General features: G+C 41.4%; 50 protein-coding genes and 1 other RNA gene (2 of these 51 cut by a window edge). 42 read left to right on the forward strand and 9 right to left on the reverse strand.

Going from position 1 to position 57,671, the window contains the following annotated elements:
- The 14 genes from rpsB to GZH31_RS05435 form a co-directional block, all read left to right on the forward strand.
- Positions 1 to 400, forward strand: partial view of a 30S ribosomal protein S2 gene (gene rpsB / locus GZH31_RS05370; protein WP_036969753.1) — the 3' portion only. The gene continues 329 nt to the left of window position 1, outside the view; 400 of the gene's 729 nt are visible here — the last part of the coding sequence; its start codon lies off the left edge, out of view; the stop codon is at positions 398 to 400.
- Positions 401 to 505: 105 nt separating this feature from the next.
- Entirely contained in the window at positions 506 to 1,357 is an 852-nt protein-coding gene (tsf, locus tag GZH31_RS05375; protein WP_036969749.1) for a translation elongation factor Ts, read from the forward strand.
- 153 nt (positions 1,358 to 1,510) lie between these two features.
- Complete coding sequence (gene pyrH / locus GZH31_RS05380; protein ID WP_036969747.1) at positions 1,511 to 2,260, forward strand: UMP kinase; 750 nt, start codon at positions 1,511 to 1,513, stop codon at positions 2,258 to 2,260.
- A gap of 14 nt (positions 2,261 to 2,274) precedes the next feature.
- The gene (gene frr / locus GZH31_RS05385; protein ID WP_036969745.1) at positions 2,275 to 2,832 is read left to right on the forward strand and encodes a ribosome recycling factor; all 558 of its coding nucleotides are present in this window, start codon (positions 2,275 to 2,277) and stop codon (positions 2,830 to 2,832) included.
- A 58-nt stretch (positions 2,833 to 2,890) separates the two neighbouring features.
- On the forward strand, positions 2,891 to 3,670 hold the full coding sequence (locus tag GZH31_RS05390; protein ID WP_036969734.1) for an isoprenyl transferase: 780 nt from the start codon (positions 2,891 to 2,893) through the stop codon (positions 3,668 to 3,670).
- Positions 3,671 to 3,692: 22 nt separating this feature from the next.
- Positions 3,693 to 4,559, forward strand: coding sequence for a phosphatidate cytidylyltransferase (locus tag GZH31_RS05395; RefSeq protein ID WP_036969733.1), 867 nt, complete (start codon positions 3,693 to 3,695; stop codon positions 4,557 to 4,559).
- Entirely contained in the window at positions 4,556 to 5,755 is a 1,200-nt protein-coding gene (gene ispC / locus GZH31_RS05400) for a 1-deoxy-D-xylulose-5-phosphate reductoisomerase (protein ID WP_036969732.1), read from the forward strand. Before GZH31_RS05395 ends, ispC begins: the two co-directional genes overlap by 4 nt.
- Before the next feature lies 1 nt (position 5,756).
- Positions 5,757 to 7,109, forward strand: a complete 1,353-nt coding sequence (rseP, locus tag GZH31_RS05405; RefSeq protein ID WP_180311452.1) for a sigma E protease regulator RseP — start codon at positions 5,757 to 5,759, stop codon at positions 7,107 to 7,109.
- Positions 7,110 to 7,215: 106 nt separating this feature from the next.
- Positions 7,216 to 9,687 carry an outer membrane protein assembly factor BamA gene (gene bamA, locus GZH31_RS05410; protein ID WP_180311453.1) on the forward strand — a complete coding sequence of 824 codons (2,472 nt, stop codon included), beginning with the start codon at positions 7,216 to 7,218 and terminating at the stop codon, positions 9,685 to 9,687.
- A gap of 11 nt (positions 9,688 to 9,698) precedes the next feature.
- Complete coding sequence (locus GZH31_RS05415; protein WP_036969722.1) at positions 9,699 to 10,217, forward strand: OmpH family outer membrane protein; 519 nt, start codon at positions 9,699 to 9,701, stop codon at positions 10,215 to 10,217.
- A gap of 9 nt (positions 10,218 to 10,226) precedes the next feature.
- Positions 10,227 to 11,267 carry a UDP-3-O-(3-hydroxymyristoyl)glucosamine N-acyltransferase gene (gene lpxD / locus GZH31_RS05420; RefSeq protein ID WP_118844132.1) on the forward strand — a complete coding sequence of 347 codons (1,041 nt, stop codon included), beginning with the start codon at positions 10,227 to 10,229 and terminating at the stop codon, positions 11,265 to 11,267.
- 10 nt (positions 11,268 to 11,277) lie between these two features.
- Positions 11,278 to 11,730, forward strand: a complete 453-nt coding sequence (gene fabZ, locus GZH31_RS05425; RefSeq protein ID WP_036969715.1) for a 3-hydroxyacyl-ACP dehydratase FabZ — start codon at positions 11,278 to 11,280, stop codon at positions 11,728 to 11,730.
- Positions 11,731 to 11,732: 2 nt separating this feature from the next.
- The gene (gene lpxA, locus GZH31_RS05430; protein WP_036969713.1) at positions 11,733 to 12,503 is read left to right on the forward strand and encodes an acyl-ACP--UDP-N-acetylglucosamine O-acyltransferase; all 771 of its coding nucleotides are present in this window, start codon (positions 11,733 to 11,735) and stop codon (positions 12,501 to 12,503) included.
- Between the two features lie 103 nt (positions 12,504 to 12,606).
- Entirely contained in the window at positions 12,607 to 12,981 is a 375-nt protein-coding gene (locus tag GZH31_RS05435; protein WP_118844133.1) for a septal ring lytic transglycosylase RlpA family protein, read from the forward strand.
- Here GZH31_RS05435 and cydC read toward each other — a convergent pair.
- From cydC to GZH31_RS05460, 5 genes are read right to left on the reverse strand one after another with little or no spacing between them, the layout of a single operon-like run.
- Positions 12,978 to 14,714: a thiol reductant ABC exporter subunit CydC gene (gene cydC / locus GZH31_RS05440; protein WP_180311455.1), complete on the reverse strand. Its 1,737-nt coding sequence runs from the start codon at positions 14,712 to 14,714 to the stop codon at positions 12,978 to 12,980. The genes GZH31_RS05435 and cydC overlap by 4 nt on opposite strands.
- On the reverse strand, positions 14,707 to 16,467 hold the full coding sequence (gene cydD / locus GZH31_RS05445) for a thiol reductant ABC exporter subunit CydD (RefSeq protein ID WP_180311456.1): 1,761 nt from the start codon (positions 16,465 to 16,467) through the stop codon (positions 14,707 to 14,709). The genes cydC and cydD overlap by 8 nt, the downstream gene beginning before the upstream one ends.
- Positions 16,457 to 16,609, reverse strand: coding sequence for a cytochrome bd-I oxidase subunit CydX (gene cydX / locus GZH31_RS05450; RefSeq protein WP_036969707.1), 153 nt, complete (start codon positions 16,607 to 16,609; stop codon positions 16,457 to 16,459). Before cydX ends, cydD begins: the two co-directional genes overlap by 11 nt.
- Before the next feature lie 12 nt (positions 16,610 to 16,621).
- Positions 16,622 to 17,761 (reverse strand): cytochrome d ubiquinol oxidase subunit II, encoded by a 1,140-nt coding sequence (cydB, locus tag GZH31_RS05455; RefSeq protein ID WP_074988619.1) that lies wholly within the window; start codon positions 17,759 to 17,761, stop codon positions 16,622 to 16,624.
- Positions 17,758 to 19,344 carry a cytochrome ubiquinol oxidase subunit I gene (locus GZH31_RS05460; protein ID WP_036969704.1) on the reverse strand — a complete coding sequence of 529 codons (1,587 nt, stop codon included), beginning with the start codon at positions 19,342 to 19,344 and terminating at the stop codon, positions 17,758 to 17,760. The genes cydB and GZH31_RS05460 overlap by 4 nt, the downstream gene beginning before the upstream one ends.
- A 423-nt stretch (positions 19,345 to 19,767) precedes the next feature.
- On the opposite strand from GZH31_RS05460, the gene lpxB reads away from it, so the two are divergent.
- From lpxB to GZH31_RS05490, 6 genes are all read left to right on the forward strand, one after another.
- On the forward strand, positions 19,768 to 20,925 hold the full coding sequence (gene lpxB / locus GZH31_RS05465; protein ID WP_036969702.1) for a lipid-A-disaccharide synthase: 1,158 nt from the start codon (positions 19,768 to 19,770) through the stop codon (positions 20,923 to 20,925).
- A complete protein-coding gene (gene rnhB / locus GZH31_RS05470) occupies positions 20,915 to 21,520 on the forward strand; it encodes a ribonuclease HII (RefSeq protein WP_075594266.1) in 606 nt (201 codons plus the stop codon). Before lpxB ends, rnhB begins: the two co-directional genes overlap by 11 nt.
- The gene (gene dnaE / locus GZH31_RS05475; RefSeq protein WP_074988618.1) at positions 21,520 to 25,011 is read left to right on the forward strand and encodes a DNA polymerase III subunit alpha; all 3,492 of its coding nucleotides are present in this window, start codon (positions 21,520 to 21,522) and stop codon (positions 25,009 to 25,011) included. Before rnhB ends, dnaE begins: the two co-directional genes overlap by 1 nt.
- 16 nt (positions 25,012 to 25,027) lie before the next feature.
- Positions 25,028 to 25,984 carry an acetyl-CoA carboxylase carboxyl transferase subunit alpha gene (gene accA / locus GZH31_RS05480; protein ID WP_036969697.1) on the forward strand — a complete coding sequence of 319 codons (957 nt, stop codon included), beginning with the start codon at positions 25,028 to 25,030 and terminating at the stop codon, positions 25,982 to 25,984.
- Between the two features lie 81 nt (positions 25,985 to 26,065).
- Positions 26,066 to 27,376 carry a tRNA lysidine(34) synthetase TilS gene (gene tilS / locus GZH31_RS05485; RefSeq protein ID WP_180311457.1) on the forward strand — a complete coding sequence of 437 codons (1,311 nt, stop codon included), beginning with the start codon at positions 26,066 to 26,068 and terminating at the stop codon, positions 27,374 to 27,376.
- Positions 27,369 to 27,725 carry a hypothetical protein gene (locus tag GZH31_RS05490; protein WP_036969693.1) on the forward strand — a complete coding sequence of 119 codons (357 nt, stop codon included), beginning with the start codon at positions 27,369 to 27,371 and terminating at the stop codon, positions 27,723 to 27,725. Before tilS ends, GZH31_RS05490 begins: the two co-directional genes overlap by 8 nt.
- 51 nt (positions 27,726 to 27,776) lie before the next feature.
- Here the strand turns inward: GZH31_RS05490 and GZH31_RS05495 are convergent, their stop codons facing one another.
- A complete protein-coding gene (locus GZH31_RS05495; RefSeq protein WP_036969691.1) occupies positions 27,777 to 28,673 on the reverse strand; it encodes a GGDEF domain-containing protein in 897 nt (298 codons plus the stop codon).
- 139 nt (positions 28,674 to 28,812) lie between these two features.
- On the opposite strand from GZH31_RS05495, the gene GZH31_RS05500 reads away from it, so the two are divergent.
- Positions 28,813 to 30,786, forward strand: a complete 1,974-nt coding sequence (locus tag GZH31_RS05500) for a monovalent cation:proton antiporter family protein (protein WP_118844140.1) — start codon at positions 28,813 to 28,815, stop codon at positions 30,784 to 30,786.
- 8 nt (positions 30,787 to 30,794) lie between these two features.
- Here GZH31_RS05500 and GZH31_RS05505 read toward each other — a convergent pair whose 3' ends face one another.
- Entirely contained in the window at positions 30,795 to 31,940 is a 1,146-nt protein-coding gene (locus GZH31_RS05505) for a patatin-like phospholipase family protein (RefSeq protein ID WP_036971648.1), read from the reverse strand.
- 151 nt (positions 31,941 to 32,091) lie between these two features.
- Between GZH31_RS05505 and GZH31_RS05510 the strand changes: the two genes are divergently transcribed.
- From GZH31_RS05510 to GZH31_RS05540, 7 genes are all read left to right on the forward strand, one after another.
- Entirely contained in the window at positions 32,092 to 32,955 is an 864-nt protein-coding gene (locus GZH31_RS05510) for a DUF3014 domain-containing protein (RefSeq protein ID WP_180311458.1), read from the forward strand.
- A 135-nt stretch (positions 32,956 to 33,090) separates the two neighbouring features.
- Positions 33,091 to 33,187: signal recognition particle sRNA small type (gene ffs, locus GZH31_RS05515), an RNA gene on the forward strand.
- A 133-nt stretch (positions 33,188 to 33,320) separates the two neighbouring features.
- The gene (locus GZH31_RS05520) at positions 33,321 to 33,950 is read left to right on the forward strand and encodes a TnsA endonuclease N-terminal domain-containing protein (protein ID WP_062566899.1); all 630 of its coding nucleotides are present in this window, start codon (positions 33,321 to 33,323) and stop codon (positions 33,948 to 33,950) included.
- Positions 33,940 to 35,781, forward strand: a complete 1,842-nt coding sequence (locus GZH31_RS05525) for a Mu transposase C-terminal domain-containing protein (protein ID WP_062566900.1) — start codon at positions 33,940 to 33,942, stop codon at positions 35,779 to 35,781. The genes GZH31_RS05520 and GZH31_RS05525 overlap by 11 nt, the downstream gene beginning before the upstream one ends.
- Positions 35,782 to 35,783: 2 nt before the next feature.
- On the forward strand, positions 35,784 to 36,785 hold the full coding sequence (locus GZH31_RS05530) for a TniB family NTP-binding protein (protein WP_062566901.1): 1,002 nt from the start codon (positions 35,784 to 35,786) through the stop codon (positions 36,783 to 36,785).
- Positions 36,786 to 36,980: 195 nt separating this feature from the next.
- The gene (locus tag GZH31_RS05535) at positions 36,981 to 38,696 is read left to right on the forward strand and encodes an ATP-dependent endonuclease (RefSeq protein ID WP_218977103.1); all 1,716 of its coding nucleotides are present in this window, start codon (positions 36,981 to 36,983) and stop codon (positions 38,694 to 38,696) included.
- Positions 38,693 to 40,066, forward strand: a complete 1,374-nt coding sequence (locus GZH31_RS05540; protein ID WP_180311459.1) for a UvrD-helicase domain-containing protein — start codon at positions 38,693 to 38,695, stop codon at positions 40,064 to 40,066. The genes GZH31_RS05535 and GZH31_RS05540 overlap by 4 nt, the downstream gene beginning before the upstream one ends.
- A 124-nt stretch (positions 40,067 to 40,190) precedes the next feature.
- Here the strand turns inward: GZH31_RS05540 and GZH31_RS05545 are convergent, their stop codons facing one another.
- A complete protein-coding gene (locus GZH31_RS05545; RefSeq protein ID WP_180311460.1) occupies positions 40,191 to 41,282 on the reverse strand; it encodes a hypothetical protein in 1,092 nt (363 codons plus the stop codon).
- A 141-nt stretch (positions 41,283 to 41,423) separates the two neighbouring features.
- Here GZH31_RS05545 and GZH31_RS05550 point away from each other — a divergent pair, with 141 nt between their 5' ends.
- The 8 genes from GZH31_RS05550 to GZH31_RS05585 all read left to right on the forward strand — a co-directional run bounded on the left by GZH31_RS05550 (position 41,424) and on the right by GZH31_RS05585 (position 49,363).
- Positions 41,424 to 41,723 (forward strand): helix-turn-helix domain-containing protein, encoded by a 300-nt coding sequence (locus tag GZH31_RS05550; RefSeq protein ID WP_062566905.1) that lies wholly within the window; start codon positions 41,424 to 41,426, stop codon positions 41,721 to 41,723.
- Positions 41,724 to 42,305, forward strand: a complete 582-nt coding sequence (locus GZH31_RS05555; RefSeq protein WP_062566906.1) for a Pycsar system effector family protein — start codon at positions 41,724 to 41,726, stop codon at positions 42,303 to 42,305. It begins immediately after the preceding gene.
- Positions 42,293 to 43,681 (forward strand): adenylate/guanylate cyclase domain-containing protein, encoded by a 1,389-nt coding sequence (locus GZH31_RS05560; protein WP_062566907.1) that lies wholly within the window; start codon positions 42,293 to 42,295, stop codon positions 43,679 to 43,681. Before GZH31_RS05555 ends, GZH31_RS05560 begins: the two co-directional genes overlap by 13 nt.
- A 76-nt stretch (positions 43,682 to 43,757) precedes the next feature.
- Positions 43,758 to 44,933 (forward strand): TniQ family protein, encoded by a 1,176-nt coding sequence (locus tag GZH31_RS05565; protein WP_062566908.1) that lies wholly within the window; start codon positions 43,758 to 43,760, stop codon positions 44,931 to 44,933.
- Positions 44,934 to 44,936: 3 nt separating this feature from the next.
- Positions 44,937 to 46,988 carry a type I-F CRISPR-associated protein Csy2 gene (locus tag GZH31_RS05570; RefSeq protein ID WP_062566909.1) on the forward strand — a complete coding sequence of 684 codons (2,052 nt, stop codon included), beginning with the start codon at positions 44,937 to 44,939 and terminating at the stop codon, positions 46,986 to 46,988.
- On the forward strand, positions 46,988 to 48,016 hold the full coding sequence (csy3, locus tag GZH31_RS05575; RefSeq protein WP_062566910.1) for a type I-F CRISPR-associated protein Csy3: 1,029 nt from the start codon (positions 46,988 to 46,990) through the stop codon (positions 48,014 to 48,016). Before GZH31_RS05570 ends, csy3 begins: the two co-directional genes overlap by 1 nt.
- Positions 48,013 to 48,612 (forward strand): type I-F CRISPR-associated endoribonuclease Cas6/Csy4, encoded by a 600-nt coding sequence (cas6f, locus tag GZH31_RS05580; protein ID WP_062566911.1) that lies wholly within the window; start codon positions 48,013 to 48,015, stop codon positions 48,610 to 48,612. The genes csy3 and cas6f overlap by 4 nt, the downstream gene beginning before the upstream one ends.
- Positions 48,613 to 48,919: 307 nt before the next feature.
- Complete coding sequence (locus GZH31_RS05585; protein ID WP_062566912.1) at positions 48,920 to 49,363, forward strand: MbcA/ParS/Xre antitoxin family protein; 444 nt, start codon at positions 48,920 to 48,922, stop codon at positions 49,361 to 49,363.
- Positions 49,364 to 49,787: 424 nt separating this feature from the next.
- Here GZH31_RS05585 and GZH31_RS05590 read toward each other — a convergent pair whose 3' ends face one another.
- Complete coding sequence (locus GZH31_RS05590; protein ID WP_028834937.1) at positions 49,788 to 50,141, reverse strand: DUF3147 family protein; 354 nt, start codon at positions 50,139 to 50,141, stop codon at positions 49,788 to 49,790.
- Between the two features lie 84 nt (positions 50,142 to 50,225).
- Here GZH31_RS05590 and GZH31_RS05595 point away from each other — a divergent pair, with 84 nt between their 5' ends.
- The 6 genes in view from GZH31_RS05595 to GZH31_RS05620 are tightly spaced (at most 16 nt apart) and all read left to right on the forward strand, a layout consistent with a single transcriptional unit that may run on beyond the window.
- Complete coding sequence (locus tag GZH31_RS05595) at positions 50,226 to 50,609, forward strand: BlaI/MecI/CopY family transcriptional regulator (RefSeq protein ID WP_028834938.1); 384 nt, start codon at positions 50,226 to 50,228, stop codon at positions 50,607 to 50,609.
- A 2-nt stretch (positions 50,610 to 50,611) separates the two neighbouring features.
- Entirely contained in the window at positions 50,612 to 51,601 is a 990-nt protein-coding gene (locus GZH31_RS05600) for a M56 family metallopeptidase (protein ID WP_062566913.1), read from the forward strand.
- 13 nt (positions 51,602 to 51,614) lie between these two features.
- Positions 51,615 to 52,940 (forward strand): TolC family protein, encoded by a 1,326-nt coding sequence (locus GZH31_RS05605; protein ID WP_062566914.1) that lies wholly within the window; start codon positions 51,615 to 51,617, stop codon positions 52,938 to 52,940.
- Between the two features lie 16 nt (positions 52,941 to 52,956).
- Positions 52,957 to 54,189: an efflux RND transporter periplasmic adaptor subunit gene (locus GZH31_RS05610; RefSeq protein WP_062566980.1), complete on the forward strand. Its 1,233-nt coding sequence runs from the start codon at positions 52,957 to 52,959 to the stop codon at positions 54,187 to 54,189.
- 10 nt (positions 54,190 to 54,199) lie between these two features.
- A complete protein-coding gene (locus GZH31_RS05615; RefSeq protein ID WP_062566915.1) occupies positions 54,200 to 57,343 on the forward strand; it encodes an efflux RND transporter permease subunit in 3,144 nt (1,047 codons plus the stop codon).
- Positions 57,333 to 57,671, forward strand: partial view of a HupE/UreJ family protein gene (locus tag GZH31_RS05620; protein ID WP_062566916.1) — the 5' end (the start) only. It continues 357 nt past the right edge of the window; the window shows 339 of its 696 coding nt (coding positions 1–339); it begins with the start codon at positions 57,333 to 57,335; its stop codon lies beyond the right edge, outside the window. Before GZH31_RS05615 ends, GZH31_RS05620 begins: the two co-directional genes overlap by 11 nt.

Consider the following 57,671-nt stretch of genomic DNA (forward strand, 5'->3'; position numbering starts at 1 on the left):
AATCAAGCGTCTTAAAGACCTTGAAGCACAAAGCCAAGACGGTACTTTCGAGAAATTAACTAAGAAAGAAGCGTTAATGCTTACTCGTGAAATGGAAAAGCTTGAAAAGAGCCTTGGTGGTATCAAAGATATGGGCGGTCTTCCTGACGCACTTTTCGTTATCGATGCAGACCACGAGCACATCGCTATCCGTGAAGCTAACAACCTAGGTATTCCAGTTGTTGCTATCGTTGATACTAACTCTAACCCAGACGGTGTTGATTACATCGTACCTGGTAACGACGATGCGATCCGTGCTATCAACCTTTACACAAGTGCTGTTGCAGCTGCGATCACTGAAGGTCGTGAGAACAACATCGTTGCTCAAGCTGAGAAAGACGACTTCGTAGAAGCTGAATAATTAGCTGTCATCAAGTCTTCATCTTACTTAAGGTGAAGACTTGTTATTCTTGTAAAGCGGCCTATACCGCTTCCCTAATAACAGAATTCAATTGAGGATATTCTAATGGCTGTAACTGCTGCCCTAGTTAAAGAATTACGCGAGCGTACTGGCGCTGGCATGATGGATTGTAAAAAAGCGTTAACTGAAACTAACGGTGACATTGAGTTAGCGATCGAAAACATGCGTAAGAGCGGTGCTGCAAAGGCTGCTAAAAAAGCGGGTAACATCGCTGCTGAAGGTACAATCCTTATTAAAGAAGGCAACGGTTTCGCTGCACTTCTTGAAGTTAACTGTCAAACTGACTTCGTTGCTAAAGACTCAAACTTCCTTGGTTTTGCTAACGAAGTTTTAGATGCTGCTGTTGAATCAAAAGCAGACATCGATGCACTTAAAGCACAGTTCGAAGAAACACGTGTTGCACTTGTTGCTAAAATCGGTGAAAACATCAACGTTCGTCGCGTTGAGTACATCGACGGTGAAAAACTATCTGCATACCGCCACGGCGACCGTATCGGTGTTGTTGTAGTAGGTGACGCTGACGAAGAAACACTTAAGCACGTTGCAATGCACGTTGCTGCGTCTAAGCCTGAGTTCGTAAACCCAGAAGACGTTCCAGCTGACGTTGTTGAAAAAGAAAAAGCAGTTCAAATCGACATCGCGATGAACGAAGGCAAGCCTGCTGAAATCGCTGAGAAAATGGTTGTTGGTCGTATGAAGAAATTCACTGGTGAGATCTCTCTTACTGGTCAAGCTTTCATTATGGAACCTAAGAAAACTGTTGGTGAAATTCTTAAAGAGAAAGGCGCAACTGTTACTAACTTCATCCGTTTAGAAGTGGGTGAAGGTATCGAGCGTAAAGAAGAAGATTTCGCTGCTGAAGTTGCTGCACAAATCGCTGCTGCAAAAGGCGAGTAATTTTCAACGTAAGTGACGCAACGATAATTAGATGAAATTAATCTGCTATTAGCTTTTGCGTCACTGACGAAAATTCTTTAAAATAACCGCGTTTTATGTGTAACCATAAGCGCGGTTATTTTTTATCTCATTATTAAGGCTGGCCCAAATACTATGACTATCAATCGTAAACCTATTTTTAGACGTGTTCTTCTTAAACTTAGCGGTGAAGCATTAATGGGAGACGAAGGCTTCGGCATCGACCCGAAAGTACTTGACCGTATGGCGCAAGAAATTAAAGAACTTGTAGAGCTCGACGTAGAAGTAGGTTTAGTTATCGGTGGCGGTAACTTCTTGCGTGGTGGTTCATTAGCCGAAGCGGGTATGAACCGCGTTGTAGGTGACCACATGGGTATGTTAGCGACTGTAATGAATGGTTTAGCGATGCGTGATGCGCTTCACCGTGCATTTGTTAATTGTCGTCTAATGTCTGCTATTCCACTTAATGGTGTGTGTGATGCATACAACTGGGCTGAAGCGATTAGCTTATTAAAATCTGGCCGTGTTGTTATTTTTGCTGCGGGCACAGGTAATCCATTCTTTACAACAGATTCTGCTGCGTGTTTACGTGGTATTGAAATTGAAGCTGACACCGTGATCAAAGCAACGAAAGTAGATGGTGTTTATTCTGATGACCCAGTTAAAAACCCAGAAGCTACACTATATCGCCACTTAAGCTACAATGAGATCATCGAAAAAGAGTTAAAGGTGATGGATTTGGCGGCATTCACACTTGCACGTGACCACAAAATGCCTTTAAGCGTTTTTAATATGAATAAATCAGGCGCGCTTAAGCGTGTTATTATGGGCGAAGATGAAGGAACGCTTATCTCTTCACAAGCCTCAGATGAAATTGTTAAATAGATTAGGATTGAACCGTGATTAACGATATCAAAAAAGATGCGTCAGAGCGCATGCAAAAAAGTGTTGCGGCACTAGGCAGTCAATTATCTAAAATTCGTACAGGTCGTGCTCACCCAGCATTACTAGACGGCATTCAAGTGTCTTACTACGGTGCAGACACGCCATTAAACCAAGTTGCAAATGTGACGATTGAAGATTCTCGTACTCTTGCAATTAGTGTGTTTGATAAGTCGCTTGCACAAGCGGTAGAAAAAGCAATTATGGCATCTGACCTAGGTTTAAACCCTATGTCAGCAGGTACTGTAATCCGTGTACCACTTCCTCCACTCACAGAAGAGCGTCGTAAAGACCTTATCAAAATTGTGCGTGGTGAAGTTGAAGGTGGCCGTGTTGCCATTCGTAATATTCGTCGTGATGCTAATGGCGATATTAAGAGCTTATTGAAAGATAAAGATATTTCTGAAGATGAAGCGCGCCAAGCTGAAGATGAAATTCAAAAGCTAACGGACAAATTCATCAAAGAGATGGATACACAGCTGGCTGCGAAAGAAGCAGAGTTGATGGAAATCTAAGCAACTAAATTTATTAGTTTTGAAACGCCGTCTGGGGTATACTAGACGGCGTTTTTTTATGGAATACTCGATATTTATGGTTCTTAACGCTGATAAAATTTCCCAGCAAAGTTTGCCTAAGCATGTCGCTATAATCATGGATGGCAACGGTCGTTGGGCGCAAGCGAAAAATCGCCCACGTGTATATGGGCATAAAAAGGGCGTTGATGCGGTTCGTCAATCAGTGCAATTTTGTACTCGCTTAGGTATACAGTCGTTAACACTATTCGCATTTAGTAGTGAAAATTGGCGACGTCCAGAAGACGAAGTAAATACACTCATGGAACTGTTTTTATTCGTACTGGGCAAAGAAGTTAAAAAACTTCATAAGAATAATGTAAAGCTCACTATTATTGGTGATTTATCGCGCTTTTCAGAAAGTTTGCGAAACAAAGTTGATGCAGCCCATGAATTAACTCGTAATAATACGGGTCTACAATTAAATGTTGCAGCTAACTATGGCGGTCGTTGGGATATAACCAACGCAGCAACCGCACTTGCGAAAAAAGTCGCTGCGGGTGAATTAGCAGCTGAAGAGATTACAGAAGACCTCATGAATGAACACATGAGTATGGCAGGTCAAGGTGAGCTTGATTTAATGATCCGCACAGGTGGTGATTTACGCATTAGTAATTTTCTTTTATGGCAAGCTGCCTATGCTGAGCTTTACTTTACCGATACGCTTTGGCCAGACTTCAATGAAGCTGCTTTTGCTGATGCTGTCGCATGTTACGTTGCCAGAGAGCGACGATTTGGTTGTACCGGCGAACAAATAAAACAATTACTCGCCGAGACCTAATTACTAGTTGAAGGTACACACATTGCTTAAACAACGAATTTTAACCTCGCTGGTGCTGGCACCGCTTGCACTTGTACTGGTTTTTTATACCCCACTAACATTATTTAGTTATATCGCCGCTGGTATTGTTTTACTTGGTGCGTGGGAATGGTCAGCTTTTATGGGCCTGTGCGATAAAATTAAACGTTTTTCATTTGTGGCAGCCACGGCGGTCATTCTTGCTCTTTTCAATTGGCATTGGCCTATTGAAGCGTTGTGGCAAAATGGTCAGCTTGTTGGTGACGCGAACTATTTATTTACCCTTTCATTTGCATGGTGGATTGTTGCGACGTACTTAGTATGGCGCTACCCAGCCATGGCAAAAGCATGGAATGAAGGCATTCTCATGCGCGCGATTGCAGGATTCCTTACTTTAGTACCGTTGTGGCTTGCGCTCAATACCTTAAGAAGTGCAGGGTATACCGAGTCGACGCATTTTGGATCAGTGCTTATTTTAGTCGTGCTAGGTATTGTATGGAGCGCAGACATCGGCGCTTATTTCACCGGAAAAAACCTAGGTAAACGCAAGCTCATGCCGAAAGTCAGCCCAAATAAGACGATTGAAGGTCTATTGGGGGGCATTGTTGCCGCGGTTATTTTTGTTTTGGCGTTTTGTCACTTTACCAATGTAGACATGGCAGTATGGCCAATCTACGCCGTAATGACCGCGTTTATCGCCTTGTTTTCAGCAGTCGGTGATTTATTAGAAAGTATGTTTAAACGTGAAGTCGGCTTAAAAGACAGTGGCTCATGCCTACCCGGTCATGGCGGCATTTTGGACCGTATTGACAGTTTAACAGCTGCAGCGCCTATTTTTGTGCTTTGTTATGCATGGACGTTAAGTTTATGAGCAAAATAGAACAGCTTGTCGTACTTGGCGCAACTGGCTCAATCGGTTTAAGCACCTTAGACGTTGTTTCTAGAAATACAGATCGTTTTGCTGTTTTTGCATTAACCGCGGGGCAAAATGCAGAAAAAATGGCAGAGTTGTGTATTACGCATCAGCCTAAATTTGCAGTGATGGCGGATGAGAACGCTGCAAATAAATTAAAATCGTTGTTAGCTAATACCGCTTGTACAACAGCTGTGCTCGCGGGTGTCACTGCTATGAGTGAGCTGTCGGCGCATGTTGATGTTGATACAGTTATGTCGGCCATTGTCGGCGCGGCAGGTCTATTACCCACGTTAAGTGCGGTTGAAGCAGGTAAAAAAGTACTGCTTGCCAATAAAGAATCGTTAGTTATGTCGGGTCAGTTGTTTATTGATAAAGTAAAACAACACGGTGCAACCTTGTTGCCGATTGACAGCGAACATAATGCTATTTTTCAATGTATGCCAGCAAAACTGCAAGCCTCAGTGGGGTTACTGTCGGACAACGGCGTGAGTAAAATATTACTGACAGGTTCTGGTGGGCCATTTTTGACACGTGACTTAAAGAGTTTGTCATCGGTCACTGTGGCAGAAGCTGTTGCGCACCCAAATTGGTCTATGGGACAAAAAATCTCAGTCGACTCAGCAACCATGATGAATAAAGGGCTTGAGTTTATCGAGGCTAAATGGCTGTTTAATTGCCATGCCAGCGATATTGAAGTGGTGATCCACCCACAAAGTATCATTCATTCTATGGTGCAATATCAAGATGGTTCGGTGCTTGCGCAAATGGGAAATCCTGATATGCGTACACCGATAGCGCATGCACTGGCGTTTCCTGAACGTGTTGATGCAGGGGTTAAGCCGCTTGATTTTTCTCAGATTGCTGATTTTACATTTACCAAACCTGATTATGCTCGTTACCCTAACCTTAAACTGGCGATTGATGCGTGTGAAATGGGACAGGGTGCAACAACAACAGTCAATGCTGCGAATGAGATTGCCGTTGCTGCATTTTTAAATGGGCAAATCGGTTTCACTGATATTTACCGTATAAACTCACAGACACTCAACGCGACTGAAGATGTGAACGTACACACGCTGGAAGAGATTTTAGCGTGTGATGAAGCTGCACGTATCAAAGCGAGTGAGTTTATAAAAAGGGGTCTGAACTAACATGTTTGATTTTTTCTGGAACCTTGGTTCGTTTATCTTGGCACTGGGTGTTTTAGTGACTGTCCATGAGTATGGGCATTTTTGGGTAGCCCGTAAAGCGGGTGTAAAAGTGCTACGTTTCTCAATAGGTTTCGGTAAACCACTGATTAAGTGGTACGACAAACACAAAACAGAATATGTTATCGCTGCTATTCCCCTTGGTGGCTACGTTAAAATGCTGGATGAGCGTGTCGATGAAGTGCCTGCTGAAGAGCGTCATTTATCATTTAATGCTAAGTCAGTGAAAGCGCGAATTGCGATTGTAGCAGCAGGTCCTATGGCCAATTTTTTGTTTGCTATTTTTGCACTTGCTGTAATGTACATGGTCGGTGTGCAATCATTAAAGCCTGTGGTGGGGTCTGTAACCGAGGGCAGTCGTGCAGCAGGGGCTAAGATCGAACCTAATCAGCAAATTATCAAAATTGGTGAAGATGATATCAGCACTTGGCAAGATGCCACATTCTCATTAATGAGCCGTTTAGGTGAGCAAAGTGTGGTCGTCACATTACGTGATCAGAATTACCAAAAACATGTCCGCACTTTAAATCTAGATGGTTGGAAACTTGATCAGCAAGATGTCCCACCATTGACCTCAATCGGTATTGTGCCCTTTAGACCTGAAGCAACATTAACCGTTGCGCAAATCACTAAAGACTCAGCCGCTGAGCTGGCTGGTTTACAGGTTAATGACACAATTGTGGCTGTAAATGGCGAAAATATCAGCAGTTGGACCCAGTTAGTTTCAGTTATTCAGCAATCACCTAACAAATCCTTACAATTTAGTGTACAAAGGCAAGATAGTATAAGAAAGTTGACTGTGACACCTCAGAGCAGAACCAATGCAGATGGTGTAGCGCAGGGCTTTTTAGGTGTGGCTCCTGTAGTTGAAGCATGGCCAGAAAATTATATTGAAACTAGACATTATGGCCCTGTCGATAGTATTGTGCTGGGCATACAAGAAACATGGCGTTTAATCACCCTAAGTTTTGACATGATTGGTAATTTAATTACAGGTCAAGTCTCGGTTAAAAATTTAAGTGGCCCTGTAGGCATTGCAGTTGGAGCGGGAACTAGCGTAAGCTATGGCTTGGTTGCATTTTTAAGCTTTTTAGCTTTGATCAGTGTAAACCTTGGCGTATTTAACTTATTACCGTTGCCAGTGCTTGATGGTGGGCACTTAATGTATTACATAATTGAACTTTTTCGCAAAAAGCCGGTCTCTGAAAAGACGCAAGAATTTGGTTTTAAAGTGGGTGCCTTGCTACTCATATTTTTAACATGTTTCGCTTTGTTCAATGATGTATCGCGTTTATAACAAATAAGTGAAAAATTCCAATTTGAACACGATTGTAAAACACCGCAAAAGTTTAATTTATAAGGTGTTGAGCGGTAATACAGTTGTAAAGGATAAAGATAACAAAATGGCTATAAAAAAACATTTGGCAGTTTCAAGTTTATTAGGTGCAAGCTTTGCAGCCCTAGGCCAAAACTCCTTTATTGTAGAAGATTTAAAAGTTGAAGGTTTACAACGTGTTGCTCTAGGTGCAGCGCTAACCCATATTCCGATCAACGTGGGCGATAATATTGATGAGTACACAATTTCAAGAACCATAAAGGCTCTCTATCGCTCTGGTCACTTTGACAATATTAAAGCGTTACGTGACGGTAATAACGTCATTTTTCGAGTAACTGAGCGCCCTACGATTAGCCTCATTGAGTTTGATGGTAACAAAGACATCAAAGATGAGCAGTTAAACGAGTCGCTAGACCAGCAAGATATTCGTACTGGTGAGCCGCTTGATAAAACGGTACTTGATAACATTGAAAAAGGCTTAGTTGAGTTTTTCCACAGTATTGGTAAATACAATGCAAAAGTGGAAGTTAGCATCACAAAGCTGCCACGTAACCGTGTAAAATTATTATTTAAGTTTGATGAAGGTGACGCCGCGTCAATTCGTCAAATAAACCTCGTGGGTAACGAATTATTCTCTGACGAAGAATTGCTAAAACTTGCTGAGTCACAACAAGACTTGCCATGGTGGAAGTTTATGTCGAGTGACCGTTATCAAAAGCAAACTATCGAAGGCGATTTAGAGAAAATTCGTAGTTACTACTTAGACCGTGGTTACCTGCGTTTTAATATCGATTCAACACAAGTATCGGTTAGCCCTGAGCGCGATTCTGTTTATGTAACCGCTAATATTAGCGAAGGTGTAAAATACACCGTAAAGGGTTTTGACTTCATCGGTGATTTATTAGGTCGAGAAGAGCTAATTAAGAGTGTTATACCGCTAAAAACTGGTGAGCTTTATAATGGCTCAGTGGTTACGTCATCTGAAGAATTTATCAAAAGCTACTTAGCACGTTTTGGTTATGCAAACGCAGAAGTGCGCACCATTCCTGAGATTGATGATGAAAAGAAAGAAGTGCAACTGACACTGTCTGTTAATCCAGGTAAGCGTGTGTATGTTCGCCGAATCATTGTTGGTGGTAACCAAAATACTGCGGATGAAGTTGTTCGTCGTGAGATGACACAGCTTGAAGGTGCATGGCTTTCAAATCAAAATCTTGAGCGTTCAAAATTACAAATTCAACGTCTTCCATACATGGAAAGTGTTGATTTTAATGTGGTGCCAGTTCCCGGTGTTGACGACCAAGTTGATGTAGACTTTACGGTTAAAGAACAATCTGCTGGTAGCTTTAATGCGGGCCTTGCGTATGGTTCATACTTGGGTTTGCAATTTAATATTGGTGTGAGTGAATCAAACTTCTTAGGCACCGGTAACCAAATTGGCTTTAACATTAATACCTCACGTGGTTCTGAGCGTATCAGCTTGTCGTATACCGACCCTTACTTTACGCCGGACGGTGTATCGCAAGGAAGCAGTATCTTCTATAGCAACTATGATGCGAGCAAATTTAGTCTTATCGACTATAAATCGAAGAGTTATGGTATTGGTACCAATATTGGCTTCCCAATTGATGCGGTGAACCGTATTAACTTTGGCTTCCGTTGGATTCAAGAAGAACTGTCTGATATTGCAGAATATGAGCAAACACGTGTAATGCGTGAAACCTTCTTAGACCCAGAAAATCCAGATGCAGGTTTCGACTTTACCAAGTTTGAGCTGAGTGCAGGGTGGTCGCGTGTTACTGTAAACCGTGGTTTATTCCCAACAGCGGGTTCGCGTCAGTCACTTAACTTAACTGGTACAACGCCGAATTCAGATTTAACCTACTTTAAGTTAAATTATGATTCACGTTTTTACTGGCCAATCAGTAATGACCATCGTTGGGTATTCTCAACGCGTGCAGCCCTTGCTTATGGTAATGGTTATGGCACGACAAATGGCTATGACCAAACGCTGCCTTTCCAAGAGTTCTTCCGTATCACTGAGATGGAACTGCGTGGTTTTGACCGTAATACAATTCTACCGCGCGCGGTATCTCGTGAGCCACAAAGTATTCCGGGCACACCACTGCCAGATGGCACAACAACAGGCAGTATTGGTGGCGCATCAGAATTTGATGTATTAATACCACAAGGCCGAATTGGTGGTAACGCCAAAGCAGTTGCAGGTATGGAGCTTATTGTTCCTACGCCTTTCTTAGATGAAGAAAACACCAGCTCTGTACGTACAAGCTTCTTCGTGGATGCTGCGAACGTATGGGATACAGAGTTTAACATTGACCGTTATCAAAACTTGTTACCTGATCAACGCGCTAAACTAGAGGATTATTCAGATCCTATGCGCTTTAGGGTGTCAACCGGTCTATCACTACAATGGATCTCTCCAATGGGTCCAATGCTGATCAGTTTTGCGTATCCATTGCAAAAAGAAGAAGATGACGATACGAAGACCATCAGCTTTAATATTAGTAATACATTCTAAAGGAGTTTTTTGTGAAAAAATCATTTAAATCAACAGCGTTTGCACTTCTTGCTACATTGTCTATGGGCCTATCTACGAATGCTTTTGCGCACAAGGTAGGGATTGTAGACATGCAAGAAATCTATAAACAAATCCCTCAAATGGCGAAAGTTGAACAAACACTTGAAGCTGAATTCTCAGAGCGTCGTCAGGAGCTTGAAAAGCTGCAAGGTGATATCCGTTTTGAAGCTGAAAAGTTCAAGCGTGAAGCAACGACAATGAGCGACAAGCAAAAAGAAGAATTACGTACTAAGATTCAAGGTATGCAACAACAACTTGCAGAAAAAGGCCGTCCTTTAGAGCAAGAAATCAAAATGCGTCAAAACCAAGAATTAGCGAAAGTACAAAAGCTAATCTTAGATGCAATTGAAGAAGTTGCTAAAGCAGGCAAGTTTGACGAAGTAAAAGTGAAAGAAACCACAATTTACGTTAACTCTAAAACAGTATCTGATTTATCAGATAAAGTAGTTGAAAAAGTAAGTAAGCAATAGAAACCATATATGCAAAACTACACGCTTTCGCAGATTGCGGATCTTCTGGGCGCCGAACTTCAGGGTGATGGCGCTACAGAGATTAAAAAAATATCAACACTTGCAAATGCCCGTACTGGGCATATTGCATTTTTAGCGAACAAGAAATATCGCTCGCAATTAGATGATACACAAGCCAGTGCGGTGATCTTATCACCTGCCGACGCTGAGTATTTTGCGGGTAACAAGATTATTGTTGCTAACCCGTACGTGTGCTACGCCAAGCTAGCTCAATTAATGGACACGACGCCACGCTCTGCTTCGACAGGTGTTCATCCGAGTGCAGTCATTCACGATTCAGCCTCAATTGGTGATAATGCCGCGATTGCTGCTAACGTCGTGATTGAAGCCGGTGCCGTGATTGCAAATGATGTGCAAATTGGCCCAGGTTGTTTCATTGGCGAAAATGCAAAAATAGGTCAAGGCACTAAGCTTTGGGCTAATGTCACTATTTACCACGACGTTGAAATTGGCAGTGACTGCTTATTTCAGGCGAATACCGTGGTCGGCAGTGACGGGTTTGGCTATGCAAATGAGCGTGGCGAGTGGGTGAAAATTCCGCAGCTGGGTCGCGTTATTATAGGTGATAAAGTTGAAGTTGGGGCATCGACCACCATTGACCGTGGTGCACTTGACGACACACTCATCCATAGTAATGTAATTATCGATAATCAATGTCAAATAGCGCATAATGTCGAGATCGGTTCAGGTACAGCCGTTGCTGGTTGCACTGTTTTTGCTGGCAGTACTGTGATTGGTAAGAATTGTCAGATTGGTGGCATGGTCGCAATTAATGGTCACATTAGCGTATGCGATGGTGCTATAATCACGGGCATGAGTATGGTGACAAAGGCAATCACTGAACCTGGGATCTACTCATCTGGTTTACCGCATCTAACCAATAAAGAATGGCGACGCAGTATCGCCCATATCCGTAATTTAGGTGATATGAAAGACCGCATTAAAGCACTTGAGTCACTGACAAAGTCACTCAATATTGAAGACAAATAAGGAAGCTATTTTGGCAAATGAATTAAATAGTCTTGATATCCAAGATATCTTGAGTTTACTTCCGCATCGTTATCCGATGTTGCTTGTTGACCGTGTACTAGATTACACGCCAGGCGAGTCGTTACATGCTATTAAAAATGTAACAGTGAATGAACCTATTTTTACGGGACATTTTCCTAATCAACCAATCTTCCCAGGTGTGTTGATTTTAGAAGCAATGGCTCAAGCGACTGGTTTACTCGGTTTTAAAACAGTTGAAAACCGTAGCGAAAATGAACTTTATTTATTTGCTGCGATTGATAATGCGCGATTCAAGCAACCCGTTTTACCTGGCGATACGATGCATTTGCATGTAGAGTTTGTAAAAGAGCGCCGCAATATATGGAAATTTGCAGCAGAAGCAAAAGTTGACGGCAAAGTAGTGTGTACTGCCGAAATCATGTGTGCGAGAAGAGAGTTTTAACAGTGATCCATCCTACGGCGATAATCGAACCAGGTGCGAAGCTTGGAAATAATGTTTCAGTTGGCCCATACAGCTACATTGGTAATGATGTAGAAATTGGTGATAACTGTATCATTGAGTCTCATGTGGTTGTTAAAGGCCCATCGACAATAGGTTCTGGTAACCATATTTTTCAATTTGCATCGGTTGGTGAAGCTTGCCAAGACAAAAAATATGCTAATGAGCCAACTACGTTAATTATCGGTGATAACAACGTAATTCGTGAATGTGCAACAATCCACCGTGGTACTATCCAAGACCAAGGCGTTACTAAAATTGGTAGCAATAACTTGTTTATGGCGTACACCCATGTTGCGCATGATGCCGTCATTGGCGATAACGTTATTTTTGCTAATAATGCATCTGTTGCAGGCCATGTACACATTGGTGATTGGGTTATCCTTGCTGGTAACTCGGGTATTCATCAATTTTGTAAAGTGGGTGCACATGCATTTGTTGGCATGTATTCAGGCGTTAACAAAGATGTTCCACCGTTTGTTACAACGATTGGTACCCCAGCAGGACCCGTTGCTATCAATACAGAAGGCATGAAACGACGTGGCTTTGAAAGTGATGAAATAATGGCAACACGCCGTGCGTATAAAACACTTTACCGTAAGAGCCTAGGTGTAGAGGAGGCAATCGCTGAACTCAGCGAAGATGCAGCAAAATACCCAGCCGTTCAGCTTATGATCGACTTTGTGAAAAGTTCTGAGCGCGGAATCATTCGCTAATCAATAGCGATAGACGAAAAGCCACCGACAGGTGGCTTTTTTGTATTTGTAGTTCAGGTTTTACTAAGCAATGATTTGCTAAATTTATTGATTAAAAAGGACAATCAATATGAACAAACTCTTTATTTTAGTGTTAGCGACCTTGCTAATGAGTGGCTGTAGTAGCGCACCTTCCGTACCAAAGGGCGCGATAGAAAAAGGTAAAGCGAGTTATTACGCTGACAAGTACCATGGTCGAACGACAGCAAGCGGGGAGGCTTTTAATCAACAAGCCTTGAGTGCTGCTCATAAAACACTTAAGTTTGGCAAACGGGTCAAAGTGACGAACCTTGCCAACAACAAAAGTGTGATTGTTACCATTAACGACCGCGGCCCATTTATTCGCGGTCGCATTATTGATTTATCTAAGCAGGCGTTTTCAGAAATTGCTTCCTTAAAGCACGGTGTGATTGACGTTACGGTTGAGCAGCTCGATTAAAAACGCGTGATCAGCTCAACATAATCAGCTTCGTTTGCAAGCAACTCTGCATGAGTGGCCACTGCTCTTATTTTCCCTTGCTCTAACCAAATGACCTTATCAACCCGGCTAAGCATGGCTGGGTCATGGGTAATAGTGAGCATCGTTTTATCTGCCCAAACTGTCTCAAGTGTATTAAGCAAATGGTATTTAGTGTGGTTATCTAAACTTTCTGTCGGTTCGTCAAGAATGACTAAATTACCGCGCCTTAATATGGCTTGAGCAATTGCAATACGGCGTGATTGACCGTGCGACAGCTTTCTACCTGCTATGCCTAAACGGGTATTGAGCCCGGCCTTTAAATTGTTAAGCCAAGAGCTGAGTTCTGCTTGTTCGCAGGCTTGAATAAGCATTTCATCTGTTGCATCAGGCGCTGCATAGAGTAGGTTTTCACGCAGAGTGCCATCAAAAATATGATGCTGCTGCGCAACAATTGTCAGTTGTTTAAAGCGTGCTGAAGGTGTCATGCTCTCAAGCTCAAAACTGTGCTCGTCTGTGGTCAGCTTTAAAGAGCCTGATTGCAGTGGCCAAAGACCGGTGAGTAAATTAACAAGCGTGGTTTTACCACTGCCACTGGCACCAACCAGCGCAACCTTGCTTGCAGCACAGACAGACACGTTGATGTTATTAAGTGCCTTACGTGTGCTTCCAGCGTATTGATAACTGACATTACTTAACGTAAGACCGAGCGCTGATTGATTGTCTATTTCATTTTGCTGTGTATTGGCTTTGCTGTGATTGTCTTCAAGTACGAACAGGCGCTCTGCGGCGCTTAAGGTCAGAGGTAATTCTATAAACGCTGTAGGCAGGGTGAGTACAGTTTCAAAGCTTGCTAGAACAAATAGCGCCAGCATAGCCAGTTCAACGTTTTTCATGGTGCCCAGAGAAACCAATGGAATAATCATAAACACACTTGCCAGCATAGTCAGTTGAATAACCAAGGTGCTTAAACCATTGCTGTTTGCAACCGCTTTATGGCGGCTATAGAGCTGAGCATTGTATTGTTGGCTTAAAGAATCACAATGCGTGAGTTGAGCGTTTTGTGCTTGATATACAGCAAGCTCTCTTGCCCCTTTTAATGTATCGGCAAGTTCAGCTCTTAATTCTGCACTAAGTTGTGTTTCGACATGCGCTTCTTTATGAAGTTTACGGCTTAGTAAAGCGGGGAGTAGCACCCCTATAACCATTAATGAAATAAAGCATAGCAATGCAACGTCGGCGTTATACGCTGCCATAAACGCCATCACAATTGGGATAGTAAAAAGCGCAACGATGATTGGTAGCAGCACATTTAAGTAAAACTTATCAAGCGCGTCGACATCGTTTTGTAATCGATTGACTAAATCGGCACTGCGGCTCATTGCTAAATCGACATTATTGAGCCGACTCAGTGTTGCGAACATTTTTACGCGAATCTCGCTCAATAATAAAAATGTCGCGTTATGTGTAATCATACGCTCGCCATAACGCGATGCGGTTCGCACAATCGCTAAAAAGCGGATCACGCCTGCTGGAGTAAAATAGTTCATCTGCACACCGGCAATGCCAGCGGCAGCCATCGCGGCCAAAAACCAGCCTGAAATAGCCAGTAAACCCACATTAGCCAGCAAGGTTAAGCTTGCTAAAAAAGCCCCGAGTAACAGCATGCCAGCATGCGGTTTGCATAGTTTAAGTAAGCGTACAAAATTATGCATGGGCTTCACCTCGACTTACCAGTTTTGCAAATAGCCCCGCGTCGTTGACCAGTTGTTTATAACGGCCCGATTCTACAATGCTGCCTTGCTGCATTACGTAAAGGGTATCAGCGTGCTTTACCGTATTAAGTCTGTGAGCAATGACCAAGACTAAATGATTTTTCGCATATTCACAGATTGCTTGGTTGATAAGCTGTTCTGTTTGGCTGTCTAAATGTGCTGTAGGTTCATCGAGTAGTAGAACTGGGGCATCTTTTAAAAATGCACGGGCAAGCGCTATGCGCTGTTTTTGCCCACCGGAGAGGCCTTCACCTTGCTCACCCAGTAAGGTATCAAAGCCATGTGGTAAAGCGTTAATAAATTCAAGTGCGCCCGCTTTACTGGCGGCTTCAATGAGCTCGTCTTGGCATGCATCAGGTTTGGCTAGACGCAGGTTGTCGGCAACACTTCGGTAAAATAAAGTGGCGTGTTGAGGGATCCATGCAAGCTGTGCATGCCAATCACTTAAAGCTGTGTCACTTAAGGGTTGCCCGTTGATGCTAATGGCGTGGTTAGCGTGATGATGAAAACCTAATAGGCAGTCAAATAAAGTACTTTTCCCTGAGCCACTTTCGCCAACAAATGCAATTAAACCCGTGTTAGGTAGTGTTAAATTGATATCTGTCACCCCTTCGTTTGTTTCGGGGTAGTGATAGCTAAGTGCGGTTAATTTTATGTCTTTAAGCGGTAATGGGAGAGGGGATGTACCCGTGTGTTCATCTGCTTCACTGTGATTAATAATCTCGACCATATCAGCAGCAGCGCTGATACCTTCAAGTTTTGCATGGTAGTGGGTGCCCATTTGCCTAAGCGGTAAATAAAACTCAGGAGCCAGTAATAACACCACAAAACCAGTGGCAAAGTCGAGCGTGCCAAAAAACAGCCTAAAGCCAATAATAACGGCAACAAGGGCAACACTAATGGTGGCTAAAAATTCAAGGGCGAAAGATGATAAAAAGGCGACTTTCAACACCCCCATGGTCGCACCACGGTAATCATCAGAAATCTGACTTATGCTATTTAGCTCACGCTTGGTTGCATTAAAGAGCTTGAGTTGAGTCAGTCCTTGTAATCTGTCAAAAAAGTAATTTCCTAGTACCGCTAGCTGTTGCCAACGCTCTTGGTTTAACTGTTCAGCCTTATGGCCCACTAAAATCATAAAAAATGGGATAAGCGGGGCTGTTAATAGGAAAATGAGGCCCGCTTTGTAATCGGTTGGAAAAATCACCACTAATATCGCAAATGGAATAAGTGCACTGTAAGCAACACTTGGAATATAGTTGGCGTAATATTGATGCAGTGCTTCAACACCATTGTGTAAGGTATTAAGTGTAGCGCCGTGACCTTTTTGTTCACTGTAGGCTGGCCCAAGTTTGGTGAGCTTTTCTAGCAATGTATTTCGCATCACGTTTTTTATTTTTAACGCGGCAAGGTTACTCACGCGTTCACTTAGCGCAACCAACAAAGCACGAACTAAAATTAGCCCAGCAAGAGGCCATAATAAAGGGCTTACAGCTTGCAAGTTTGCTTGCTCGAACATGACTTGATGAACTGCATTCGCAAGAAGGTAACAAGAGGCAATCATTAACAGGGCATTGAAAGTGCCCAGACTAATGCTTAATTTAAGCAGCCCAGAAGCGGACTGACTATACTGCTTTAAAAAAGCGCGCAGCGTTTGCTGCTGCGCGCGATTTGGTCGGGGTTTAGTTGTCATCGTTGTTTTTGAGTCTCGCGTACAGCTCTAGCTCATCATCAGCGATAGAATCTTTATGTTGATGAAATTCGTACCACATCACGTTAATTACCCCAAGTGTACAGGCTAATAGAACACCTAATATCCAGGCAAAATACCACATAATTAAATCTCCTTAATAGCTACCGTGAGTGTTGTTTTCGATTTCAGCGATAGTGACTTTTCGCCACATCTTCACATAACACCAGGTCGTGTAAGTTAAAATTAAAGGAACAAAAATAATGGCAACAACAAACATAACATTGAGGGTCATATGGCTCGAAACCGCATCCCACATAGTAAGACTAATATTAGGGTTGTTGCTTGAAGGCATAATAAACGGGAACATTGACATGCCTGCTGTTAAAATAACTCCAGCCAACATGATGCTTGATGAAACAAGTGCTAACGCAGGCTTTTGTAATTTAGATAACACAATAGCCAGTGCCGCCATCACAAATGTTAGCGCTGGGAAAAGCATCGTTAGAGGCATTTTTGTATAGTTATCAAGCCATGCACCTGGTGCCTGCGTTACTGTTTTAGCCAGTGGGTTCGCATAGCCTTGAGTGTCGCCCATGCTGACGATTGTATAACCGTCAATTTGCGATATCCAAACACCTGCTAAGGCAAACAATACAATAAACGCCATAAGTGCATATCGGCCATATTGTGCTGAGCGTTTGGCTACGTCTGCATCGGTACGAAGTTGCAGCCACATACCCGCATGACCAACCAACATAAGCACACTTATTAAGCCAGCAACGATGGCAAATGGATTAAGTAAAGCAAAGAATGAGCCTTGATAGCTTACACGTAATAAATCGTCAATATGATAAGGCACACCTTGTAGCAAGTTACCAAAAGCAACCCCAAATACGAGTGCAGGAATAAAACTGCCTGCAAACAAGCCCCAATCCCAGTTATTTCGCCAACGAGCTGACTCAATTTTTGAGCGATAATCAAACCCAAGTGGTCTGAAAAACAGCGCAAATAAGACCAACATCATTGCAAAATAAAAGCCTGAGAATGCAGCAGCATACACCATAGGCCATGCAGCGAATAATGCACCCCCAGCGGTAATAAACCACACTTGGTTACCATCCCAGTGAGCCCCGATGGTATTGATAACGGTTCGGCGCTCGACATCTGTTTTGCCAACAAGGCGGAGCAAAATAGCCACCCCCATATCCATGCCATCGGTAACAGCAAAGCCAATCAGGAGCACACCGATTAATACCCACCAGATTAATTTTAGTGTTTCGTAATCAAAGATCATGACTGTACTCCTTGGCCTGCTAGCGAGTCTTCTTTAATGAGTTCGTGATGATATTTACCTGTGTGCAAAGAGCTAGGCCCTTGTTTAACAAAGCGCAGCATCAACCAACCTTCAACGGTTGCTAGACCGGTGTAAAATACAATAAAGCCCGTAATGCTGATCAGCAAATCATTTACAGTTAACGAGGAGGTTGCTAAAAATGTGGGTAATATTTCTGAAATAGCCCATGGTTGACGTCCATATTCAGCAACAATCCAACCGAACTCAATAGCAATCCAAGGTAATGGAATACTCCACACGGCGGCCCAGAGTAACCAACGCTTATGCTCTATAACGCGTTTGGCGTTATAGTAAAAGGCCAGTACAAAGACCCCTAACATAATCACACCGCAGCCAACCATTATCCTAAATGACCAAAACATGGGCCCCACTTTCGGAAATGAGTCTTTCACCGCTTTCTGAATTTGCGCTTCTGTGGCATCAACCACATTAGGAGTGTAGCGTTTAAGCAACAGACCATAACCGAGGTCAGCTTTCAGTGTATCGAACTTGGCAATGTTCTCGGCGGAGTCATCACCACCACGCAATTTTTCGAGATACTCGTATGCTTGCATACCGTTACGAATACGTGTTTCGTGTTGTTTTTCTAAATCTTTGATACCCGTGACTTGTTCATCAATCGAACGTGTCGCAATAATGCCCAACGCATAAGGTATTTTAACCGCAGCATGGGTGACTTGCTGTTCAGAGTCAGGAATACCTACCAGTGTAAATGCTGCGGGCGCTTCTTCTGTGTGCCATTCAGCCTCGATTGTAGCCAGTTTAACTTTTTGTACTTCGCCTACTTCATAACCAGACTCATCTCCTAGTAAAATAACGCATAAAATAGAGGCAAGGCCAAAACCTGATGCAACAGAGAATGAACGTTTCGCAAAGGCCAAATCACGACCTTTGAGTATGTACCAACTACTGATGCCGAGTACGAACATTGAAGCCGCGACATAACCGGCAGACACCGTATGAATAAATTTAACCTGTGCGACGGGGTTGAATACTAGCTCCGCAAAGCTGGTCATTTCCATGCGCATGGTTTGATAGTTAAACTCTGCGCCCACAGGGTTCTGCATCCAACCATTGGCAATCAAAATCCACAATGCCGAAAGGTTAGTGCCTAAAGCCATTAAAAAAGTCGCTGCAAGGTGTTGGCGTTTTGTGAGTCGCTCCCAACCAAGGAAAAACATGCCGACAAAGGTCGATTCTAAAAAGAACGCCATCAACCCTTCAATAGCCAGAGGAGCGCCAAAAATATCACCCACATAGTGAGAGTAATAAGACCAGTTAGTACCAAACTCAAACTCCATAGTGAGACCAGTAGCCACACCAATCGCAAAGTTTATACCAAACAACTTACCCCAAAATTTAGTCATATCACGGTAAATTTCACGACCTGTCATCACATAAACGGATTCCATGATCACCAAAATCCACGTCATACCTATAGTGAGTGGTACAAATAGAAAGTGAAAGAGGGCAGTAATTGCAAATTGCAATCGCGATAGATCCACAAATGTTTCATCTATCATTGTTTAGCTCCTTATTAAAGGGTGCGGTAGACACGACAAAAAAAATAGCTTTCAAAGTTTCAGTAATTACTGAAACTTCGTGAATATTAACCTTGTATCTATTTTAGTCAATAGAAAATAGGAAATTAATATGATAGCGATTGTTCGTTAATTCTACAGATTAGAGATAAAAACTAAATATTTCAAATGATTAATCTATAGTTTAAGAAAGTAATTAATTACTAATTCAACCCCTTTGACTTACTCAAAAGTGAGTAGCCCCCTGTGCTGGCATTGTTTTTATCTATTTTATAAACGGCTTTTAGAGCAACTTTTAATCGCAATTTTAATTTCTAGTATTTATTAACTCTGTGACATTTATCCGATTGCTAAAACACGGTAAACTCATTTTTATTAGTGCAGAAAGTTGCGAATTATCAACGAATGAAAGAACAAACAAAGCCGTTACGTATTGCCTTGGTGGCAGGTGAGTTATCAGGTGATATTTTAGGTGAAGGGCTCATTAAAGCACTTAAAGTACGTTTCCCAGATGCTATTTTTGAAGGAATTGCAGGGCCGCGTATGCAAGCTGCGGGTTGTACAACGTTATTCGATATGGATGAGTTGTCGGTAATGGGGCTGGTTGAAGTGTTGGGGCGCTTACCGCGCTTATTAAAAATTCGCAAACAGCTCGTGCAACATTTTATAGATAATCCGCCTGATGTGTTTATTGGTATCGATGCGCCAGACTTTAATTTACGTGTTGAAAAGCCGCTAAAAGAAGCGGGTATCAAAACAATTCAATATGTGAGCCCCTCTGTTTGGGCGTGGCGTGAAAAGCGTATTCATAAAATCAGCGCAGCAACTAATTTAGTGTTGGCTTTATTACCATTCGAAAAAGCATTTTATGACAAACACAACGTGCCTTGCACATTTGTTGGTCATACGCTGGCTGATGATATTGCGCTGGAGCATGATCAGAGCAAAGCGCGTAATGCACTCGGTTTATCAGACTCAGACAAAGTATTGGCGCTTTTACCGGGCAGCCGAGGCTCAGAAGTGGGTCTTTTGAGTGACACTTACATTCAGACCGCCGCTAAACTACAGGCAGAAAACCCAGCACTGAAAATAGTGGTACCACTCGTTAACGAAAAACGAAAAACTCAGTTTTGTGACATTCTAGAAAAAACAGCCCCTCATTTAAAATTACAGTTACTCGATGGCCAGTCAAATCTTGCTATGCAAGCTGCCGATGCGATTTTACTTGCCTCAGGGACCGCGACATTAGAAGGCATGCTCTATAAAAAGCCAATGGTAGTAGGGTATAAAATAAAGCCAATGAGCTATTGGATATTTAAAACGCTGTTTACCTTTAACATCAAGTACTTTTCGCTACCGAATTTACTGGCCGATGAAGAGCTTGTCCCCGAGTACCTACAAACAGAATGTAATGTTGATAATTTAACAAATGCACTCACACCTATGTTAAATTCAGATAATAGTGAACTAAAAGCACGCTTTTTAGCGATTCATAAAGAAATTAGGTTAAATGCCAACGAACAAGCTGCAACAGCAGTCGCGGAGTTACTAAATGCAGATTGATCGACCACATGTAAATTATATTGCCGGTGTTGATGAAGTAGGACGTGGCCCGCTCGTTGGTGACGTAGTAACCGCCGCGGTGATCCTCGACCCTACAAAACCGATTGTGGGACTAGCCGACTCAAAAAAATTGTCGGATAAAAAACGCCAACTTTTAGCCGCAGAGATTAAAGAAAAAGCCCTGTGTTATGCCATTGGTCGTTGTAGCCCAAGCGAGATTGACGAGCTTAATATTTTACATGCCACTATGCTGGCAATGAGCCGTGCGGTTGAAGGACTCAGTGTAAAACCTGAGTTTGTATTTATTGACGGTAATCGCGTTCCTAGCCAATTAACCATACCTGCGCAAGCGGTGGTTAAAGGCGACAGCTTAGTGGAAGAGATTTCGGCTGCATCAATTCTTGCGAAAGTGGCCCGAGACGACGAAATGATTGAACTCGATAAACGCTATCCAGAATACGGCTTCGCAGGACATAAAGGTTACCCAACCAAAGCGCATTTTGCTGCACTAGAACAGTATGGTGCTATTAATGAGCATCGCAAAAGCTTTAAACCTGTGCAGCGCATTTTGGCGTTAAAAGGAGAGCAACGCTAATGCCTGCGCCGCAATTTGTTCATTTACGTGTTCATTCTGATTTTTCAATGGTGGATGGCCTCGCAAAAACAAAACCAATCGTTGCCAAAGCAGAAGAGCTACAAATGCCAGCGCTGGCCATAACAGACCAGATGAACTTATGTGGTTTGGTGCGTTTTTATGGGGCTGCACATGGCGCTGGAATTAAGCCAATTGTAGGAGCTGATTTTTGGTTACGAAGCCCCGAATTCGAAGATGAACCATGCCGAATAACTATTTTAGCCAAAGATAACGAAGGCTATAAAAACCTCACGTTATTAATCTCTAAAGCGTATCAACGCGGGCATGTTTTTCATCGTCCCGTGATTGACCGTGAATGGCTGGTGGGGCTCAAAAATGGCCTCATAATTTTATCAGGCGCAAAAGATGGCGATTTAGGCAAAGCATTACTTAAAGGCAATGCTGGCCTGATTGAGTCGGTGGTGAGTTTTTATAAGCAACACTTTAGTGACCATTATTATATTGAGCTTATTCGGACTGAGCGCCCATTTGAAGAAGATTACCTTCATTTAGCGGTAGAATTAGCAAGCCAAGAACAACTGCCCGTGGTGGCCACTAACGAGGTGGTGTTTTTAAAACCTGAAAACTTCGAAGCCCACGAAATTCGTGTTGCAATTCATGATGGTTACACCCTTGAAGATAAGCGCCGACCAAAACGTTTTTCTGATCAGCAATACCTAAAAACAGCTGAGCAAATGGCTGAGCTCTTTAGTGATATTCCTGAAGCGCTCGAAAACACCGTTGAAATTGCAAAACGCTGTAACGTAACCGTGCAGTTGGGCACCTATTTCTTACCCGATTACCCAACGGGCTCGCTCAAAATCGATGAATTCTTAGTTAAAGTATCGAAAGATGGTCTTGAAGAGCGATTGCAGTTTTTATTCCCCGATGAAGAAGAGCGAAAAGAAAAGCGCGTAGAATACGATGAGCGCTTACAAATAGAGCTCGATGTAATTAACCAAATGGGGTTCCCGGGTTACTTCTTAATCGTAATGGAGTTCATCCAGTGGAGTAAGGATAACAATATTCCAGTGGGACCAGGACGTGGCTCGGGTGCGGGCTCGTTGGTTGCATATGCACTTAAAATTACCGACTTAGACCCGCTTGAATTTGACTTACTATTCGAACGTTTCTTGAACCCTGAACGTGTATCCATGCCCGACTTTGACGTTGACTTCTGCATGGACAGACGTGATGAAGTGATTGATCACGTTTCGGCATTGTATGGCCGCGACGCGGTATCGCAAATTATCACCTTTGGTACCATGGCTGCAAAAGCGGTTATTCGTGATGTGGGGCGTGTACTTGGCCACCCTTATGGGTTTGTCGATCGCATATCAAAACTAGTCCCTGGCGACCCCGGTATGACGCTTGCGAAAGCGTTTGATGTAGAACCGCGTTTACAAGAAGCCTATGACGGTGACGAAGAAGTAAAAGAGCTTATCGACATGTGTCGCATTCTTGAAGGGTGTACACGTAATGCCGGTAAACACGCGGGGGGGGTGGTAATTTCACCCACCACGATCACCGATTTTGCTGCACTTTATTGCGACGATGAAGGCAAGTTCCCGGTAACTCAATTTGACAAGAATGACGTTGAAACCGCAGGCTTGGTTAAGTTCGACTTCTTAGGTTTAAGAACATTAACCATCTTGCAATGGGCGCTCGACATGACCAACGAGCGTTTAGCGCGCGAAGGTAAAGACCCCGTTGATATCAATGCAATCCCGCTTGATGATAAACCCAGCATTGACTTATTGCTCCGCGCTGAGACGACCGCGGTTTTCCAGCTAGAATCGCGCGGCATGAAAGACCTTATTCGTCGTCTAAAACCTGACTGCTTTGAGGATATGATTGCACTCGTGGCATTATTCCGACCGGGTCCACTGCAATCAGGCATGGTAGATAACTTTATCGACCGTAAGCATGGGCGTGAAGAAATATCGTACCCCGATGTACAATGGCAACATGAAAGCTTACAGCCAATATTAGAGCCGACCTACGGCATCATCCTGTATCAAGAGCAGGTAATGCAGATTGCGCAGGTACTGGCAGGTTATACCCTTGGTGGCGCAGACATGCTTCGCCGTGCAATGGGTAAGAAAAAACCTGAAGAAATGGCCAAGCAGCGTTCAACCTTCGAAGAAGGTGCAGAAAAGAACGGTATTGACGGCGAACTAGCGATAAAAATCTTCGACTTGGTCGAAAAGTTCGCAGGTTACGGCTTTAACAAATCTCACTCCGCTGCTTATGCATTGGTGTCGTATCAAACTCTGTGGATGAAAACGCATTATCCGGCCGAGTTTATGGCGGCCGTAATGTCGGCTGATATGGATAACACCGATAAAATTGTTACCTTGGTCGACGAATGTGAAAACATGAAGTTAACCTTGCTACCGCCTGATGTAAATGCGGGTGAGTACAAGTTTACGGTTAACTTAAAAGGCCAAATTGTTTACGGTATTGGTGCGATTAAAGGGGTGGGTGAAGCCCCAGTAGAAGCCATTTTAGAAGCGCGTAAAGAAGGCGGCCCGTTTAAAGACTTATTTGATTTTTGCGCTCGCGTTGATTTAAAACGTTTAAATAAACGCGTAGTAGAAAAACTTATTTATGCGGGGGCGCTGGATCAGTTAGGCCCTGATAAAACCCAGCCTGGTCGTGCAACATTGTTAGCTAGTTTAAAAGATGCCATGCGAGCGGCAGACCAGCACCATAAAGCGGAGTCGCTTGGTCAGGCTGATTTATTTGGTTTATTAGCCACAGAGCCAGACGAAGTTGAACAAGCCTTTATTAAAGCCCCAGACCTTACGGATAACGAATGGTTAGACGGTGAAAAAGAAACGTTAGGGCTGTATTTAACGGGCCACCCGATTAATCAGTACCGAAAAGAGCTTAAATATTATACTTCGGGGCGTTTGGTTGATTTGCAGCCAACGAATCGCGATGTGCAGTCAACCGCTGCAGGCTTAGTCATTGCGGCGCGTACGCTCATAAATAAAAAGGGAAATCGTTGGGGTCTTGTAACTTTAGATGACAAGAGTGCCCGTATTGATGTACGCTTATTCCCAGAACAGTTTGAAATGTACCAAGATATGCTGCAAGTTAACAATATCTTGGTAATATCTGGACAGGTCAGCTTTGATAACTTCTCCGGTGGCATTACAATGACCGCCAGAGACATATGCACCATTGCTCAAGCGCGAGAAAAGCGTATAAAAGCGATTAAAATGACGCTGAATATGGTGCAGATCGAGGCGAACTTCTTCGATAATTTACAAAAAGTGCTTGAACCTTATAAGTTTGGCACGTGTCCTATTAAAGTATTCTATCAACGTCCTGATGCGTTGGCTGAGATTACGTTAGGAACCGAATGGTGTGTTACGCCTAGTGATGACTTAATTCACAAGTTATCACTGATGGCGGCGCAAGATGTAGAACTAGAATTTAATTAATTAGGTAGTTTAGAGCATGAGCCTCAATTATCTTGATTTTGAGCTTCCAATCGCAGAATTAGAAGCAAAAATTGAAGAGTTACAAAATGTAAGCCGCGCTGGCGAATTAGACCTTGGATTAGAAGAGGAAGTCAGTCGATTAAAAGAAAAAAGCGCTGAAATGAAAGAGAAAATTTTCTCTGAGTTAGGTGCTTGGCAGGTTTCACAGTTAGCCCGTCATCCGTTGCGTCCTTATACTCGTGATTACATCGAGCGCATTTTCACGGAATTTGACGAACTAGCAGGTGACCGTACTTTTGCTAACGATCCCGCTATTTTAGGCGGTGTTGCGCGTTTTGAAGGCCAACCAGTCATGGTTATTGGTCAGCAAAAAGGGCGTGATACAGCTGAAAAAATCAAACGTAACTTTGGTATGCCAAAACCAGAAGGCTACCGTAAAGCATTACGTTTAATGGAAATGGCTGAGCGTTTCAAAATGCCTATCATGACATTTATCGACACGCCGGGAGCATACCCAGGTGTTGGTGCAGAAGAACGTGGTCAATCAGAAGCGATTGCACGTAATCTTAAAGTGATGGCTGCATTAAAAGTACCGACTATCTGTACTGTTATTGGTGAAGGGGGTTCGGGTGGTGCATTGGCAATAGGCGTGGGTGACCGCGTAAACATGTTGCAGTACAGCACTTACTCAGTAATTTCACCAGAGGGTTGTGCATCAATCCTTTGGAAGAGTGCAGATAAAGCGCCTATCGCTGCAGAAGCAATGGGTGTAACAGCTGCGCGTGTTAAAGAACTAGATTTAATCAACAACGTGATTGAAGAGCCACTGGGTGGCGCACATCGTAACTACGATGCAATGGCGCGTAACCTTAAAAATCAACTAAAGCGCGATTTAGCTGATTTACAAGGCTTGTCACTTGATGAAATGCTTGATCAGCGTTACAAACGTTTAATGTCGTTTGGTTATTGCTAATTAGCATAATGATGAAAAAGCCGCTTTTGCGGCTTTTTTTGTTTTATAATACAACGCAATTTATTTTAAGCGTGCCAGTCGATGTTAACTTTGCCACTTTATACCGATTTTCGTAAAGAACTTGAGCCTTTAATTACAAAGGGGCACAAGGCGTATACTGTTGCCTTGTCTGGTGGTGTCGACTCTGTGGTGCTTTTGCATTTAATGGCTGAATTACACCGTGAAAATACGGCACTGAGTGTAGATGCTGTGTATGTAAATCATGGCTTGAGTGAATATGCAGGGCAGTGGCAATCATTTTGTGAAACGTTAAGCCGCTCTCTTGCAGTGCCATTTAAAGCAATAAAAGTGAACATTGAAACACAAGCACGAACCAGCCTCGAGGCGCAAGCCCGAGACGCACGCTATGATGCGCTCGATACGCATAGTCCAAAAGGCAGCGTGTTGTTACTAGGTCAGCATTTAAATGATCAGCTTGAAACGTTCTTTTTGCGCCTAAAGCGTGGTTCAGGCTTGCAAGGGTTAAGTGCAATGCAACAACAAAGAGTGTTGTCATCTGGGCGTGTATGCTTCAGACCCTTGCTTAATGTGACACGCCAGCAAATAGAGCTATTTGCTGAACAGCGTGGAATTCAACATATTACAGATCACTCAAACAGCGACGAGCGCTTTGACCGTAATTTTTTACGTCATCAGGTGATCCCCGTTTTAAACGACCGCTTTCAGGGCTTTGAGAAAAGTGCTGCGCGCAGTATTCGCTTATTACAGCAGCAACAATCACTGTTAGATGAATACACAGAAACAGACCTTGCGCACTGTCAAAATAAACACGGCGGTTTAAGCTGTTGTGCGATTGAAGGTTTTTCTGATACGCGTAAAGCAAACCTTGTGCGCGCGTGGCTCAAGCAATTTACACATCAAATGCCCTCTGAAAATCAGCTTAAGCAAATTATTGAACAGGGCTTAAACGCACAGGCCGATGCCCAATTAAAAATCTGTTTAGCGAGCGGACAAGTTCGTCGCCATCAACATTACTGGTATTTCGTTACAGAACAGCCAATACCCAAATCATGCGACATAAATATTGAAACCGTAACCTTATCGGATGGCCGAACTTTAAGACTTAAAACCGGTAAAGGAATTCGATTGCCAACGGCTGATGAGCAGGTGAAAGTGGTGTTTAATTGCCCGCAAGCGCGCATAAAGCCGCTTAAAAAGCCGGGGTCAAATACGCTCAAACATTGGTTTAAAGATGCGAAGGTCGCTCCTTGGGTTCGTGCACAAGTGCCGCTTATTTTTTATAATGATCAGCTTGTTCAAGTGGTTGGCTATTTTATCAGTGCTACGCACAGTTCAGATGAAGGCATTTTTTGGGAGAGTGAAAATGAGTGAACAGGCTCATGTTGGTTTATCGCTAGTTAATAAAGCACCGCTGGGTTTTATTGTGTCGATTATAGTTGCGGTTATTGCCGGTTTTTCGTTTGCTGAGCTTGAAATGAGTACCTTGTTTTATGCGCTAGCGGGGGGCGTTGCGTGCTCGTTATTGCTGTTAGGGTATTGGTCAGGCAAAGGCGGCGTGTTTTTTATTTTAGGGGTGTTAACACCCCTCGCCCTCGTGGTTGTGTCGCCACTAACGACAATGGCTGCTTTACTTTATTTACTGAGCGGTTTTTTTGCAGGTTTTTGGTTGGTATTACTCGGTTATAAATTGGCTACAAAAAAGCCTAGCGGGGGAAGCTAGGCTTTTCGTAACGATATTTGCGAATTGTTTTGCGCTTTAAAAATGTGACTTTTAGTACGCTTTTGCGCAGTTTCTACCCGCGGCTTTAGCACGGTATAGGCCTTTATCTGCGCGGGCAAACACTTCATTTTCGCAGTCTTGGTTATTCGCAAGCGTAAACCCTATGCTCGATGTTACAGCGTATTGGGCCATTATGCTTGATTGCGAGACTAAACGCATAACGCGATCTGCGATGACTTTGTTAGTGGTAAATTCAGGGTCGTCAATTAACAGCGCAAATTCATCGCCACCAAAGCGAAAAATTGAATCTGTGCCTCGTACACAGTTACGTAAAACGTTAGCAAATTCTTGTAGTACGTCGTCGCCAATTTTATGACCGAAATTGTCGTTCACTTGTTTAAAGTTGTCTAAATCGAGCAACATTAAGCTAAATGGACGATGCTGACGGCGACAACGCTCTAGTCTTTGTGCCAAGCTGTCATTAAATTGACTACGGTTATTTAACCCCGTTAGCGCATCTTTTGTTGCCAAGCGTAATACACGTGTATACATAATTGCATTACGAAGCGGGTAAACAAGCGCAGCATGTAATTGCTGTAGTTTGGTTTCGATAGCTTGCCCCATAGGAAATTGGCTAAAATAAATTAGCTGACCTAAACGCTCACTTTCTAAATCTAAATCAAACGAGTAGGGAGTGTGCGTGGTATCGCTGTCGACACTTTCAGACACACCCAAAGCCGATTGAAACTGCAACCCAGACAAATTGATGAGCTGTTTTGCATGCTCGGCAAAAATAGTCAAAATCCCCTCAATAGACAGGGTTGTTTGTAACTTTGTCACTAAGTCATGTGTATTGTGCTGTTCACTTATTCGGTAACGTTCTGCCGAAAACGGCATAAAGTCGCCTCTTGCAGTCACTCGCTGCGTCAAAATATGGACATTTTCCATGATTGTTCTCCCCCCGGAGTGTTAGATACTCCTTAGTAAAGCGAAAGTTGTGCCACTTTTTTAAACTGGCTGAAAAACATATGGTTGCTATATTTAAACGAGGGTTCGGCTTTATCATTAAGTAGAAGGAGGTAATTGCTTGCAAAATGTGCTGATTCAAGCCTTTGGGTTACTCGTAGCTGCGGTCATTTTTGTTTGGTTTTTCAAGCGAATTGGCTTACCTCCTATCCTGGCGTACCTCGCAACGGGTTTATTAGCGGGGAGTCATGGTATTGGCTGGATGGCACAAAGCCACGAAATGCACTTTGTAGCTGAGCTAGGCATTGTTTTTTTACTGTTTAGCTTAGGGCTTGAGTTTTCAGTACCGCGCTTAATGGCAATGCGCAATATTGTATTTGGCTTAGGGTCACTGCAAGTGGTGATCACAAGCCTAGTGTTCATGTTGATTTTACTGTTACTTGAGTACAGCCTACTTAATAGCTTTACGATTGCGAGCTTAATGGCTTTATCATCAACGGCAGTGGTCGTGAAGTTACTCAAAGAATCAGGTGAGTTAAATCAGCGGCGTGGTCAGTTAGCAATTGGCGTATTGTTGTTTCAAGATATCGCTGTCGTGCCCTTACTAATTATTTACCCCTTACTTGCTCAAAGTGGCTCTGATGAAATTGTTGGCGCACTTGCCTTTGCATTAACCAAAGGTGCTTTTGTGTGTATTTTGTTATGGGCAATAGGCAAGTGGGTACTGCCTAAAGTCTTTAGAGAAATAGCGCTTGTTAGAACCGACGAACTCTTTGTGCTCACCACATTGTTAGTGGCATTGTTTGCAGCCGGTTTAACGTATTTGTTTGGTCTTTCTATGGCGCTGGGAGCGTTTTTGGCCGGTATGATGCTCGGTGAAAGCCAGTACCGTCACCAATTAGAAGCCGATATTAGACCGTTTCGCGATATTTTAATGGGGCTGTTTTTTGTTACCGTAGGAATGCAATTAGATATTTTGTATGTGCTGCAAAGTTGGTATTGGATCATTGCGGTATTAGTCGGTTTATTATTTTTTAAAATTGCGGTTCTGGCTATTTCTGCACAGCTTATAGGCGAGCGAAAGCAAGATGCCGTTGCAGCAGGTATTATGCTGTGGCAAATGGGCGAATTTGGCTTTGTGTTGATTGCACTCGCTTCACAGCATTTATTGATAAGCTCAGAGCAAGCCTCATTTTTAATTGCGGTCGGCGTGTTGTCTATGGCACTGACCCCTTACCTTATTGAAAAAACACCTGTTTTACTAAAGCGTTTGGGTTTGCTTTCTCAGCCAGGGCAGTATTGGCAACAGCCTGCTAATAGCAGCCCCTTGTATCATAACCATGTTGTTATATGTGGGTTTTCGCGGGTAGGGCAAACAATCGCTCGCTTTTTAAAGCCCGAAGCCATTGAGTACGTTGCAATAGAAAGCAACCCCATTTTATTGCAAGAAGCAAAAGCCGCAGGTGAGCCAATTATATTTGGTCATGTAAAACAAAAAGATATTTTAAAATCTGCAGGGGTTGAACGCGCTCGTTTAGTGATCATAACGTTTACAGACTTTGAGCAGACGCAAGTCGTGGTAGATGCGATAAAACAAATTGCACCCACCGTTAAGATACTCGTACGTATGCGTGACGACTCTCAGCTCGAAACCCTAAAAGAGTTAGGTGTCACAGAAGTAGTACCAGAAACCCTTGAAGCAAGTTTAATGCTCGTATCACACGTACTGTATATGTCGGGTGTACCAATGACCCGTATTATTCGCAGAGTGAGCAAAGAGCGCCGCAATCGTTATCAGTTTTTAAATGGATTTTTTACCGGTGATAAACTCGACAGCGAAGAAAGCAGCTCAGACCGATTAGAGTACTTACATGTTATCGCTTTACCTGAACACGCATTCGCTGTGAATCACATGATAAGCGAACTTAAGCTTGAGCAGCGCCGAGTATCAGTTCGTGCATTACGTCGTCAAGACCGTGAAATAGAATCGCCCTCAGAGCAAACGGTTTTGCTCGCCGGTGATATTTTGGTATTGCAAGGCAAACCACGCAGGGTAGAGCGCGTTGAACGCTTTTTACTTGATGGATTAGACTAACAGATCAGTTACTCTAATTCTAAAAATTTCCGTATTTCTGGCAGTTTTTTAAGCCCATCTTGATAACCAATCTCGATCAATTTTTGGGTGTAACGTTTTTCGAATAACAAGTAACTCGTTAAACTGGATTGAGAACGTTTTTTCACCCCGATCATGCGCAGCAACACTTTAATAGCTAATGGCATATCATCGTAATACTGCGCAGCAATCATATTAAAGTTTTGTGATGGATTGATAATACAGGTTTCAATTTGTTTCAGTTCTTGGTGCTTGTCACGCGCTGGTAATAACCCAAGCGTACGATTAATACGCTGTAAACGTTCTAAATCAGACTGCAATGTGTCGGTAAAAACACTATCTAACAGGTGACCTGCAATATTAGACAGTCCCGGATAGTGGGGTTGATAACCAGGTGGGTGCAACTCTTTGGGTGCATCGACACCAATAATAAATATTTTTTCAGCCCCTAAATGCACAGAAGGACTTAACGGCGACAATTGGTGAATTGAACCATCGCCAAAGTAATGGTTGTACACATTAACACTTGGAAACACCATTGGAATGGCACTGGATGCCATTAAGTGTTCAACATTAATGCGGGTCGCTTGTCCCTCGCGTTTAGCTCGCTGCCAAGGCTGTTGGGTTAACGACTGAAAAAACGCCACAGAGTCACCCGTTGTATAACTAGAGGCTGTGATTGATACCGCATCAAGGTAGTTTTTGTGAAGATTACGCTCAATGCGTGCTAAATCGAGTATCTCGTTAAGCAGCTTTCTTAACGGTTGATTATTTAACAAGCTTGCGGGTGGGTGGTTAATATGTTCAGACTGAAAGCTCGTTAAAATATTGCGAGTGAGGTGTGAAAATACACTTAAAAAATCACTTTTATAAACTTGCGAGGTAGAAAAATTGCGCCATACCCATTCAAGCTTTTTACTTGCTAAGTGAGCACAAGAAGCATAACAGGCAAGCGCAGCGGAATTAATTGCGCCGGCTGATGTCCCATTAATAATGGTAAAAGGTAAAGGCGCAGTGCGAGGCATACTTTGTGTGATGGCTTTAAGCACACCCACTTGATAAGCCGCTCGGGCACCACCACCTGTTAATAATAAAGCGATTTTTGAGTGTTGTGTTTTTTTTAACTTACTGCTCATGGTTGCATTTAAATCGTTGTGCGTCTTTACTTTATTTATCAACTGTAAGTCTTTAAGCTAGAAGAAGCAAAGTTTACCTTACTGGTAATATTAATTTTGTCGTGTTTTTTTGTCTGTTTTTTTGTCTGTTTTTTATATTAAGGGAGTGTGTATGTCAGAGCATTCGTCAGATACCGAATTAGAAAAGCGTCCTGGGAATAACAATCTCATTTTTGCAGTTGTTATTGTTATTATTGTAGCCTGTGTTGCGGCGTTTATTTTTTTACAGCCAGACGACAAACCGACGCAAGTAGTCGAAGACGTTGTTATCGAAGAAACGCCAATGGCTGAATATAACGAGCCAGCGCCGGAACCCGAAGTAACAGAGCCAACCCCAGAGCCTGTTGCGGTTGAACGCCCAGAGCAACGAGCTGTTGAACCTGAGCCAGAGGTTAAGCCTTTGCCTACATTAAACGACAGTGATGAGGTCGTGGTGGCTCGTATGGATGAATTATTAACAGATCAAGTCATGAGTTTAATGGTGACCGATGATCTTATTCGCCGTGGTGTGGTTTATGTTGATAACCTAGCCAAAGGCAAAGTTGCATTGAGCCATGCGCCCGTTGAGCGCCCTAAAGAGTCATTCATGGTTATCGAAGGGGATATTTTAACGATTGACCCAAATAGTTATGAGCGTTACACCCCGTATGTAAAATTATTTACCAGCTTAAGTGCTGCACAAGCGATTCGTATTTATGACGAATACAAACCGCTTATTAATGAAGCATACGCAGAAATTGGTTATCAAGGTGATGCCTTCACGCAAACACTTGAAGAAGCGATTGATGTACTACTCGATACCCCAGAACCCAAAGGTGATATGCCGTTAGTGCGTAACTCAGTGACTTATCAATATGCTTATTCAGAATGGGAAAACTTACCCGATGCGCAAAAACAATTATTGCGTATGGGCCCAGAAAATATGAAAAAAGTAAAAGCAGCATTGCGTAACATAAAAGCTGAACTTGAAAAGTAAGCATAAAAGCCCCTAAATACAGTGCGATTGTATACCAAGTATGCAATCGCACTTTCTTTTTCGAATACCCCTTGAATAACGAGCCAAAAGTAGAGATAATCCTCCCGCGCCAAACAAGGCCCTCAATGGTAGTCTTATTGGTCCTCTCGCAACACTAGCAGGTGAACCTGGTCAGGCCCGGAAGGGAGCAGCCACAGCGTGTGACGTGTGTGCCGAGATGTGGCTGGTAAGACTGCCACCCAAATTCTTCTTGGGTTGTTGTTTGAAGTATAAGTCTGCAAATTTGTATCAAAACCCTGCATAAAATTTGAATAATAATCCTGCATAGTCTAATTTTAGATCATCTCACATCGTTGGTGATGATTATGATAAGGCGTAAACTAAAGCACTCCAGAGTCAAGAATCTCTATAAGTTTGCAAGTCAAAAGATTAATGCTACTTGTTTAGTTGAGTCATCTTTAGAATTCGATGCATGCTTTCACTTTGAATACTCTCGTGAAATTAAAACCTTTGAAGCACAACCGCTAGGGTTTGAATATGAGTTTGAGGGTAGAATTTGCCGTTACACGCCTGACTTTTTGATTACGCATGATGAGAACTCGCAAAAATTTATTGAAATTAAGCCTTACAGTAAAATAGCGAACCCTGAATTTAGAGCACGTTTTGCGCAAAAACAGTTGATTGCCAAAGAACAAATAGGCATTGAACTAATATTAGTCACCGACAAGCAAATTTGTGTTTATCCCGCCTTAGACAATTTAAAGCTGCTCCATCGTTATTCGGGATTTCAGTCTTTAACCGACCTTCAGCTTTCCATTATTCAGTTACTCAGCCAGTGGCGAAAACTGACTATTCAAGATTTGGTGAGGACCCTGAAAGCCTCCATTGGTGAAGTACTTGCCTCTGTATATCGTTTATTGTCTCTAGGCAGTGTTAATTCAGACTTAAACACAGAACTTACTTTAGAGTCGGTGATTTGGGCTGATGAAGTTTGAAGACGAGTTTAGCTTTGAAGAAGCACCGCAAAAGTTAGCTGAGACCGCTAAACCGGAAGAGCATAAATATCAAGATCGTGATTTAGAATCACTACCCAAGGAAGTGCAGGAAGCTACACTTGCTCGACTTAAATACGTCAAGTGGCTTAAACAGCGTTTAATTGGTGGTTGGACACAAAAAAACTTAGTGCCACTACTTGCTGAAATGCCTGAATTTCAAGGACAAGAAAAACCAAAGTGGCGCACGGTTGCTGGTTGGCACTCGGGCTATATTAAAGCTGAAGAAGACATTCATGCTTTGATCCCAAAGTATCACCGCAAGGGCAACCGCAAACCTCGCACCGATACAGACAAATTTTTTGAACTTGCTCTTACTCGTTACCTTACGAAAGAGATCCCAAATGTTGCATCTGCACACCGTTTTTATTGCGACCAAATTGTTTTAGAAAATGACAAGGTGCTAGGTGAGCCACTAAAACCACTCACCTATAAAGCGTTTAAAAACCGCATTGATAATCTACCTCAGTATGAGGTGATGCTTGAACGCTATGGTAAACGCTTAGCCGATATTGAATATAGTAAAGTGATGAGCCATAAAAGACCCACTAGAGTGCTTGAACGTGTTGAAATAGACCATACACCACTGGATCTCATTCTATTGGACGATGAGCTTGATGTGCCACTGGGGAGACCAACCTTAACCTTGCTCATTGATGTTTATAGCCACTGCGTTGTTGGTTTCTATCTTGGTTTTCAGAGCCCATGCTATGATGCTGTGCGCAGAGCTATCAGTCATGCGATGAAGCCAAAAAGCTATCTTAAAAGTATTTATCCAGAAATCGTAAATGAATGGCTATGTTGTGGAAAAATAGAAACTTTAGTGGTTGATAATGGTGCTGAATTTTGGTGCCAGTCGTTAGAGCTTGCGTGTGAAGAGGTCGGAATAAATATTAGTTATAACCCAGTTGGCAAACCTTGGCTTAAGCCCTTCGTTGAGCAGTTTTTTAAAACCATTAACGAAATGATGCTTTCATCATTTCCCGGTAAAACATTCTCTAACATGCTCGCAAGGCACGATTATAACCCGAAAAAGGATGCCATATTGCGTTTTGGCACCTTTACGATGTTGTTTCATAAGTGGATTGTTGATGTATATCACAAGACCCCTGATGCGAGATTTCGGTACATCCCCTATGAAGACTGGAACAAGGGGTTTGCTTTACTGCCTCCAGCTCAACTAACAGAACAAGATATAGACAAGCTTGATGTTGTTATGTGCATGGCTAAAGAGAAAACATTGCGCAAGGGGGGGATTAAGAATCTACATATTAACTACGACAGTGACGAACTCTCTTTATACCGTAAGCAGTACAGCTCCAAAAAGAGTATAAAGGTTAAAGTTAAAATAAACCCAGATGATCTGTCGTATTTGTACGTCTACTTAGACGCGCTAGAGCACTATATAAAAGTGCCAAGCATTGACCCCGAGGGCTACACAATGGGTTTGTCGCTGATCAGGCATAAAATCCATCTTAAGTTTCATAAAGACTATATTCAAGGCAAAGTTGAGCTATTGGGGCTTGCCAAGGCGCGGCAATTTATAGATGAGCGAGTGAAAGAAGAGGCCCGGCAGCTTAAAAACGTAGGATCAAAAATTAAGGTTACTGGCACCAAAGCAATTGCTCGGGTGCAGGGCATAGATAATACTCAAGTTAAATCCATTGCTAAAACGCCCGAAACAAAGCAAGCAGAACCAACCCCAGCTGACACTAAGCCTAAAGAAGACGAAGGTAGCTGGGATGACTTTATCTCAGATCTTGATGGGTATTGATTATGCTGACCGATCAACAAAAAGAAAGGCTAAATGAATTTCGCAATGTATTTATTGAATACCCAATAATAACCACTGTATTTAACGATTTCGACAGGTTAAGACTTGGTAAAGGGTTAGCAGGTGAAAAGCCTTGCATGCTTTTAAATGGCGATACAGGCACAGGCAAAACAGCACTAATAAAACAGTATAAAGAACGCCATTTACCGCAATTTATTAATGGAGTGGTGAATCATCCTGTATTAGTAAGCCGCATACCCAGCAACCCGACACTAGAATCCACTTTAGCTGAGCTTCTAAAAGACTTAGGGCAAGTAGGCAGCACAGAGCGAAAACTACGAATGAACGGCACAAGGTTAACGTCATCATTAATAAAGTGCCTAAAAACGTGTGGCACAGAGCTTATAATTATTGATGAGTTTCAAGAACTGATTGAGCACAACCAAGGTAAAAAACGCCGAGAGATTGCTAATCGATTAAAATATATTAATGACGAAGCGGGTGTATCAATTGTATTGGTAGGAATGCCGTGGGCAGAAAAAATAGCAGACGAGCCGCAGTGGTCATCGCGTTTATTAGTGAGGCGGCAGCTGCCTTATTTTAAGTTATCAGAAAATCCAAAGCATTTTGTACAACTAATAATTGGCCTAGCCAACCGCATGCCATTTACCGAAAAGCCAAATTTAAGTGAGCAAGCAACAGTATTTGCTTTGTTCTCATTATCAAAAGGCTGTTTTAGAACACTCAAATACTTTTTAGATGATGCCGTACTTTACGCATTAATAGACAACGCGAAAACCCTCACAGCCCAGCATTTAGTTAAAGCATTTGAAGTACTGTTTCCTGATGTATCAAACTTATTTACCTTGCCCGTTTCAGAAATCACAGCCAGTGAAGTCGAGCGCTATTCACTATACAAACCTGAAAGCGACCAAGACGAAGACCCGTTTATAGCGACTAAGTTTACTGATCGAATGCCTATTAGTCAGTTGTTGAAGAAGTGAGCTGCGAAGATGTAAAAGCATTAATGTTTAACTTTAGCTTGTTTAAATAGGATGACATTAAAAATTAATAGCTTTAATTCACATACTAGTTTGCATTTAGCAAATAAGAAGCTGTAAGGAGCCTATGGAAAACTACATAAACTTAAACAGAGCTTAGTTTATTATCTGTGATACATTATTAGTACTAGCGTTTGAATGTTTTATATGGAAATTCTTATGTACATCAAAAAGGTAACAATCAACAACTACCGCAACTTTCGATCTTTTGTAGCCCAGCTTCAGCAGCTAACAGTTGTCATTGGTGAAAACGATACTGGTAAGACGAACTTTTTCACTGCACTTTCATTACCGTTAAGCGGCAACCAAATAGACTTCAACCATAAGCGTTTGAGTGTTTCTGACATTAACAAAGATGCTGTTATTGATTTTTTGACGTCTGTAGTTAATGAAGAGGCAGAAGAGAACCAACTTCAGAAGATCCCTAAAGTATCAGTAACCGTTGAGTTCGCTGATCCGAAAGATGCTTATGAAACAGCACTGTTGGCTAAGTGGATTGTTGCGGGTGATGAAGAAACTTACAAAATCAGATATGACTTTAAGCCTAAAAGTGACAAGGACTTACTTGATCTCGTGAAGAAATCACTCGCTGGTAAGACTTTGGATGATATTAACTGGTTTACTCTACCCGTTGAGATATACGACTACCAAATAGTATCTGTGAACAACGAAAAGCCTATCGCATACAGCGACTTAAAACATGTCAGCGTCCATAGTATCAATGCCGAGCGAGATGACTTCTCAGAAAGCAGCTCAATGAAGTCTAATAGTATCTTCACAAAGCTGCTTATGAACACACTAGACGATGACGACAAAGGTCAGATCAACACAGCCTACTCTGAGTTCTTTAGTGCTATTGAAAAGACTGAAACATTCGATAAAGTCATTGGAACTAATGAAGACTTTGAGAATTACGACAGTATTATCAAACAGCTTGAGTGCACTCCTAACCTGCCTAACTTGAAGAACATTTTATCGAACATCACTTTGAGATATGGTAATGAATTTCTGTACCAAAAAGGCTTGGGACAACGAAACCTGATCTATATACTCATTCTTTTTGCTTACTACAAGTCATGTGGTGATACATTTAACTTATGCTGTATAGAAGAACCAGAAGCACACTTGAGCGTTAACAATCTTCGTTTAGTTAGAGACTTTATTGAGAAAAGCTCAAGTAAAAGTGGATCGCTTGTACAAACTATCATTTCTTCCCATAACCCATCGATTATCAATAAGTTGAAGATCTCTAATGTCTTGGCTTTCACGGGTGAGAAAGCTATTAGTCTGTCCGATACTCCAACTAAACTAGTGAACTACCTAAGAAAGAGACCTAATTTCGACATTCTAAAGTTGCTGTTCGCAAACAAAGTCATTCTCGTAGAGGGGCCGACTGAAGAAATGCTGATCAGCACTTATTTGTCTAAACAGCCAGCCCTCAGCGACATTGATATTATTCCGATCGGTCAACGTGGTTACGCCACTTTCTTAGATATATGGCTCGCCTTGAACAAAGATAACCAGAACAAAAAAATTGGTATTATCCGTGATTATGATAATTCAGATGCAGCTAAAGCCAGACACGATGCTTATGACACTGCGCACGCGAACGTCACTGTTAGAACAACGACAAATTACACACTTGAAATTGATTTAGTCGAAGCAGAAGATAATTTAGCTTTGCTAAATGGTCTATTCAAAATGGATGGCGGCCTAGACGAAGTCTCCGGTCACATGATAGATGGTAAAACAGCAAGAATGCTTGATGTCTGTGATGCGATGGTTGATGAAGAGAAACCACTGGATATCAAGTTGCCGGCCCACATCGCTGAGATTATCAGGGAACTGTCATGATAGAAATACAGATTGCTGGTGCAGGTGCTGGGAAAACTTATGGCTTAGCAAAAACTTTGATAGACCATACCAAAGCTTGTACTAGTCACAAAAAGACATTTGCACTGACATACACCAATACTGCAACAGCAAAGATAGAGCAAGAGATAATCAAACAACATGGCTTTATTCCATCGAATCTCTATATACAGACAGTACATAGCTTTTTGTTGAATGAAATCATCTATCCATTTTCATCATTTACTCTTGGTGACGTCTATAACGATACATCAATAATGAGCTTACCTCCTCCGAAGTACAAAAATAGCCTTTTTGCACGACTAAGAAAGATGAATGTTATTCATGCTGATAATGTATACAATATTGCCAAACAAATAGTTGATGAAACAATTAGCAAGCACAGTAACAAGGCTAAGAAAGCAAAAGTCCGCAGACTATTGGCTATTCTAAAGAGTTGCTTTGATAAGATATTCATCGACGAAGTCCAAGATTTAGATAAAGATGCACTCCGCTTTTTCGAGGTTCTAGGTAGCAACGATATTGACATGTATATGATTGGAGACCCGAAGCAAGCAATCAAGTTCCCCCAAGATCTTGATACTTTTGTCAAAACAGTAGCCCCAAAAGAATACGCGACCATACTACCGATCAACAATCAAACCAGACGAGTACCCACAGAAATTCTAGCAGTTTCAAATAGCTTCTGTTATGAAGAACAGCAACAAGAGTCGTTATCAGAAGTGATTGGGGAGCTTATGTTTATAGAATCAACAGATGAACGCTACGACAAGGTACTAGAGGGTTACATAGCTACAAAACAACTTGTTTGTATCGAAAAAAAGAATGGTCGCTATACAACTTCGTCTAAACACAAACAATCATTTCCACGAGACATTGAGGAAATGATTCGTGAGTCTAATCACAAGAAAGACAAAATGCTGTTTGTGAAAGCTGCTTTTATCGACTTTATGAGTAATGTCACCGAAGTCGGAGCTAGAGTAGCTATTAGCAGGCTAAGATCTCGACACTCATTAACTTTTGATAAATCTCACTTCGCTCAGCTATATGAACTTTGCGACAAGCTCAAAAACGATGATGTGCAGTATACTGTCCAAAGTATTGAGTCTATTAAAGGGTTGGAAGCAGAAACCTGCTTATTAATACTAAGCCCCAATACGCTGAAATATTTAACAAAAGAAAAACTTAGCCAAGCTAGTCACTTCAATAAAGAATGGAAAAAAATCTATGTAGCCCTTACCCGAGCGAAAAAAAGGCTAGTGTTAGCTTTGGATCATGAGCTTTTGGCTGGTTATGATATGGATGCAGTTCGCGATTCTTTGGGCGCATTGGGATTCGTCAATCATGATTAAGCACCAATCTAAATCACTTTATCTAGACGAGTGTTAGAGCTACCGGTCGTCGATCACTCATTTGAGCCTGTCAGGCGAAGTTCAAATCAATTCATCTAATCGTTTTCAGATGGTTCTTTACAATTTATGAATAACTCTCAAAATACTCGAGAGACGCTCTTTTCACTAGCTTTGCTTTTAGTTGAGCTTGTTGTAACTTATGAGAGCTAGGCTCAGGAAATGATAACCACTTATAAGGGTAGCTTCCTTTTCTAAACAACCTGCAAAGTACCGCAGAGTTAGGCACTGGCTTAAAATTACGTAACGCATTGTCACTAAATGGGAAGAGTATGTATAGCTTATTACCTTCTTTTCCTTTTTTGCTCAGTATTTGACACGTCGCCAATATATACTCATTAGTGTCTATAATTACATTGAAGTGGTTGAAGCTCCAAGATTCAGCATTGAGCACTTTCGCTTGTAATTTGTACTCTCTGGCCCCGATAAATGTGGTAAATGGCAGCTCTTTTGCGGGTAAACCAATAGTGTTATTTCTAGTTAAGTTATTAATTGCTTGCTTGGTTACTTTCTTTCTACGTTCAACTTCTTGCTCTAATGCTCGTTGGGCAGCGATCCGTTCAGCTTCTATCTCTTTTTCTATCTCATTTTTGAGTGCATCATCACACCAGCTATAAATCCAATTTGAGTAAAGCTCTATATTACGAAGTGCATCAATGACAGTTTCTATGGGCTGCTCAATGAATTGAGATAGGTCGACTTCTAATGTTGGTACTTTATTGTTTTTTAGAAAACTTACTTTCTCATCGCTACATTCAGCAGTGACTTTAACTTCAATGAATATTCTTCCCAGCGATGTTTCCAGTTCAACATCCATTTTGTATCTATCTAACGGCGACTCTACCGAGCCTCGTAGTATTTTGACGAGTTTTGGAGGTCGTACTTTGGTTTTACTCATGTGTTTACATCTAACGGAAGGAAGTAATATTTGTTCTTGAGCGACTAGATATTCTTGCGCAAACCTGTGTAGAGCTGTCATTAAGCAGGATCGTTTCTCAGGCTTTGAGGTGTGCGCAAATGAGTGTGCTTTTATTTTCCCTCCATTGCGTGCAATTAAAGGGTCATTACATGCGATACAAAAACAGTTACATGCTTTACCATTTTTGACGTTATTTATTGAAACAACCTTTCCAGAAGCATCACTAGCAAAAACAAGCATAAAATCCCTTTTAACTCATAAATATATAGTTTAAGACATTACTAATTAAGTGTACATTTAAAAACTAAAATATCCTTAGTACACTTGTGGGTTGGATACTAAGAGAATCTTAGCAAGATATAACTTATAGCTAAGGTTCTTATGGAAACTCCCACACCTTTACGCCTAAAATCTGCAAGAAAAGCAGTTGGCCTTACTCAGCAACAGCTTGGTATGGCATTAGGAATGGAGCCAAACACGGCAAGTGCTCGCATGAACCAATACGAAAAGGGCAAACACGCTCCTGATTTTTTAACAATGAAACGCATCGCTGGAGAGCTAGATGTACCAGTCGCTTACTTTTATTGTGAAGAAGATGTTTTATCTGAATTAATTTGCGAGCTTGGAAGGTTGAGTAGTACTGACCAAAAAGAATTGTTAATGAAACTTAAGGAAAAGTAAATGTCTACAAAATGTAAACCTAGTAATGAAAACCAAAGTGGTGGTAACCCAAGTGATGGTAAACCAAATAAATCAGATCTATGGGATATAATTAAACGCTATGATTCGTACATTGCCACAATTAATTTTAAAAGCGGTCTAATTACAACGTTTAACTTTGGTGTTTTTGCTGGCTTGTTAGTTAAAGCCTCGGAATTACTACCTGATTCAGGATTCTATTTGTGGGCTATTTCTTTAAACCTAGTTCTAATAGCCTTGTGTAGTATGCTTAGTATTTTCTTTGTAATGAATAGCATAAAACCCAAGCTAGATAGCTCGAATAAACCTAGTTCTGTTATCTTTTTTGGTTCAGTGGCTGACTCTGATCGAGTGGATTACATAGATAAATTTAAAAGCACGGATGCGGATGCCTTTTTAGAGGATATTTCAGGACAAGTTCACGAGGTCGCTGTCATCACTAAGAGTAAATTTAATAGCTTAGGTAGAGCAACGAAAACCACTAAGGCAAATCTGTATCTATTATCAATTCTTTTCATATTAATAGTTTCAGACACATTAGGGATCACATTATGTCAAAGCTAAAAGGAGCCTACGGGTCAGTAGAAGAAATTTTAAAGAAAAGTTTTGATAGAGAGAGAAGCTCATCTAAGCTTTTTGAAAGTGTTCAAAAAGGAAATAGTTTTTCATTAGACTCATTGAGTTCTGAAAGCTATCAAACTGGCCTAGAAGCGGCTTCTTCTATCCTAAGTAGCAACAAGCAACTACCACAAGAGCAACAATTTGGAATACAAGAGAGTATTCGGAAAGCTTTTGGTAAAAAGGGGATAAAAGAATCAAAAATAGGTGGGCATCCTGATTTTGATTATTTAGCTGACACTGATGCACTAAAAAATGGTTTTAATGTCTCGTTATTTATAGATATTAAAGGTTCGACTAAATTAGGAGTGACTTATTCTGCGGAAACAGTTTTTTTAATCAAAAATGCAATTATCAGGGCTGCTATTGAGACAATCCAAGCATTTGATGGTCATGTACACAGAATTATGGGTGATGCCGTACTTGCTTTTTTTAGAAGTAATAAGAAGGCTAGAAATGCTGCTATTGATGCTATTAATTGTGGTACTTATATAGTTCAAGTGATGAATGAAGTTGTAAAGCCATATTTTGAAGATCAAGGTATTGAAGATGACGTTGGCATTCGAATAGGTATAGATTATGGCGAAAAAGAAAATGTTATATGGGGTATGTATGGTTATTCAGGAGCTTCTGAAGTTACAGCCACATCTTTCTATGTTGATATTGCAGCAAAGTTACAGCAAAGAGCTCCTAAAAATAGAGTTCTATTGGGGCAATCAATTAAAGAGTTATTAGATTTACCTGAAGATATTTTGGAAATAAGGCATGTTCAATCTAAAGGCGAAAGGGTAAAAAAAGAGTTTGTTGAACCAAATTATCTAGATGCTGATGGCAATCGAATTAATTACAAGCAATATTTACTCAACCATGAAAAATATGTAGCTTTGTTACCAAGCCCTGCAACAGACAATTTTTTAGAGAATATAAAAATAACTGCATGCTTAAAAGATAATAAGAGCGCTCCAACAAAGTTTACTTACTTTCCATGTGCAGAAGTAATAAAGAAGTCTTTAGGTATAGACTTTAAAGTTAATTTTAAGCTGCCTCAACAAGAATTAAACACTGAAGTCTTTGTAAAATTTAGAGTGAAAAATACTGGTAATGAAGCCAAAGAAGCAGCTGAAAATTCGGGTAATCATGAGACACTTGTCCTAGCTCAGACTCTTGATGGATGTAATTTTAAAGCAAAGCAATGGGAAGATGCGCGTTATCTAGGGCTTCACTTTATGTATGTTTCTGTCTTAGATAAAAATAAAAAAGTTTTATTGGGGGAGGAGTGCTTTGGAATTTACATTGGTGATCCTCTTTTAGAAATTGATTAAGTATTTAATTTTGACTATCGAATTAATTTAACCTAAACCTAAACCTAAACTAAGATTTTCTTAGTTTAGGTTGGCGATGCATTTTTTAGTTCAAACAAAACCTTTCCCAGATGAGGCGCTTGAAAGCTATTTACTAAGACTTGCAAGGAATAACTCATACCATGGCTATAGTGAGCTTGCTGATATTTTGTGGCAATGGCTTGCAGAGCAAGATCATGAGCTCGAAGGTGCATTGCCGTTAGAGCTAAACAAGGTTGATGTTTATCATGCTAGGCAAGCAAGTAGCTTTAGAATAAGAGCACTCAAGTTAGTAGCCCAATTAGCAGATGTTAATGCTGGTGACATTCTTGAGCTTGCATGTCGGCGCAGCAACTTTAAATTTGGCAACCTAGCAGCAGTAAGCCGTAATGAACTGACTATTCCCCTCGAACTACTTCGCACTGAGAACATACCTGTTTGTATTGAATGCTTGTCTGAGTCTTCATATATTCCTTTTTATTGGCATTTAAAGCCCTATAAAGCGTGCCATAAACATAAAACACAATTGACTACACAATGTGGTGAATGCCATAACTTAATTGATTACAGAGCTTCTGAGGCGCTTTTAGAGTGCGGTTGTAGCTGTAAACTAACCTGTAGTGAACAGTTAAACGATGCAGACTTTAAAATTGCATCTGCGCTTGTAAGTAATAACAGCCAAAAAATTGCGGGGTTAATATCGTGGTTTGCGAAAGTTAAACAACTTGATGTAGGCGATGCAGACTTTAATCGAGCTTTTGTTGATTACTTTAGTACTTGGCCTGATGGGTTTACGGCTGAATTAGATTTACTCACAAACAATGCGCGGCTCAAACAACTTAACCCTCTTAATAAAACTAAGCTCAACTCAGTTTATGCCGATTTGATCCGTGATGCTCAAAGAGCCGCAACAAGTAACCGTAAAAACATAGTTCTTGATGAGATTATTAATTACTTTGTCGAATTAGTTGATAGTAACCCTAAATCTAAACATCCAAATATTGCTGATTTACTGCTTTGTACTTTTGATACCGCAGTATTATTAAACACCACCACAGAGCAGGTTTATAGGCTTCATCAAGAAGGCTTTTTAAACTGTGCTTACCCACAAAAAAAGCACGAACAGCTCAGAGCTGATAGCCATGTATTTTATTTACGTCAAGTGTTCGAGCTACAGCAAGCATTCGCAGCTGAAAGACCTCAAACAAAAAAACAATTTATAGCGCCGTGGTAATTTATGAACTTACAAGATGCATTTGCAATTGAATCACCAAAAGAAAAAACCACAACACTTAGAAAATTGTTTGCGCCATATACACCTCATGTTGCGGTAGATGGCCTTGAAGAACAAGCGCTGACAGTGCTCATTAACCTAGTTTATAAGCGAAGTGAGATTGATGATTTAACAAGTGTAAGAGCCGCTAAAAGTGTATTAGGTGATGAAGTACTATTTAGTAAGTGCATTAACGAGGTTAAATGGTTTCATACTCATAATTTAAAATACCCCGATATACGCGTAAGCCATCAGCGTTTAATTAGTAAGGTTGTAAGTGAAGATATTGCAGGTATTTGCAGTCGGTCATTACCGTTGAGTTTTGGTTGGTCGCACAACAGTGCTGAAATTAATCATGCAAAGCTATTTTTAACCTCATTTATTTGGCAAGGTAAAGTGACTTGTTTAGCAAAGTTATTAATTACTGAAGAGCCAGTTTGGATTGATTTAATCAGAGCATACGGGTACACAAAAAAGGTGGTTTTAGACATCGCGGGTAAAATAAAACAACAATTGCCTGTGGCAGAGCTCCCATTGGAAATAAGCTCTTTTTCAATACAATTACAAATGCCATACCTGCAATGCTACCTTGCGGTTACGCCTGTAGTAAGTCACGCAATGCAAGCTAAAATTCAGCAACTCACTACAGAGCGTAAATTAAACTCTGGTCTAGTTGAGCACTCAAGGCCAGCCAATGTAGGCGATTTAGCAAGCTCAGTTGGCGGGAATATAAGAGTGTTGCGCTACTTCCCTAAAACAAATTCTAAGGCTGTTAACCGCTCTAAAGTAGCCAATAATGATATTGAGAAAGCATTTAAAGTTCGTGCGCTATTAAGCAGTCAATTTCAAGAGGCACTTTTGGTGCTGGTAGGTATTAAGCAGTTTAATACGTTAAGGCAAAAGCGATTAGCGCGAGTCGCTGCTATTAGACAAGTACGTGTTAGCTTGCAGTTATGGCTTGATAACATTCTTGAAGCTAAAAATAACGTTCAAGAGCAAGCTTACCCTGAGTGGGCAAAGCATTACTTAGATCAGACTATTACTAACTGTATTAGCCAATTTAGTAACATATTAAATGAAAGCCTCAGTTCTTTGAGCAAACTTAAACGCTTTGCGTATCACCCTAACTTAATGGGGCTGTTTAAAGCGCAATTAAACTATGTATTCACTCACTGTGCAGCTGAAGAAGAAACATTAAATGATGAGCAGATAGTGTATGTACATTGCCAAGATATGCGAGTGTTTGATGCTGAGGCAATGGCTAATCCGTATATTCAAGGTATGCCGTCACTTACTGCTTTAAATGGGCTTGCCCATAACTTTGAGCGTAAGCTAAAAAACTTTATAGACCCTTCAATTAAGTGTATTGGCAGTGCTATTTACATTGAAAACTATCAATTACATACAGGTAAACCATTACCTGAGCCGAGCAAGTTAAAACAAGTTGTAGGGCGTAGTCATGTAATAAGATCAGGAATTATCGATAAACCTAAATGTGACATAACACTCGATTTAGTATTTAGGCTTTTCGTACCAAATGAAGAGATACTTAATAAGTTAAATAGCCAGCTTATAAAGCCCGCACTACCATCTACTTATGCGGGCGGGACTATGCATCCACCTTCGTTATATCAAAATATAGACTGGTGCCGTTTATATACTAAGCCTAGTGAGCTGTTTAAAGATTTAAAGGCAAAACCGTCAAATGGCAGTTGGTTGTACCCTTCAAAAAAAGTAGTCAAAAGTTTTGAACAATTGATAGATGCCCTTAACGGGAACTTTAATTTAAGACCTGCTGCAATTGGCTTTGCTGCGCTTGAAGAGCCCGTAAAGCGAGATGCAACATTACATGAATATCATTGTTATGTAGAGCCCGTAATTGGGCTTTTGGAGTGTGTTATCAATACATCAGTAAAGTACGCAGGCGCTAAGCAGTTTTTTCATGACGCATTTTGGGTTATGGATGTTCAAAAAGAGTCTATGCTTATGAAAAAGTCTAAGTTTGAGTATGAATAATGCAATTACCTCGGCACTTAAGTTACACGCGCTCACTCTCACCCAGTAAAGCGGTTTTTTTTTATAAAACACCGGAGTCTGATTTTGAACCGCTACAAATAGAGCAAAATAAATTAGTTGGGCAAAAGTCAGGGTTTAGCGATGCGTATCAAAAGCAAAGTGTGGCTAAAAATTTAGCGCCACAAGATCTAGCTTTTGGAAACCCTCAAACAATTGATGTGTGCTACGTGCCCCCAACAGTAAATGAGTTATTTTGTCGTTTTTCACTCAGAGTTGAGGCTAATAGTAATGAGCCTCATGTTTGTGATGACCCTAAAGTTATTTATTGGTTAAAACGGTTCTTTGAAACTTACAAAAAGCACAATGGCCTTAATGAAGTTGCGATTCGCTATGCTAAAAATATACTGATGGGCAACTGGCTTTGGCGTAACCGTCAATCACCGAATGTTGATATTGAAATTCTCACAGAACATTCAGCCCCAATTATTGTTGAAGGTGCACAAAAGCTAAAATGGCAAGGCAATTGGCAACATAATCAAACAGCATTAATAACGTTATCAGAGGCTATTCAAGAAGGGCTTAGCAACCCTCAAAATTATTGTTATTTAGACATAACCGCAAAAATTAAAAATGCATTTAGCCAAGAAGTTCACCCTAGTCAAAAGTTTGCAGATAATGTTGAACAGGGCATGTCATCTAAACAGCTTGCTTACACCCAAATGGGTGATAAAAAAGCAGCATGTTTAAACTCACAAAAAGTAGGGGCTGCGATTCAAACTATTGATGATTGGTATGAGGGAGGTTACAAACCTTTACGCACTCACGAGTATGGCGCAGATAAGCAAATATTAGTTGCACATAGAACACCTAAGAGCCATTCAGACTTTTATTCATTACTCCCGCGTATTGCTTTGCATATTAAGCACATGGAAAAGCATGGTTTAGATCAAAGTGAAGAATCAAACGTGATTCACTTTATTGCAGCAGTGTTGATTAAAGGTGGCTTGTTCCAAAGGAGTAAAGTTTGAAGCGCTATTATTTTACTATTACCTATTTACCCAAAAATTGTGATGTAAGCCTTCTTGCAGGCCGTTGCATTGGCATTTTGCATGGGTTTATGAGTTCACGTGAAATTAGTAATATAGGTGTGTGTTTTCCTAAATGGAACGATCAAAACATAGGCGAGCAAATTTCGTTTGTATCGACAGATAAAAAGCAATTAACCAACTTATCTCAGCAAAGCTATTTTGAGATGATGGCTCATGATAAGTTATTTTACTTATCAAAAATATTCGAAGTACCAACAAACCAAAGTGATGTAATGTTTGTTCGCAACCAGTCAATAGCTAAAGCATTTGTTGGCGAAAAGCAAAGGCGGTTAAAACGCGCTAAAAAGCGAGCTGAAGCGAGAGGCGAAGTTTACACTCCTGAATATAAATTTGAGGCAAAGGACATAGGTCACTTTCACTCAATACCTGTATCAAGCAAAGGAAACGGGAATAATTTTATACTTCATATACAAAAAATTGAAAAAGCTGAACCCATGCATAATCACTTTAACAATTATGGCTTTGCTACTAACCAAGAATTCCAAGGAACAGTTCCAAATTTAATCCCCTTTTAATTTTTCAGTTAAGTGAATTGTCTGAAAATCAGAGGGCTAAGATATTTATCTAGAAAGAAGGTAAATTCTAAAAAAGTTAAGTAAGCATTTGGCATAAATAGGAATTATTACTATTGTTTATAGTGTACTGCCGAGTAGGCAGCTGAGAAATCAGTCAGGGTTTTGGATCTGGGAAGATAAAGGTGTACTGCCGAGTAGGCAGCTGAGAAAAGGCCGGGAAGTTAGCAATCACAGCTGATAACAATGAACTGCCGAAAAGGCAGACTTATGAAATTCTTTAGTCAATTTTTACGTAAGTGAGTTCTAGATGAATGTCCTTCAAAGAGCTGAAAATAGATTTGACTTTCTATCTATCGTGTCCGAAGAGAAAGTTACGAAGTCTTCAGATCCACTTTCCGAAATTGATTTTATTCATAATGGTGTTACCAAAGCAGGTGTTTTAGCGCTTGCTGAAACGTTGCATTGGGATAAAAAGCTTATCGCAGAGAATTTAGATATAACTGTGCATTTTTTAATGCGAAACAAATCTAAACGATTAAACAAGCACCTTAGCGAAAATGTACTCGATATAGCAAGGTTAGCACAATTTGGTGTTGAGTATTTTGATAATATTGACAGTTTCAACTACTGGCTAGATAACCCTTCAATAGAGCTAAATGGTGATTCACCTCGCAACTACATGAATTCAATTCTAGGTCGTTTATTAATAAAGAAAACAGTAAATAAACTACGATACGGATATACAGTATAACCAAACGCTCAGAAAGGGAAATGGGTCTCGCGCCTTGCTTTTAGTATTTTACTTTTGAACCTCTGTCAGTAATATTTAGGTCAACCTAAGCGAAGAAAGAACTAAAGACACTAAATACCAAGCGGAAATATTCACTAATTTACGCAGAGTGGCTTATTTGAAATGTTTTTGGATTCAGCACTAAATGTTTGATCTTTAGTGGCTGTATTATATTAAAAATGAACTGATACTTAGTTTGCTACCCTCCAAAAGTTCATCAGAAAGAGAGGTGGCTCTATTTTACCAACTTATAGAGTAGGCTTGTTTTAACTTCGACACTTGCTAAAGAGAAAGCAATGCTCTAACTCATAATTGCCCCATTACGCGTTAACGTAAATACTCTAATGGCAGCTGTGGGGGCGAACAACGGACCTTGCTGCTAACCTCAAGGAAGCAAATCAATCCCAAACTGCTTCAGCAATAAAGAAAACAGCCAAAAGCAAATTACAGTTATTAATGAGCTGATGAGTAACGATAGCCAAAAACTGTAGCGCTGCATCAGCATGGGGAAAAGTAAAAACATGGGCAATGTGGGAAGTACATACCAAAAAGTGTACCAAGCATGATTGGCTATTTTCTCTGACGGCTGCTTTTCAACATATAACCAAATCATGGCTAAAATTGTGACTGTCGGTAACGCCACTATTAGTGCGCCTAGTTTATCATTTCGTTTTGCTAGCTCTGATGCCGCGACAATGACCGTAGCGGTGATCAAATACTTAGTTATTAGCCAACCCATATAATGTCCTTAAATGAAAAAACCGATTGCCTATCGGTTTTTGTTGTGACAATATAGCCAACGAATTAAATAGAGTAAAGTGTTATGCAGTTAGGTGAACTAGAAAAGTTAGTGCTTCAACATTTCTGGAATGTGAAAGAAGCGGATGCAAAGCAAGTACATAAAGTACTGGGGTTAGCTCGTGGTAATTCGTTAAATACTATCCAAAGTACGCTTGATAGGTTATTTAAAAAAGAATTACTTAAACGCACTAAACAAGGCCATGCGTATTGTTATTCAGCCAGAGTCGATCGTGAAGGCTTAATTGCTCAACTTATTTCAAATGTAACCAGTGACTTTGTTGATGATGGTGAAAATAGCTTAATTGCTGCGTTCAGTTCTGCTTCGGCACAGCTTAATGACGAACAACTCGATACATTAGAAAAAATGATCGAGAAACAACGCCAGCTTAGAAAGGAGCGGGCTTAATTATGTTAGTTGGAGATATGGCAATCGTTCTAAATTTGCTCAGTGTTTCAGTGCTTGCATTTGTGATCGGTATTGCAACTGTTGCTGTCGTATCTCGTTTTGTGTTGTTCAGACTCAAACAAGTCAGTTTTAATAGTCAAAAGTTTATATTGTGGTCACTAGTGAGTGCACCTTGGTGGATAGCCTTTTCTTGTATTAGTTACTTTATGCCTTACTCGTTAGGGTTTGATAAAGTTTTTAACATAAGCTGGTTCGAAGATTTTGCCCATTGGCACCATATCGATATTTTTAGCTTTTCAAGTTGGCACGCGTTAACCTTACTTTTAGCACTAATCTATTTAGCTTGGCGCGTAACTAAGACTACCTTTGTTAGAACCAAACAGTCCATCGCATTATCGAGTTTACTAAGCTTTACTGATGCACAAGATGCTAGGACGACTAATGGCAATCAATATTTATTGATGCCTGTTAAAGTGCCTGTTGCCTTTACTACAGGTTTTATATCTCCCAAGATATATGTATCAACCGGACTACAAACCCAAGTTAGCGATGAACAACTTAATATCATCGTTAATCATGAACTGGCCCATGTAACGGCAAGAGATCCGTTATTTAAAGTGCTTTTCACGGCACTTGCCAGCTTCTATCCGCCACGTATAAAACAAACCCTAATCGAGCAATATGTCTTAATGACGGAAAAGATAGCCGACAATGAGGTCACTAAAGAATACGACCATCTTGATATCGCACAGACATTAATTGATGTCGCTAGACTTCAAAAAGCACTTCCTACGGATTGCGATCAGGCGTCTGTTAGCTACTTCGGACATGATTACACGAGTCTTCGTGTTGAGGGGCTATTGAATCCAATTAATAAACCGTCACTTACTACTATCATCATTACTCTAGCATTATTGGCAACTATGCCAGTACTAGCGGCATCCACTGTCGATAGTTTTCATCACTTTATCGAAACTTTTTTCATCCATTAATTAAGGATATGGAATGAGATTTAATCTTTATAAAAGCAACGGAAAAAAACCGATCGGCAATCGGTTTTTGGCTGTTGGTCTAGTTTTAACAACGGGGGTTAGTTTAGTAACATCAACCCCCTCTTTGGCAAACGCGCAAATCCAGCAGCAATCACAGTCATCACATCAGGTTATAAATTTAAGCAAGGCTGTGACCATGACTCTAGAAAGTCATCCTGAGCTAAAAGCCTTGATAGCTCAAGAAGCTGTGTGGCAAGGTAATATCGAGCAAGCAGGCATTGGAGAGCGTCCTCAAATAGGTTTAATGATTGAAGATGCGTTAGGGACTGGTGAGCATAGTGCATTAAAAAGTATGCAATCAACGCTCACATACTCTTGGTTGCTTCAACAAGATCAAATTGATGGCAGAGTTAATGCGGCAAAAAGCCAAGCAAGTGCAGTAATAGTCGAGCAAAAAATAAAAGCCCTTGATTTATCTGCGATTGTTGCTAAACAGTTTGTTGAAATCTTGATAAAGCAAGAGCGCTTGAAACTCAATCAATTAGCGGTATCTCAGGCACAGGAAGTGGTTGACGCTATTGCCAAAAGAGTAAAAGCAGGCAAAAGTTCTAATGTCGAAATGCGCTTGGCTCAAGCTGAGTTGGTTCGAAGAAATCTCGCTGTCGAAGATTTAGAGCACGAATTGAAAGCCAGCCATTATCAACTGTCATCCTTATGGGGTAAGCCTCAGGCAGAGCTTAAGTTAACGGGAAATTTAATGCTTAAGCCAGAAATTCCATCTGTAGAAAGCCAACTAAACAAGCTTAAGCAAATCCCGCAAATACAGCAGTTCGCTAATGAACAACGTATCGCCCAGTCTCAAATGGAACTTGCACGTATTGAAGCCAAACCTCAGTGGCAATTCACTGCTGGACTAAGACGATATGAAACGACCGATGATTTTGGTTTAGTGGCCGGTGTCTCTATTCCTTGGGGAAGTGAAAATAGAAATGCAGGAACAATGGCTGCCTTACGCGCAAAACAAGATGTTCTGGCAAGTCAGCAACAAGCCCTAATGCAGAAACTCGATGCGCAGCTCTATGTGCTATTGCAAGAAATGGCACATTCCCATCATGTCATTGAAACGATTCAATTAGAAATAATTCCCGTACTAGAAAACGCGTTGACGGAAGCCGGTCAAGCATTTGATATCGGTAAGCTTAGCTACAACCAGTGGAGTGATATACGTAGAGAGCTGCTCAGCGCCCAAAATCAGTTACTTGATGCTTATCAATCTTTGCATTTACAACATATTGAAATTCAACGCCTAACTGGCGTGCCCGTTAGTGATAGCGAGTAAAACCATGAGTAAACTTATGAAAAATAAAAATATTCTGTCGTCATTAAGCTTGGCGATTATTATCTCATTCACAGGTGTCGTCGCACCTAATGCTATTGCAGCATCAACACCTGCGGCAGAGCAAGCTGAACCAGAGAAAGGTCCACACCGTGGGCGCATGTTACGAGATGGTGATTTTGCCATTGAACTCTCTATTTTTGAAACTGGTGTGCCACCAGAGTTTCGTGTTTGGGCGACAAATGATGGACAACCTATAGACCCAAAGAATGTCGATTTAAACGTAAAATTAATTCGCCTAGGCGATGGCACTGATGATATTAACTTCAATGCTCAAGGTGACTTTCTTCGCGGTGATATGGTGATTTATGAGCCTCACTCTTTTGTTGTTGCCATTGAAGCAACTTATCAGGGTAAAAAGTACAATTGGCGATATGACAACTTCGAGGGTCGCACCACAATTGAACAGGCAGTTGCCGATGCAATGGAAATCAACACTGAAATCGCAGGCCCTGCGACAATTCATCAAACCATACCCGCTTATGGAAAATTAAGTTTACCTGTGGACGCTAAGCGAAACATTGCTGCGCGTTTCGATGGTGAAATCACCAAATTACACGTCAATTACGGTGAAATTGTTAAAAAAGGGCAAACGCTATTCACAGTAGAAAGTAATGAAAGTCTTAAGCCCTACGTTATTAAAGCGCCCATTAACGGTGTTATTACCCAGTTATTCGCAAACGCGGGTGAGCAAACTAATGGTAAAACCTTACTCACCATTACCAATTTTAATCGCCATATTGCCAAATTAGCGGTTTATCCTTCGGATTATTCCAAGGTTAAACTGGAAACGCCAGTTACGTTAAACATTGAAGGTCATGAGGACCCCCTTGTAGGTGAGGTGTCATTTATTGAACCTAGCGTGAGAGATGATCAGGCAAGAATAGTTTGGGTCGAATTAGAAGGTCGTAACCTCGCCGAAGGCGGCTTCGTAAAAGCTGACATTGAAGTTGCAACCATTGATGTGCCACTGGCTGTAAAGCGTGTTGGCTTACAAGGTTTTAGAGACTTTACTGTTGTTTACGCCAAAGTGGGTGAGCAGTATGAAGTTCGTATGCTTGAGTTGGGCCGCGCTGGAGGCGAATGGATTGAAGTATTAGGTGGCCTAAAAGCGGGAACCGAATACGTGACCAACAATAGCTACATCTTAAAAGCCGACATTGAAAAGTCTGGCGCATCACACGATCACTAGGAGCGTATAAATGTTGGAGTCAATTTTACGCTTTTCAATAAAGCGCAAATTCCTTGTCATGGTGATGGTGTTAGCTGTGTCAGGTTTGGGTATATGGAATTTTACCAAACTACCGATTGATGCAGTGCCCGATATCACCAATGTGCAGGTAATGATCAATACCGAAGCGGCTGGGTTTACGCCATTAGAAGTTGAGCAAAGGGTAACTTTTCCGTTAGAGACCGCGTTGTCGGGTTTACCGGGGTTAACCTATACCCGCTCAGTTTCTCGTTATGGCCTATCTCAAGTGGTTGCAATATTCAGTGATGATACTGATGTCTATTTTGCCCGTCAGCTTGTTAATGAGCGTTTATCAGCGGCACGCGCTGAGTTACCGCTGGGCTTAGAGCCTCAACTTGGGCCAATTGCGACAGGTCTTGGTGAAATATTCATGTTCACCGTTGATGCTGAGCCTGATGCTACGCATGATGATGGCACGCCTATTACACCAACGGATTTACGAACCGTACATGACTGGACAATAAGACCACAGTTAATGCGGGTGCCGGGTGTAGTAGAAGTGAACCCGATAGGCGGATTTGAGCGTGAAATTTTAGTCGCTTTCAAACCTGAAAAGTTACTTGCTTTTGGGCTGTCACAAGCCGATGTGGTTGATGCAATTTCGCAAAACAACCAAAACCAAGGTGCAGGCTTTATTGAGCAAAATGGCGCACAGTGGTTGTTAAGGCTGCCCGGTCAGGTTACTGATATGACTGCCATTGGTAATATTCCGCTTAAGTCGCTTGATGGTTCATCAATTTTTATAAAAGACGTAGCCGATATTGAAAACGGCAAAGGGCTAAGAACTGGTGCTGCTACACAAAATGGTCGTGAAGTGGTGATGAGTACGGTATTTATGCTTATTGGCGAAAACAGCCGCACCGTTGCCCATGCCGTGGGAGAAAAGCTCAAAGAAATTAACGCCACTTTACCAGAAGGGATTGTCGCAACCGCTGTTTATGATCGCACTAAATTAGTTGATAAAACCCTGCAAACGGTTCAGCTTAACCTGACCGAAGGGGCGGTTCTGGTTATCGTTGTACTTTTTGTCTTGTTAGGGAATTTCCGAGCCGCATTCTTAACTGCCTTAGTGATCCCTTTTGCCATGTTGATGACAGTGACAGGTATGGTACAAACTCGCGTGAGTGCAAACCTGATGAGTTTAGGCGCGTTAGATTTTGGCTTGTTAGTCGATGGTGCCATTATCATTGTAGAAAATTGTCTTCGCAGACTAAGTCAAGCAGGAAACAATCCTCTGCCGCTAAAAGAACGCATGGAACTCGTGTTCGAAGCAACAAAAGAAGTCATACGCCCAGCTCTATTTGGCGTGTTTATTATCACCGCTGTTTACTTACCAATTTTTGCCTTAGAAGGCGTTGAAGGCAAAATGTTCCACCCGATGGCGATCACCGTGGTTATCGCGTTACTTAGCGCTATGGTGTTATCGGTTACCTTTGTACCAGCTATGGTTGCCTTGTTATTTAAAAAGCCCGTGAAAGAAAAACATAGCCCAATAATTCGTGGTGCTGCTGTTCTTTACAAGCCCGCTTTGAGCTATGTATTAAAAGCCCGCTGGTTAGTTGTTGTAGTCGCAACAGTATTAGTTGGCTTTACAGGTTATCAGGCAACTAAGTTAGGCAGTGAATTTGCGCCTAATTTGGATGAAGGTGATATTGCCATGCACGCGCTGCGAATTCCGGGTACGTCATTGTCTCAAGCAATCGCGCTTCAGGAATCTTTAGAAGATAAAATTAAACAAATGCCAGAAGTTGAACGCGTCTTTGCCAAAATAGGCACTGCCGACGTTGCAACAGATGCCGTTCCGCCAAGTGTCGCAGATAACTTCATTATCCTGAAACCTCGCGAGTTGTGGCCTGATCCAGATAAGACAAAAACTCAAGTTGTAGAAGAGTTAGCCGCGCTAGTACAGCCAATTCCGGGGAACCGATATGAGTTTTTACAGCCAATACAAATGCGTTTTAACGAATTGTTAGCTGGGGTGAGAGCTGAACTTGCGATAAAAGTGTTTGGTGATGACTTTGGTACGTTGACTACGTTAGGCAGTGAGATAGAGGGTGCAATTTCTCAAGTTGAAGGTGCCGTAGATATACAAGTTGAGCAAACGACAGGGTTACCTATGCTTAATCTTGTGCCAAATCGTGAAAAACTGATGCAGTTTGGTATTAGTATTAGCCAAATACAGTCTCAAGTGGCAACAGCTATGGGTGGTACAGTTGCAGGTAAGTTTTATCAAGGCGATGTGCGCTCAGATATTGTAGTAAGGCTCACAGAGTCCAAACGTAATGATATCGATTCAATACCTTATTTACCGATAACTTTGGCTGATGGACATACAGTACCACTTAAAGAATTGGTTGATATTGAGCTGATATCGGGTGCTAACCAAATAAATCGTGAAAATGGTAAACGTAGAGTGGTAGTAACTGCCAATGTTCGTGGTAGGGACTTAGGTAGTTTTGTTGCAGACATACAAGCAGCTATTAATGAAAACGTTGAAGTACCTGCTGGTTATTGGGTGGAATATGGCGGCACTTACCAAAAGCTGCAATCCGCTTCAGAGCGTCTGAGTATCGTTGTGCCTGTCACTTTAATCATGATTGTTGGTTTGTTAATCCTCGCGCTTAACTCATTTAAAGATGCCATGATCATCTTTACGGGTGTTCCACTTGCTTTAACTGGTGGTATTGCTGCGCTGTTATTACGTGATATTCCATTCTCAATTTCGGCAGCAGTTGGCTTTATTGCCTTATCGGGCATCGCTATCCTTAATGGACTGGTTATGGTGTCGTTTATTAGAGAGCTGCGTAAAGGTGGCTTAGCACTTGATAATGCAATCTTTGATGGTGCGCTGACGCGTCTTCGCCCTGTGTTAACAACCGCACTGGTTGCTTCATTAGGTTTTATCCCTATGGCGTTAAACACAGGCATAGGATCGGAGGTTCAGCGACCTCTGGCAACAGTAGTCATTGGTGGCATTATTTCGTCAACGATTTTGACTCTGTTTGTCATTCCTGCCTTATACAGAATTTTACATAAAGAAAAGGAGTCTATTTTGACTGATGTTGAAGTATTGGAGTCTCAAGATGCCAAGTAACATGATTAAAGTACTGACCTATCTGACGATTGCGCTGTTAGCGCTTCTCAGTATCGAAGCTTTTGCTCACGGAGTCGATGATAAAACCAGAGCATTTTTAGAGCAAAATAATGGAGTACAGTTTATCCCGTTTTTATATATAGGCGCTAAGCATATGATAACGGGCTATGACCACTTGCTGTTTTTAGTCGGTGTTATCTTCTTTTTATATCGTAGCCGTGACGTACTGTTGTACGTCACCATGTTTACTATTGGGCATAGTACAACCCTGTTATTTGGTGTGTTAAGTGACATACAAGTCAACGCTTATTTAATTGATGCCATAATC

It is taken from the genome of Pseudoalteromonas sp. JSTW, assembly GCF_013423925.1.
Classification (GTDB): Bacteria; Pseudomonadota; Gammaproteobacteria; order Enterobacterales; family Alteromonadaceae; genus Pseudoalteromonas; species Pseudoalteromonas lipolytica.

Excerpts from the sequence above, each read along its gene's own strand:
- GZH31_RS05590 (WP_028834937.1), bottom strand. The coding sequence starts at position 50,141 with ATGGGTTGGCTAATAACTAAGTATTTGATCACCGCTACGGTCATTGTC.
- GZH31_RS05565 (WP_062566908.1), top strand. The coding sequence starts at position 43,758 with ATGCATTTTTTAGTTCAAACAAAACCTTTCCCAGATGAGGCGCTTGAA.
- GZH31_RS05535 (WP_218977103.1), top strand. The coding sequence starts at position 36,981 with ATGTTTTATATGGAAATTCTTATGTACATCAAAAAGGTAACAATCAAC.
- GZH31_RS05605 (WP_062566914.1), top strand. The coding sequence starts at position 51,615 with ATGAGATTTAATCTTTATAAAAGCAACGGAAAAAAACCGATCGGCAAT.
- cydC (WP_180311455.1), bottom strand. The coding sequence starts at position 14,714 with ATGCATAATTTTGTACGCTTACTTAAACTATGCAAACCGCATGCTGGC.
- lpxD (WP_118844132.1), top strand. The coding sequence starts at position 10,227 with ATGCAAAACTACACGCTTTCGCAGATTGCGGATCTTCTGGGCGCCGAA.
- tsf (WP_036969749.1), top strand. The coding sequence starts at position 506 with ATGGCTGTAACTGCTGCCCTAGTTAAAGAATTACGCGAGCGTACTGGC.
- GZH31_RS05505 (WP_036971648.1), bottom strand. The coding sequence starts at position 31,940 with ATGAGCAGTAAGTTAAAAAAAACACAACACTCAAAAATCGCTTTATTA.
- GZH31_RS05460 (WP_036969704.1), bottom strand. The coding sequence starts at position 19,344 with ATGATAGATGAAACATTTGTGGATCTATCGCGATTGCAATTTGCAATT.
- pyrH (WP_036969747.1), top strand. The coding sequence starts at position 1,511 with ATGACTATCAATCGTAAACCTATTTTTAGACGTGTTCTTCTTAAACTT.
- GZH31_RS05560 (WP_062566907.1), top strand. The coding sequence starts at position 42,293 with ATGTCAAAGCTAAAAGGAGCCTACGGGTCAGTAGAAGAAATTTTAAAG.
- cydB (WP_074988619.1), bottom strand. The coding sequence starts at position 17,761 with ATGATCTTTGATTACGAAACACTAAAATTAATCTGGTGGGTATTAATC.
- GZH31_RS05555 (WP_062566906.1), top strand. The coding sequence starts at position 41,724 with ATGTCTACAAAATGTAAACCTAGTAATGAAAACCAAAGTGGTGGTAAC.
- rnhB (WP_075594266.1), top strand. The coding sequence starts at position 20,915 with ATGCAGATTGATCGACCACATGTAAATTATATTGCCGGTGTTGATGAA.
- GZH31_RS05545 (WP_180311460.1), bottom strand. The coding sequence starts at position 41,282 with ATGCTTGTTTTTGCTAGTGATGCTTCTGGAAAGGTTGTTTCAATAAAT.
- accA (WP_036969697.1), top strand. The coding sequence starts at position 25,028 with ATGAGCCTCAATTATCTTGATTTTGAGCTTCCAATCGCAGAATTAGAA.
- rseP (WP_180311452.1), top strand. The coding sequence starts at position 5,757 with ATGTTTGATTTTTTCTGGAACCTTGGTTCGTTTATCTTGGCACTGGGT.
- GZH31_RS05390 (WP_036969734.1), top strand. The coding sequence starts at position 2,891 with ATGGAATACTCGATATTTATGGTTCTTAACGCTGATAAAATTTCCCAG.
- GZH31_RS05615 (WP_062566915.1), top strand. The coding sequence starts at position 54,200 with ATGTTGGAGTCAATTTTACGCTTTTCAATAAAGCGCAAATTCCTTGTC.
- dnaE (WP_074988618.1), top strand. The coding sequence starts at position 21,520 with ATGCCTGCGCCGCAATTTGTTCATTTACGTGTTCATTCTGATTTTTCA.
- GZH31_RS05540 (WP_180311459.1), top strand. The coding sequence starts at position 38,693 with ATGATAGAAATACAGATTGCTGGTGCAGGTGCTGGGAAAACTTATGGC.
- GZH31_RS05585 (WP_062566912.1), top strand. The coding sequence starts at position 48,920 with ATGAATGTCCTTCAAAGAGCTGAAAATAGATTTGACTTTCTATCTATC.
- GZH31_RS05550 (WP_062566905.1), top strand. The coding sequence starts at position 41,424 with ATGGAAACTCCCACACCTTTACGCCTAAAATCTGCAAGAAAAGCAGTT.
- GZH31_RS05495 (WP_036969691.1), bottom strand. The coding sequence starts at position 28,673 with ATGGAAAATGTCCATATTTTGACGCAGCGAGTGACTGCAAGAGGCGAC.
- csy3 (WP_062566910.1), top strand. The coding sequence starts at position 46,988 with ATGCAATTACCTCGGCACTTAAGTTACACGCGCTCACTCTCACCCAGT.
- GZH31_RS05570 (WP_062566909.1), top strand. The coding sequence starts at position 44,937 with ATGAACTTACAAGATGCATTTGCAATTGAATCACCAAAAGAAAAAACC.
- GZH31_RS05600 (WP_062566913.1), top strand. The coding sequence starts at position 50,612 with ATGTTAGTTGGAGATATGGCAATCGTTCTAAATTTGCTCAGTGTTTCA.
- cydX (WP_036969707.1), bottom strand. The coding sequence starts at position 16,609 with ATGTGGTATTTTGCCTGGATATTAGGTGTTCTATTAGCCTGTACACTT.
- GZH31_RS05610 (WP_062566980.1), top strand. The coding sequence starts at position 52,957 with ATGAAAAATAAAAATATTCTGTCGTCATTAAGCTTGGCGATTATTATC.
- GZH31_RS05525 (WP_062566900.1), top strand. The coding sequence starts at position 33,940 with ATGAAGTTTGAAGACGAGTTTAGCTTTGAAGAAGCACCGCAAAAGTTA.
- GZH31_RS05490 (WP_036969693.1), top strand. The coding sequence starts at position 27,369 with ATGAGTGAACAGGCTCATGTTGGTTTATCGCTAGTTAATAAAGCACCG.
- ispC (WP_036969732.1), top strand. The coding sequence starts at position 4,556 with ATGAGCAAAATAGAACAGCTTGTCGTACTTGGCGCAACTGGCTCAATC.
- GZH31_RS05510 (WP_180311458.1), top strand. The coding sequence starts at position 32,092 with ATGTCAGAGCATTCGTCAGATACCGAATTAGAAAAGCGTCCTGGGAAT.
- cydD (WP_180311456.1), bottom strand. The coding sequence starts at position 16,467 with ATGACAACTAAACCCCGACCAAATCGCGCGCAGCAGCAAACGCTGCGC.
- bamA (WP_180311453.1), top strand. The coding sequence starts at position 7,216 with ATGGCTATAAAAAAACATTTGGCAGTTTCAAGTTTATTAGGTGCAAGC.
- GZH31_RS05520 (WP_062566899.1), top strand. The coding sequence starts at position 33,321 with ATGATAAGGCGTAAACTAAAGCACTCCAGAGTCAAGAATCTCTATAAG.
- GZH31_RS05595 (WP_028834938.1), top strand. The coding sequence starts at position 50,226 with ATGCAGTTAGGTGAACTAGAAAAGTTAGTGCTTCAACATTTCTGGAAT.
- tilS (WP_180311457.1), top strand. The coding sequence starts at position 26,066 with ATGTTAACTTTGCCACTTTATACCGATTTTCGTAAAGAACTTGAGCCT.
- lpxB (WP_036969702.1), top strand. The coding sequence starts at position 19,768 with ATGAAAGAACAAACAAAGCCGTTACGTATTGCCTTGGTGGCAGGTGAG.
- GZH31_RS05530 (WP_062566901.1), top strand. The coding sequence starts at position 35,784 with ATGCTGACCGATCAACAAAAAGAAAGGCTAAATGAATTTCGCAATGTA.